46 protein-coding genes (2 of these 46 cut by a window edge) are annotated in these 57671 nt (G+C 53.1%); 29 read left to right on the top strand and 17 right to left on the bottom strand.

Going from position 1 to position 57671, the window contains the following annotated elements; translation table 11 throughout:
• A protein-coding gene (locus tag J3U88_RS05435) for a sigma-54 interaction domain-containing protein (protein WP_207857393.1) crosses the window boundary here: on the top strand, positions 1 to 751 show its 3' portion. It extends 596 nt beyond the left edge of the window; 751 of the gene's 1347 nt are visible here — the last part of the coding sequence; its start codon lies beyond the left edge, outside the window; the stop codon is at positions 749 to 751.
• Positions 752 to 799: 48 nt separating this feature from the next.
• The gene (locus J3U88_RS05430; RefSeq protein ID WP_243435801.1) at positions 800 to 2728 is read left to right on the top strand and encodes a transglutaminase TgpA family protein; all 1929 of its coding nucleotides are present in this window, start codon (positions 800 to 802) and stop codon (positions 2726 to 2728) included.
• Between the two features lie 64 nt (positions 2729 to 2792).
• On the opposite strand, the gene J3U88_RS05425 is transcribed toward J3U88_RS05430, so the two are convergent.
• The 5 genes from J3U88_RS05425 to rpmH all read right to left on the bottom strand — a co-directional run bounded on the left by J3U88_RS05425 (position 2793) and on the right by rpmH (position 6615).
• Complete coding sequence (locus J3U88_RS05425; RefSeq protein ID WP_207857389.1) at positions 2793 to 3668, bottom strand: UTP--glucose-1-phosphate uridylyltransferase; 876 nt, start codon at positions 3666 to 3668, stop codon at positions 2793 to 2795.
• A 298-nt stretch (positions 3669 to 3966) separates the two neighbouring features.
• On the bottom strand, positions 3967 to 4458 hold the full coding sequence (locus J3U88_RS05420; RefSeq protein ID WP_207857387.1) for a Jag family protein: 492 nt from the start codon (positions 4456 to 4458) through the stop codon (positions 3967 to 3969).
• The gene (gene yidC, locus J3U88_RS05415) at positions 4455 to 6107 is read right to left on the bottom strand and encodes a membrane protein insertase YidC (RefSeq protein WP_207857385.1); all 1653 of its coding nucleotides are present in this window, start codon (positions 6105 to 6107) and stop codon (positions 4455 to 4457) included. Before yidC ends, J3U88_RS05420 begins: the two co-directional genes overlap by 4 nt.
• A gap of 36 nt (positions 6108 to 6143) precedes the next feature.
• Positions 6144 to 6539: a ribonuclease P protein component gene (gene rnpA, locus J3U88_RS05410; protein ID WP_341535173.1), complete on the bottom strand. Its 396-nt coding sequence runs from the start codon at positions 6537 to 6539 to the stop codon at positions 6144 to 6146.
• Entirely contained in the window at positions 6481 to 6615 is a 135-nt protein-coding gene (rpmH, locus tag J3U88_RS05405) for a 50S ribosomal protein L34 (RefSeq protein WP_207857382.1), read from the bottom strand. Before rpmH ends, rnpA begins: the two co-directional genes overlap by 59 nt.
• Positions 6616 to 7313: 698 nt before the next feature.
• On the opposite strand from rpmH, the gene dnaA reads away from it, so the two are divergent.
• The 13 genes from dnaA to J3U88_RS05340 all read left to right on the top strand — a co-directional run bounded on the left by dnaA (position 7314) and on the right by J3U88_RS05340 (position 24321).
• A complete protein-coding gene (gene dnaA, locus J3U88_RS05400; protein ID WP_207857380.1) occupies positions 7314 to 8654 on the top strand; it encodes a chromosomal replication initiator protein DnaA in 1341 nt (446 codons plus the stop codon).
• A 341-nt stretch (positions 8655 to 8995) separates the two neighbouring features.
• Complete coding sequence (gene dnaN / locus J3U88_RS05395; RefSeq protein ID WP_207857378.1) at positions 8996 to 10117, top strand: DNA polymerase III subunit beta; 1122 nt, start codon at positions 8996 to 8998, stop codon at positions 10115 to 10117.
• A gap of 18 nt (positions 10118 to 10135) precedes the next feature.
• Positions 10136 to 11215 carry a DNA replication/repair protein RecF gene (gene recF / locus J3U88_RS05390; RefSeq protein ID WP_207857377.1) on the top strand — a complete coding sequence of 360 codons (1080 nt, stop codon included), beginning with the start codon at positions 10136 to 10138 and terminating at the stop codon, positions 11213 to 11215.
• Complete coding sequence (gene gyrB, locus J3U88_RS05385; RefSeq protein ID WP_207857376.1) at positions 11212 to 13614, top strand: DNA topoisomerase (ATP-hydrolyzing) subunit B; 2403 nt, start codon at positions 11212 to 11214, stop codon at positions 13612 to 13614. Before recF ends, gyrB begins: the two co-directional genes overlap by 4 nt.
• A 13-nt stretch (positions 13615 to 13627) precedes the next feature.
• Positions 13628 to 16165 (top strand): DNA gyrase subunit A, encoded by a 2538-nt coding sequence (gene gyrA / locus J3U88_RS05380; protein WP_207857375.1) that lies wholly within the window; start codon positions 13628 to 13630, stop codon positions 16163 to 16165.
• Positions 16166 to 16179: 14 nt separating this feature from the next.
• The gene (gene fsa, locus J3U88_RS05375; protein ID WP_207857374.1) at positions 16180 to 16824 is read left to right on the top strand and encodes a fructose-6-phosphate aldolase; all 645 of its coding nucleotides are present in this window, start codon (positions 16180 to 16182) and stop codon (positions 16822 to 16824) included.
• Positions 16825 to 16945: 121 nt separating this feature from the next.
• Positions 16946 to 18310 (top strand): tRNA uridine-5-carboxymethylaminomethyl(34) synthesis GTPase MnmE, encoded by a 1365-nt coding sequence (gene mnmE / locus J3U88_RS05370; protein ID WP_207857373.1) that lies wholly within the window; start codon positions 16946 to 16948, stop codon positions 18308 to 18310.
• A 3-nt stretch (positions 18311 to 18313) separates the two neighbouring features.
• Positions 18314 to 20185: a tRNA uridine-5-carboxymethylaminomethyl(34) synthesis enzyme MnmG gene (gene mnmG / locus J3U88_RS05365; RefSeq protein ID WP_207857371.1), complete on the top strand. Its 1872-nt coding sequence runs from the start codon at positions 18314 to 18316 to the stop codon at positions 20183 to 20185.
• A gap of 36 nt (positions 20186 to 20221) precedes the next feature.
• Positions 20222 to 21007, top strand: a complete 786-nt coding sequence (locus J3U88_RS05360; protein WP_207857369.1) for a ParA family protein — start codon at positions 20222 to 20224, stop codon at positions 21005 to 21007.
• A complete protein-coding gene (locus J3U88_RS05355; RefSeq protein WP_207857367.1) occupies positions 20973 to 21848 on the top strand; it encodes a ParB/RepB/Spo0J family partition protein in 876 nt (291 codons plus the stop codon). The genes J3U88_RS05360 and J3U88_RS05355 overlap by 35 nt, the downstream gene beginning before the upstream one ends.
• Positions 21832 to 22173, top strand: coding sequence for a bactofilin family protein (locus J3U88_RS05350; protein ID WP_207857365.1), 342 nt, complete (start codon positions 21832 to 21834; stop codon positions 22171 to 22173). Before J3U88_RS05355 ends, J3U88_RS05350 begins: the two co-directional genes overlap by 17 nt.
• 57 nt (positions 22174 to 22230) lie before the next feature.
• Complete coding sequence (gene accD, locus J3U88_RS05345; RefSeq protein WP_207857363.1) at positions 22231 to 23088, top strand: acetyl-CoA carboxylase, carboxyltransferase subunit beta; 858 nt, start codon at positions 22231 to 22233, stop codon at positions 23086 to 23088.
• Positions 23089 to 23241: 153 nt separating this feature from the next.
• The gene (locus J3U88_RS05340; RefSeq protein ID WP_341535172.1) at positions 23242 to 24321 is read left to right on the top strand and encodes a bifunctional folylpolyglutamate synthase/dihydrofolate synthase; all 1080 of its coding nucleotides are present in this window, start codon (positions 23242 to 23244) and stop codon (positions 24319 to 24321) included.
• Between the two features lie 4 nt (positions 24322 to 24325).
• On the opposite strand, the gene J3U88_RS05335 is transcribed toward J3U88_RS05340, so the two are convergent.
• Both J3U88_RS05335 and J3U88_RS05330 read right to left on the bottom strand, forming a co-directional pair.
• Positions 24326 to 24694 carry a response regulator gene (locus J3U88_RS05335; RefSeq protein WP_207857359.1) on the bottom strand — a complete coding sequence of 123 codons (369 nt, stop codon included), beginning with the start codon at positions 24692 to 24694 and terminating at the stop codon, positions 24326 to 24328.
• A gap of 83 nt (positions 24695 to 24777) precedes the next feature.
• Entirely contained in the window at positions 24778 to 25614 is an 837-nt protein-coding gene (locus J3U88_RS05330; protein WP_207857357.1) for a GAF domain-containing protein, read from the bottom strand.
• A 384-nt stretch (positions 25615 to 25998) separates the two neighbouring features.
• Here J3U88_RS05330 and pspF point away from each other — a divergent pair, with 384 nt between their 5' ends.
• The 6 genes from pspF (at position 25999) to J3U88_RS05300 (ending at position 32633) form a co-directional block, all read left to right on the top strand.
• On the top strand, positions 25999 to 27069 hold the full coding sequence (gene pspF, locus J3U88_RS05325) for a phage shock protein operon transcriptional activator (protein WP_423842038.1): 1071 nt from the start codon (positions 25999 to 26001) through the stop codon (positions 27067 to 27069).
• A gap of 573 nt (positions 27070 to 27642) precedes the next feature.
• Entirely contained in the window at positions 27643 to 28329 is a 687-nt protein-coding gene (gene ftsE, locus J3U88_RS05320) for a cell division ATP-binding protein FtsE (protein ID WP_207857353.1), read from the top strand.
• Positions 28329 to 29237, top strand: coding sequence for a cell division protein FtsX (locus J3U88_RS05315; RefSeq protein ID WP_207857352.1), 909 nt, complete (start codon positions 28329 to 28331; stop codon positions 29235 to 29237). The genes ftsE and J3U88_RS05315 overlap by 1 nt, the downstream gene beginning before the upstream one ends.
• Positions 29238 to 29367: 130 nt before the next feature.
• The gene (locus tag J3U88_RS05310) at positions 29368 to 30366 is read left to right on the top strand and encodes an NAD-dependent epimerase/dehydratase family protein (protein WP_207857350.1); all 999 of its coding nucleotides are present in this window, start codon (positions 29368 to 29370) and stop codon (positions 30364 to 30366) included.
• A 256-nt stretch (positions 30367 to 30622) separates the two neighbouring features.
• The gene (locus J3U88_RS05305; protein ID WP_207857349.1) at positions 30623 to 32158 is read left to right on the top strand and encodes a B12-binding domain-containing radical SAM protein; all 1536 of its coding nucleotides are present in this window, start codon (positions 30623 to 30625) and stop codon (positions 32156 to 32158) included.
• Positions 32159 to 32300: 142 nt separating this feature from the next.
• Complete coding sequence (locus tag J3U88_RS05300) at positions 32301 to 32633, top strand: anti-sigma factor antagonist (RefSeq protein ID WP_207857347.1); 333 nt, start codon at positions 32301 to 32303, stop codon at positions 32631 to 32633.
• 673 nt (positions 32634 to 33306) lie between these two features.
• On the opposite strand, the gene J3U88_RS05295 is transcribed toward J3U88_RS05300, so the two are convergent.
• The 6 genes from J3U88_RS05295 to pyrB form a co-directional block, all read right to left on the bottom strand.
• Entirely contained in the window at positions 33307 to 33639 is a 333-nt protein-coding gene (locus tag J3U88_RS05295) for an AtuA-related protein (RefSeq protein WP_207857346.1), read from the bottom strand.
• Between the two features lie 2 nt (positions 33640 to 33641).
• A complete protein-coding gene (locus J3U88_RS05290; protein ID WP_207857345.1) occupies positions 33642 to 34997 on the bottom strand; it encodes an acyclic terpene utilization AtuA family protein in 1356 nt (451 codons plus the stop codon).
• Between the two features lie 80 nt (positions 34998 to 35077).
• A complete protein-coding gene (locus J3U88_RS05285) occupies positions 35078 to 35839 on the bottom strand; it encodes a hypothetical protein (protein WP_207857344.1) in 762 nt (253 codons plus the stop codon).
• A 158-nt stretch (positions 35840 to 35997) separates the two neighbouring features.
• The gene (locus tag J3U88_RS05280) at positions 35998 to 36855 is read right to left on the bottom strand and encodes a 3-hydroxybutyryl-CoA dehydrogenase (RefSeq protein WP_207857343.1); all 858 of its coding nucleotides are present in this window, start codon (positions 36853 to 36855) and stop codon (positions 35998 to 36000) included.
• Between the two features lie 89 nt (positions 36856 to 36944).
• Positions 36945 to 37376: an aspartate carbamoyltransferase regulatory subunit gene (locus tag J3U88_RS05275; protein WP_207857342.1), complete on the bottom strand. Its 432-nt coding sequence runs from the start codon at positions 37374 to 37376 to the stop codon at positions 36945 to 36947.
• 17 nt (positions 37377 to 37393) lie between these two features.
• On the bottom strand, positions 37394 to 38326 hold the full coding sequence (gene pyrB / locus J3U88_RS05270; protein WP_207857341.1) for an aspartate carbamoyltransferase: 933 nt from the start codon (positions 38324 to 38326) through the stop codon (positions 37394 to 37396).
• Positions 38327 to 38961: 635 nt separating this feature from the next.
• On the opposite strand from pyrB, the gene J3U88_RS05265 reads away from it, so the two are divergent.
• A complete protein-coding gene (locus J3U88_RS05265; RefSeq protein WP_207857340.1) occupies positions 38962 to 39264 on the top strand; it encodes an antibiotic biosynthesis monooxygenase family protein in 303 nt (100 codons plus the stop codon).
• A 90-nt stretch (positions 39265 to 39354) separates the two neighbouring features.
• On the opposite strand, the gene J3U88_RS05260 is transcribed toward J3U88_RS05265, so the two are convergent.
• Both J3U88_RS05260 and J3U88_RS05255 read right to left on the bottom strand, forming a co-directional pair.
• Complete coding sequence (locus J3U88_RS05260; RefSeq protein WP_207857338.1) at positions 39355 to 40662, bottom strand: D-arabinono-1,4-lactone oxidase; 1308 nt, start codon at positions 40660 to 40662, stop codon at positions 39355 to 39357.
• 32 nt (positions 40663 to 40694) lie between these two features.
• Positions 40695 to 41963: a type III PLP-dependent enzyme domain-containing protein gene (locus J3U88_RS05255; protein WP_207857336.1), complete on the bottom strand. Its 1269-nt coding sequence runs from the start codon at positions 41961 to 41963 to the stop codon at positions 40695 to 40697.
• Between the two features lie 418 nt (positions 41964 to 42381).
• Between J3U88_RS05255 and J3U88_RS05250 the strand changes: the two genes are divergently transcribed.
• Complete coding sequence (locus J3U88_RS05250) at positions 42382 to 43020, top strand: TetR/AcrR family transcriptional regulator (protein ID WP_207857334.1); 639 nt, start codon at positions 42382 to 42384, stop codon at positions 43018 to 43020.
• Positions 43021 to 43244: 224 nt separating this feature from the next.
• The gene (locus tag J3U88_RS05245; protein WP_207857333.1) at positions 43245 to 44657 is read left to right on the top strand and encodes an OmpP1/FadL family transporter; all 1413 of its coding nucleotides are present in this window, start codon (positions 43245 to 43247) and stop codon (positions 44655 to 44657) included.
• A 236-nt stretch (positions 44658 to 44893) separates the two neighbouring features.
• Here the strand turns inward: J3U88_RS05245 and J3U88_RS05240 are convergent, their stop codons facing one another.
• On the bottom strand, positions 44894 to 45472 hold the full coding sequence (locus J3U88_RS05240; protein WP_207857332.1) for a chalcone isomerase family protein: 579 nt from the start codon (positions 45470 to 45472) through the stop codon (positions 44894 to 44896).
• A gap of 696 nt (positions 45473 to 46168) precedes the next feature.
• Between J3U88_RS05240 and J3U88_RS05235 the strand changes: the two genes are divergently transcribed.
• The 5 genes from J3U88_RS05235 to J3U88_RS05215 all read left to right on the top strand — a co-directional run bounded on the left by J3U88_RS05235 (position 46169) and on the right by J3U88_RS05215 (position 57231).
• A complete protein-coding gene (locus tag J3U88_RS05235; protein ID WP_207857331.1) occupies positions 46169 to 46828 on the top strand; it encodes a response regulator in 660 nt (219 codons plus the stop codon).
• 1497 nt (positions 46829 to 48325) lie between these two features.
• Positions 48326 to 50980, top strand: a complete 2655-nt coding sequence (locus J3U88_RS05230; protein ID WP_207857330.1) for a hypothetical protein — start codon at positions 48326 to 48328, stop codon at positions 50978 to 50980.
• Between the two features lie 217 nt (positions 50981 to 51197).
• Entirely contained in the window at positions 51198 to 54518 is a 3321-nt protein-coding gene (locus tag J3U88_RS05225; RefSeq protein WP_207857329.1) for a sensor histidine kinase, read from the top strand.
• 697 nt (positions 54519 to 55215) lie between these two features.
• A complete protein-coding gene (locus J3U88_RS05220; protein ID WP_207857328.1) occupies positions 55216 to 56172 on the top strand; it encodes a transposase in 957 nt (318 codons plus the stop codon).
• 615 nt (positions 56173 to 56787) lie between these two features.
• A complete protein-coding gene (locus J3U88_RS05215) occupies positions 56788 to 57231 on the top strand; it encodes a DUF6916 family protein (protein WP_207857327.1) in 444 nt (147 codons plus the stop codon).
• Here the strand turns inward: J3U88_RS05215 and J3U88_RS05210 are convergent.
• Positions 57228 to 57671, bottom strand: the 3' end of a protein-coding gene (locus J3U88_RS05210; RefSeq protein ID WP_207857325.1) for a S41 family peptidase. 711 nt of this gene lie beyond the right edge of the window; 444 of the gene's 1155 nt are visible here — the last part of the coding sequence; its start codon lies off the right edge, out of view; its stop codon occupies positions 57228 to 57230. The two genes, J3U88_RS05215 and J3U88_RS05210, sit on opposite strands and share 4 nt — an antisense overlap.

Genomic DNA, 57671 nt, shown 5'->3' with positions numbered 1-57671 from the left:
CCGGGAATTCCTAGCCAGTGAATTGTTTGGTCACAAACGCGGTGCTTTTACCGGCGCGATTCAAGACAAACAAGGCCTGTTTGCCGCGGCCGAGGGTGGAACCCTGTTCCTCGACGAGGTCGGTGAATGCCCACTCGAAGTACAGGCCATGCTCCTGCGGGTTTTGGAGGAACGGCGTTACCGTCGCCTCGGTGATACCCGTGATCTCCCCACCAATATTCGCATCCTCGCCGCCACCCATGTCTCCCTGCGTGAGGCCGTAAAACAGGGGCGTTTCCGCGAGGATTTGATGTTCCGATTACGGGTCGTTCCCTTTTTTATCCCACCCTTGCGCGAGCGACAGGGCGATATCCCGCTACTCTGGCATCATTTCACCGAGCGAAGCGCCAAAAAATTTGCCATCGAACCCTGCCAAACAACCGATGAAGTTATGGAACTGCTCATCAATTACCCTTGGCCCGGCAATGTTCGCGAGTTGATCAACCTCAGCGAATACTGCCAGGTCACGCGACCGGGACAACAACTCCGCCAAGCCGATTTGCCACCTGAATTCCGCGAGGGTTCCCAGCAACCCCAACCCAAAACGAAAGAAAGGGCCACCACGCGCGGAAACCCACGACAATCCCTTACCAAACAAGAACTGGAACAGGTGCTGGCGGAGGTCGCCGGCAACACCACCTTGGCCGCGAAGGAACTCGGCATCAGCCGCGCCACCTTGTGGCGAAAACGCAAACAATGGGGCCTTGTATAACACCTTCCCGCGGGGGAGGCACCAAGTGAACTCTGGGAGATAAACGCTATGCCGTTAGAAAGATTGCGACTGCTATCGATATTAACGATCGGCGCCGCCGTGACCGCCTTTTTGACCGGTGATTTTAATCGATTGGAGACCGTGATCATGATTGGCATGATTCTACCTCTATGGTTTCCTATCGACATTAATAAGATCCGGCAAAATCGGTTATGGAAGTTTTATCTTTGGATTACCTTCTTTTTTATGATTGTAGGAATCTCGTTGGAAGTTCGCGTCGACACCGGCATCTTTTTCTTAATTATGTTTTGCCTCATCTACGAGTTCTATGGGGAACAACGCCTTAATACCCCGAACCGCCTCATCAGTATTTTGTCGTTTCTCATCATCGCCTATCAAGCTCGAAAGTATTTGGGCATGAAACAGCTTTATGTCATCGTGGGATATGCTTCTGCTGTTTTAACCACCCTTATTGGGCTTTACCATCTCAATTTGTACCGCGGTCAATCTAAAAAAGACCTGTTTAAAGCCCATGCTGTCTCCTATCTTCACTTGATTCCGATCTTGTCGATTGCCGTCCTGTTTTTCTGGTTGGCGCCGCGGGCACGGGGTTCCAGCGCGGGCATTGAATCCAACGAGACCGGCCAACAAATATCCGGTTTCTCCGGCCGGGTTCGCTTGTCGGATATCGGAATCCTGAAAAACTCCGACCGCCCCGTACTCGACCTCACCATCTTGCAGGGAGAACCCGCCGAGCCCTATCTCATCGGCCGGTACCTGCACATTTACGAAAACGAGGAATGGCAGACCTACGCGCGCACCCGCACCGTCTATGGGGCCGACGCCCGTTTCCATCAGGAAGACCTGTTCGGGGGCGAGGTGCGCTACCGCATTCACGCGGAACCCTTTCAAGGCAACACCGTGTTCTTTCTGCGCAACCCCATCCGCATTGAAGAATTCGAGAACTACCTCGATATAGAAGGGTTCTCCGACAACATCAGCATGTCCAAAAAGACCCCGAACTCGTTGAACTACACCGGCGTTTCGGGATTAAGCCCCCGTCAGGACATCAAAATTAGCTTTATGCGCCGTTACCTTCAAATCCCGGATCGCCACGACTACCTGCGAACCACCACCAACGAAATATTGGGTGACGGGGAGTGGGACAACCAACAAAAAGCCATCCTCATTCGCCGGCACCTCATACAAAATTACAAATACACGCTGGCCATCAACAACTTCGACGCCCAGGACCCCATTCGTGAATTTCTCATCGAAAGGAAGGAGGGCCACTGCGAGTTGTTCGCCTCCTCCGCAACACTGATGTTGCGCACCGCCAACGTGCCAACCAGGTTGGTGACCGGTTTCCTTTTGGACCAAGCCGCCTACAACGGCCAGTTCTACCATGTTCAGGAAAAGATGGCCCACGCGTGGTTGGAGTACTACCACGAGGGCCAATGGCACACCTTGGATCCAACACCCTCGCTTCCTATTTCAAGGCCGACCTTGTTCCAAAGCGGCACCACCAACCTACGGTATTTGTGGCGAAGTTACTTCACATCGTTTGACTACTTCTCTCAAAAAGATAACCTTGAACTTGTTGTGGAAAGTTATCTCGAGAACCGCGTTACGTACAACCGTATGGTTATCGGGCTTATCTTAATCGCAACCATAATTTTTCTCGTAAAAAGGAACATTCATTTATTGCGCATGAAGCGACAGGATAAAGTACAGCTTTCCCTGATTCGAATCGAAAAACTATTGTGTAAACACTTTGACGAACGACATCCGCAAGAGAAGTTCTCCGATTTTGTGAGACGTCTCGATTTAAGCCCTATTTTGGAACAAAAAATCGAACGTTACAGTCACGAGGTTTTTGCCTATTGCTACAGCCGAGGTGGTCGCGAACAACAGGCAGGCAAACTCATCAAAGAGGGCAGAACCCTCTTGCGGACGCTCAAACAAGAAGTCGGCTAGCCCGCATTTCTCCCAAGGAATTCACGTAAGCGATGAGGGCTAGGCAACCAGCTGAAAGAATGCCTCAGTCGGTCCGGCTCAATTTCAGGAACAGATCCCTCGCGAACGCGGCCGTATCCTCACGTTTGAGGGCGTAACGACAAATCGCCTCGAGATAACCTTCGATTTGGCCTGTATCCAGCCGCAAGCCCTCGTAATTATACGCACGCACCTTGCCCTGGCTGGCCAAGCTGTTGATGGCGTCAATGTGATAAAACTCGCCGGGGCGACCCGCCGCATCAAATTGCCGCCACCCTTCCTCGAGAAGCGGGAACAGATCGGCCGTGAAAAGGTAACGACCATAACTCACCATCTTTGACGGCTCCCGGCCGGGGGCCGGCTTTTCAACGATGTGACGCATCGGGAAGCTATGCCCCTCACTGGGTCCGACATCGACCACGCCGTAGCGCGATACATCCACATCACCCAAATCCTGGACCGCGAGCACCGAATCGCCCGTTTGTTGATAGACCTTCACCAATTCGCTGCTTAAACCGCGTTCACCAAAAAACAAATCGTCGGGATAAGCCACCACAAAGGGATCCTCACCGACAAAGGCCCGTGCAGCCAATAAGGCATGGCCGGTCCCTAACATCTCCCGTTGCCGGACAAAAAAGACGTTGGCGCTGCCAGGGCGAATGCTGTTCAGTGCAGCTTGTTTGCCGTCACGTTCAAAGACCTGTTCCAGTTCAACCTCGCGATCAAAATAATCGTCGAGCGCTTTTTTGCGGCGGGAAGTGATGATCAGGATGTCTTGGATACCCGCCGCCTCCAGCTCTTCAACAATAAAGGAAATCGCCGGCCGGTTCAGCAGCGGCAACATCTCCTTGGGAATCGTTTTCGTGACCGGCATGAACCGCGAACCATAACCCGCCGCAACAATAACGCCCTTAACGCCCATGAAAAGCTCCTTAAATGATCGATTTCGGGCCTAAGCTTAGCCCAGCCTGGGTTTGGGGTCTACATGGGACCAATTCGGCGTTTATCAGGCTGTTCCTGGGTTTTCTCACCTGATTTGAACAAAAAATCGATCCCTGGATTGTTCACCAGGCCCGTCTCAAGGGCCGCGGCGCGCCGCCGCTTCAGTCCGCCACCAATTACCCAACAATTCGCCGCGGTATTTCTGTTCACCCACCCGGAAATAAAAAAAGCACCGCCGGGAAACGACGGTGCTTTGAGTAGCAAAGGATGGTGGTTGGCTACGCCTCGGAGGGCTCACCTTCAACAACGCGAACCGCGATGCGTTTGAGATGGCCTTCACCCAAGGATTCGGTTTCGACATCCTCGTAGTCTTGAAGTGCCATGTGAACCAAACGTCGTTCGTAAGGATTCAGCGGGTTCAACAGTACCTGGTTCCCGGTATCGCGGGCGCGCGCCGCGGCGGATTCCGCCATGCCGCGAAGTTCCGCTTCCTTGGCGGCAATAAAACCACCGCTGTCGACTTTGATTTCCAATTCGAGATCGGGGAAATGTTTTTCAACCAACGTCATCATCAGGAAGCTCAAATCGCGAAGCGCTTCGCCGTGGTTCTTTTGGAAAAAATTTTCGTCTTCTCCGACGAAATTCACATAGACGGAGGGAAACTCGATGTCGGATTCGAGTGTCACATCAAGGCCGTGGCCGCGGGTAAAGGTGTCAAGGCTCTCGAGGAGCAGATCTACCGCGGGTTGTGCTTGTTCGGTTTGGGTCATGAGTTTTCGTACCTCCGTCGCAGGATGAAGTTTTGGACGAGCATGAAGATGTTACCCGTGATCATGTAAAGGACAAGGCCGGAGGGCATGCTGATGAAAAACACCGCAAAGGCAAGGGGCATGAATTTCATCATGCGCTGCTGAGTGGGATCCATCCCGGCCATCGGCATGGACAACGAGGTGAGAAACATGGAAGCGGCCATGAGGATGGGTAACACGTAGTAGGGATCTTTTACCGACAGGTCGTTAATCCAAAACATCCAGTCGGCTTGGCGTAAGGAAATTGAGGAACGCAACAGGGAAAAATAAGCGAAGAAAATCGGCATTTGCGGCAACATTGCGAAACAGGAAGCGAAGTGATTCACACCTTCTTCTTTAAAAAGTTTCTGCATTTCTTGCTGCATTTTCATTTTCGATTCGAAGTCGTCGTCATCCGAATACTTCTGCTTAATTTTCTCCATTTTAGGCTGTAACTTGCGCATTTTAATCGAGCTTTTCATGCTCGGAATCGCAAGCGGCATGAGGATCAAGCGAATGAACAGGGTTAACACCACAATCGCCCAGCCCCAGTTCCCGGTAAGGTCGTAGGACAAACTAAGGAGGATGAACAAGCCCTTGGAGAGCAAGCCCGCCCAGCCGTAAGAAACCAGGTTCTCCAGGCGCGCATCGGCGGCTTCCAAGGTGTTTTCTTCCGTGGGACCCATGAAAAACGAACCCTTCAGGCTGTTGTTCCCGTCGATGGCAACCGCCGGCAAAACAAAGGGTTCCCGGCCGCCGATTTTATGGGTAACACCTGCCAAAAATACGTTGTCGGCAGGCTGTTCCGGCATGAAAACGTTGGCGAAGTAGGTGTCCTGAATCCCCAGCCAAACCACCTTTTCGGGTTCGTCCAACAGCGGACCAAACAAACCCGCTTCCAGCTTGGAGATATCCTGTTCCTCGTGGGTACCGTCCTCGGACCAAGCAATACGCATCACCTTGGGGTTGATTTCACCAAAATCAAAGAAAGAAGGGACCAACTTGTCGTTGGCGAGGACTGGCTGTAAACCCTCTGAAATCACCATTTTGTAGTTGAGATCAAGGCCCGAAACTTCGGTGGCGACGACTACTTTGTATTGATCAGTTAAGGTGTAGGTTTTTTGAATGCGAATCGATTCGTTTTCAGTAACAAACGATACTTCCCGATCCGACCGTTTCTCCACCTCAAACATCCAATAATCAGTTCGCTTATCTCCTGGCAATATAATTTCGCCAGGATAGTATGTGCGTGGATGAATGAGTTGAACGTTTTGTTCTTCTTTGGCGGAAGTGTAATACTGTTTTAAAGTAGCGCCGCGCATCACCGCGCCGCGGTTATCGAATTTCAAACGAAGAACATCGTTTTCGAGGGTTACGGTCTCTTGGGGTATGGCATCAAAACGATTTTCCGGGGTGGCGCCCTCGGCGCCCGCAACCGATGGGGTCTCGACCGGTGAACTTGGGTCGAGGCCGGAAGGTGTCGGCAAGCCGTCAGGCTGCTGTGTTTCGACTTGTTCGGTCTGGGTCTCCTCGGGCGCGTTCATCTGGTAACCGAGGAATTGGCCCAGCATCGACCAAGAGAAGAATAGGACCATACAAAGACTGATGGTCAAAATTAATCGTTTTTCCATTGATGTCCTCATAGGAGGCTCCTGAAAACCAGGAGCCTATGACCGGTTGATCTTTTTGAGCAGGATGTCAAAGCTCTTCAGGTAATCCTGAAAATCGCGGTCCAGGATACCTCTCCGGGGGGAGACAACAATGTCAAAACCCTTTTTGAATGAGGCTTTCTTTTCCCGGAAAGCTTCGCGAGTCCTACGTTTAATAAGATTTCGCTTTACTGCTTTTCCGACTTTTCTAGAAATAGCCAAGCCAATACGAGGCTCTTGATGCTCGCTGGGTATGACCCGAAAAATGAGCGTATGGGTCACCACCTTAAAGCCACGCTGATAAACGAGTTGAAAATCAGCGGACTTTAGCAGGCGGTTATGTTTGCGAAATCGTTTATCCTGCAAGCCGTTTTCTACCGGACGAACGACGGCTTGCCACAATGCGGCGGCCACCAACCGTTTTCATGCGAGCCCGAAAGCCATGTTTCTTTGCGCGTTTACGACGGTTAGGTTGGAATGTGCGTTTCATCGGAAAAATCCTCCACTCAATGTTTGAAAAACCCTGTTCAACCCGTAACTCTTTGCGACCAATGCTTGAACAAGCGGTAAAAAAGGGGACGGGGTGCCAAAAAAGCGTCAATGAAGAACGGGTTGAATCTTGAAGGTGGCACTATGTTTCATAACTGAACCCAGCCCACAAGACCATAGACGGTACCCGAAATCGGGGCAAAAGTCAATGTAGCAGCGGAAAATGATTCGAGGCCGGGCACCCATGCCGTAGGCGCCAAAGCAGGTGTCTTGTCCAAGGGCCACCGTTTAGCAGAAATCACCTTTGAGCACCAGCACTTAGTCTAAACTTCTTTAAATTCTCACATTTTGCATACAACAACAATTTTTCATTAACTGTTTAATTATTAAAATCTCATACCGTTACGTAGGGTCATTTTCGGAACAGCGCGGCATACCATCGAACGCGAAAAAAGGGAAGCCAAAAGGCTCACATTTCATTCATAGCAGCTTCCACGACATTTTCTTAACCAACGCGTAAACAACTTGATTCTATCGACTTATGCTTAAGTACAAGAAACTCTTATGGATACAACCAACACATTCCCCCCTCCTGATTAAGGCTTGAGGGCCCGTTTCCTCCTATGTTAGTATGACCTTCCGTTTTGGGTTTTTATATCTCCCATTCGTTTTTCCTTTAACTTTCCAGGAGGAGCACGGTTGTTATCTCTTTGGAACAAGGTATTGTCGTGCCTTGAAGAGCGACTTCCAACGGAACAGATCGACGAATGGCTCAGACCTACGAAAATTCTTAGCCAGACAAAAAATGAAATTCAGATCAAAGTTCCAAACGACATCTTCATTGATTGGATTCAAGAAAACTACCTCGAGGACATTTACAGTGTGCTCAAAAGTCTTGGTCTACCTGATTGTAAGGTTAACTTCTTAAATCAAGCCGAGGCGAAGCAACTTGAATCACTTCTTCGGAAAAATGATTCTGAGGATCAAAATGAAGAAGTCAACGGGTCCCATGACAAAAAAGAACATGTGCGGCTCAACCCTAAATACAAATTCGAACTTTTTGTCGTCGGCAGCAGTAACCAGTTTGCCCACGCCGCCTCCTTGGCGGTTGCCGAGGCACCTTCTGCTTCCTACAACCCACTCTATTTATATGGACCGTCGGGTTTAGGGAAAACACACCTGTTGCATGCGATTGGGCACCGGCTCATTGAGACCCGACCCGACCTCAACATTTGTTACACCACGTGCGAAGAGTTCACCAACCAGTTCATCAACTCGATCCGCTACAACAAAAGTGAAGCATTTCGAGGCCGTTACCGAACTGTCGATGTTTTGCTCATTGACGATATTCAGTTCCTCAGCGGCAAGATGCAAACCCAGGAAGAGTTTTTCCACACCTTCAACGCGCTTTTTGAGCAGCAAAAACAAATCATCCTCAGCAGCGATTGTGCGCCCAGCGAAATCCCAAAACTGGAATCGCGCCTCACGAGTCGTTTTAATTGGGGTTTGATTGCCGACATCCAGCCACCCGCGCTGGAAACACGGATCGCCATCCTCAAAAAGAAAGCCGAGGCCGAACGCGTTTTCCTCCAAGACGATGTCGTCCTTTACCTTGCCACCAAGGTAAAGACCAACGTGCGCGAACTCGAAGGCGCCCTCATTAAGTTGATGGCTTATGCCTCCTTGTCCAATCGCAAAATCGATCTCGATTTGGTGGAAACCTGTCTGCGAAATTACGTTCGCGACGAACCAACCCAGGTTAGCTGTGAAAAAATTCAGCGTTTCATCGCCGACCACTACAAAATCCAAACCAAAGACTTGTTGTCTAAGAACAATTCCAAGCGAATTGCTCAGCCTCGCCAAATTGCGATGTACCTGACGCGCCAGCTTACGAGTATGTCCCTACCCGAAATCGGCAGCGCCTTCGGCAACAAACACCACTCGACCGTACTCTACTCCGTTCAGAAAATTACCAAGAAGATGAAAGAGAGCAACGAGTACCACCAAATGATCACGGGTTTCACCAAGTCACTCACCTAATAGCGGCTTGAGTCATCCACAACCTGTGAACCAAATCCGCTTTTTTCCACAGGAGCCCTGTAGAAAAAGCCTCAGAACGCTTATAATCTCCTCAGTTTTCCACAGCGATCCACAGCCTTTTTCAACATTCTTGTGAAGAACCTGTTAAAAAACACCAACCTTTCCCACCCGGGATACCAACCTGTTAAAAACCCCCCTGGTTTTCCACAGTTTCCAACATTTTTTCCACAACCCTCAAACCCGCAACCCGACCCGATCCATCCGGTTTTCCACAGTTTCCACAAGCCTTACTGTGAAGACCTAAAAGAAATAAATTAAAAATTTATAAAAAGGTAAAACACATGGAGTTCCACATCGTTCGAAGCGATCTTCTCAATGAGCTACAGCTCATGATGGGTGTCATTGAGAAAAAGAACACAATGCCGATCCTCGCCAACATCTGCATCAAAGCCGAAAACAACCAGTTGATCCTGCAAGCGACTGATCTGGAAGTCGGCATCATCTCGTCTTGTCCCGCCCAGGTACTTGAGCCCGGTGAAATCACCGTACACGCCAAGAATCTGCAAGACATGTTGAACACCTTCTCCGATGCACAGGTCTCTTTTTCAATGAATGAAGGGACCATGCTCGATTTGGTTTGCGGCAGTGCCCAGTTTTCGATTGAAACGATGTCAACCCAAGACTTTCCTTCCATACCTGAATGTGAATTCGCTTCCGCGATTGAGTTTCAAGTGGGCTTTTTCAAAGATTGCATCACCAAGGTCCTCTTTTCCGTGTCGACCGATCCCCACAAGTACGCGTTAAACGGATCATTATTAAAGGTAAACAGCGGGGAACTCTCGCTGGTAAGCACGGATGGTCACCGCATGAGCGTGGTCAACAAGGCCTTGGGTCCTGATTTTCAAGATTTGGACATCATCATCCCCCGTAAAACCCTTCTAGAATTGCAAAAATCGCTCAAGACCAGTGACCCGGAGGAAGGATTCCAAATAGACTTCGTTGAAAATCGCATTTTCTTCAAGATTGGACCCCGCGTTTTGTTTTCGCGCCTCATCGATGGCAAATTTCCCGACTATCACAAGGCGATTCCGGTTGGCAACGACAAGGCAATTGTGATAGACCGCGTCAAGCTGTTCGAAATCGTCCGTCGTAAATCGGTGCTCTCCAGTGACAAGTCGAAACTGGTACGGCTGAGTTTTTCTCCCGGTGAAATGGTCGTGGTTCTCAAAAACGCGGAACGCGGCGAGTCCATCGATAAATTGGCCATCGAATACGAAATGGAAGCGGTCGATGTCGGCTTTAACGTGGATTACCTTTTGGAATATCTGAAAAACATGTCGGTTGAAAAAATTGAAATCAACATCAAGGACCACGCCAGCCAAGGTCTTTTCCAGTTGGTGAACGAGGAAGATACCGGTCTGGATTACAAACACATCATCATGCCGATGCGGTTAACCGGATGATGTTGGGCAGGTTTCTGTTTGTGGATTGAATCCATTCACACCCATAATTTTCGAAATCTCCAAGATGAAGCGGTCCGATTGAACCAAGGCTTGAATTGGTTAATCGGGCCGAATGGTCAAGGGAAGACGAACTGTCTCGAGGCGCTTTATTTTGTCATCACGACGAAAAGTTTTCGAACCAGTCGCAATGCGGATCTTTTTCGGAATCGTCGTGATACTACTTCTATTCAAGCTTCGCTGGTTAAAAATAAAGCGCGTTTTCGTTTCTCTGTAAAGCTACAACCAGGAAAAGTTAGTCGGTTTTTAGGTGATAAACCCTGTAAACCCATCGATTTTTTTGAAACGGCTGTTGTTTTAGCTTTTACAGCGCGAGATAAGATACTGGTTGAAGGCGCGCCGAGTGATCGTCGGCAATTACTTGACCGTATGATTGCTTCTATCGAACCGAACTATATTGGACTTATTGCGCGTTATCGACAGATTCAGAATCAATGTCGCAAACTACTATTACAAAAGAATGATTTATCTACATATCGTGGTTTTAAACGGACGATGATTCCTATCGCCCAAAAAATCATCGATAAGCGGCGTGAATTCTTAGAACTGATTCGCGAACCTTCTATTGCGATTCATCAGAATTTGTTTGCCGACCAAGAACCCTTGTTTTTCTCTTACCGGCTTCATAATTGTCCCGTTCCCAATCAGTACGGACAACGGCATCTGGATGTGTGCGCGGAGGAAATGCTCCACGGCCGGGCTGTAATGGGTCCTCATTTAGACGATTTAGACATCCGTTTTATTGATCACAAAGCCAAACATTTTGCTTCCTCCGGGCAGGTTCGTTCGATCGCACTCAGCCTTAAATTGGCGGTGCGGGAGTTGTACCGGGAACGGTATGGATTTCACCCTCCGCTGTTGCTGGACGACATCGATGCGGAACTTGATTCGGAAAGGTTGCTTCGATTACTTAACTATCTGGATACAAGGGGCCAAACCTTAATAAGTACCTCAAAATATGGTACAATCCAGGGTCGCCTGCACGATCATGTTTACATGGTTGACGATGGGTGTATCAGCTCCGAAAGGATTAGTGAATGACCGACCAACAGCAGGAATATGGTGCCGCGCAAATTAAGATTCTACAGGACCGTGAGGCCGTTCGCACCCGGCCCGGCATGTACATCGGCAATACCGATGACGGCTCCGGTCTCCACCAACTCGTTTATGAAGTGGTAGATAACGCTATTGATGAAGCTCTCGCCGGTCACTGTGATCTCGTCAACGTTACCATCCACGTTGATGGTTCGATTACCGTCGAAGATAACGGCCGCGGGATACCCACCGATTTACACCCGGAAGAGGGTCGTTCCGCCGCCGAGGTCATCATGACGGTCCTTCATGCGGGCGGTAAGTTTGACTCCAATTCCTACAAGGTTTCCGGCGGTTTACACGGGGTTGGCGTTTCTTGTGTCAACTTCCTCTCCAAAGAATTGGAAATGGAGATTCGCCGCGGTGGCTTTCTTCACCTGCAAAAATTCGAAACCGGCCGCCCCGTCGCCCCAATCCAAAAGCTCGGCGCCACCGATCAAACCGGCACCAAGGTTCGCTTTTTACCCGATCCAGAGATCTTTGCCATTACCGAGTTCAGCTTTGATATCTTAACCGAACGCTTGCGCGAGTTGAGTTTTCTCAATGAAGGTGTTCACATTAAGATTACCGATGAACGTTCCGCCCAATCCCATGATTTTTCATTTAGCGGCGGCATCCCGGCCTACGTGAACTATTTGGCAAAAAATAAGAAAAAGCTTTTGGAAGACCCTATTTCCTTTACCGCCTCGAAAGACATGATTAGCGTCGATGTGTCTTTGGTGTGGACGCAAAGCTATCAAGAAAATATCTATTGTTTCACCAATAACATTCGCAACCGCGACGGCGGTACCCACCTCGCCGGCTTACGCGGTGCATTGACCCGCAGCATTAATACTTACATCTCTGAACATCCTCTTCCGAAGAATATTAAAGTTAGTATTTCAGGTGACGATGTTCGCGAGGGCATGTACGCGATTATTAGTGTCAAAGTGCCCGAGCCGAAGTTCTCTTCTCAGACCAAAGACAAATTAGTATCAAACGAAGTAAAAGGCGTCGTTGAATCGGTTGCCCTGCAACAGCTCGCCAAGTTTTATGAAGAGAATCCCAAAGAAACCAAAATCATTATCGACAAGATTGTAGAAGCCGCCACCGCGCGTGAAGCGGCCCGTAAGGCCAGGGATCTTACCCGCCGCAAAGGCTACCTCGACATGGGCGGCCTGCCTGGCAAACTCGCCGACTGTCAGGAGAAGGATCCGGGTCGTTCGGAATTGTATCTGGTGGAGGGTGACTCCGCGGGTGGTTCCGCCAAAAGTGGTCGGGACCGCAAAAACCAAGCGATTTTGCCGTTGCGCGGTAAGATTCTTAACGTGGAAAAAGCCCGTTTTGAGAAGTTGATCGCCTCCGATGAGATCAAGCACATGATCAAAGCGCTTGGTACCGGCATTCACGATGAATTCAACATCGAAAAATTGCGTTACCACAAGGTTGTGATCATGACGGATGCCGATGTCGACGGCGCCCACATTCGCACCCTGTTGTTAACCTTCTTTTACCGCATCATGCCGGAAATTGTCGAGCGTGGTTACCTCTACATCGCGCAACCACCGCTTTACAAATTGAAAAAAGGCCGCAAAGAAACCTATATCCAGAATGAGGATGAACTCCAGAAATTTTTGATGAACCAAATCTCAGACGGGATTAAGGTCAAGATTCTCAAAACGGATGAAATTATTGAAGGTGAAGCACTTGAGCCGAAAGTGAACCTGCTGCGTCGTGAACGGGAACTGTTCAGCTTGATGGAACGCAAGGGGTTAACCGCGGATATGCTAAACGTGATTTTGCACGAACCCCGGATCGACACCATGGAGTACTGGCAAACGCGTCAGAATCTGTTGCAACTTTCTGATCAGCTCGTGGACTTGGGTATGACCTTCCAGCATATTCAGGAAGACACCCAATACGAGGCTTTTTCGTTATCGATGAACATTCAACACCGCGGTCACCAACACCAAATTGGTGTCGACTACAACTTGATCCATTCACCTGAATTCAAAATGATCAAGCATTACTACGACGAACTCGACGAATTCAATGATTCCGAATTTGAGGTCTATTACCAAAAGGCGGAACCGTTACACGTCGGCGGCAAGCATCTATTAATGGAAACCCTGACCGAATTGAGTCGCCGCGGTTTCCAAATGACGCGTTTCAAAGGTTTGGGTGAAATGAACCCCGAACAACTTTGGGATACCACCTTAAATCCTGAAAACCGCACGCTCCTCAAGGTCATGATCGAGGATGCCATCGAATCGGATGATCTCTTTTCAGTGCTCATGGGCGACGAAGTTGAACCACGGCGACGGTTTATCGAAGACAACGCGTTGAACGTTAAAAATCTCGATGTCTAATTAGGAGCACCTAATGAATTCAGAGCTACCGGTTAATATTACCCGGGAAATGCGTCAGTCCTATTTGGACTACTCGATGAGTGTGATTGTCGGGCGTGCCTTGCCCGATGTTCGCGATGGTTTTAAACCCGTTCACCGCCGCATTCTGTATGCCATGTTTCGTGAGGGTTTGCTTTCCAACCGCAAATACTCCAAGTGTGCCGGTGTGGTCGGTGAAGTACTGAAGAAGTACCACCCCCACGGTGACTCCGCCGTTTACGATGCCTTGGTTCGTTTGGCGCAACCTTGGAACATGCGTTACCAGTTGGTTGACGGCCAGGGGAACTTTGGCTCGATTGACGGTGACCGTGCCGCCGCCTACCGTTACACGGAAGCGCGCATGCAGCAAATCGCCGAGGAGATGTTAAACGACATCGACAAGGAAACGGTCGATTGGCAGCCTAACTTTGACGAAACGGTTAATGAACCGCTGGTACTGCCCACCCGTTATCCCAACCTTTTGGTTAACGGCAGTTCCGGGATCGCGGTTGGTATGGCCACCAACGTACCGCCTCACCATTTGGGTGAAGTGACCGATGGTTTGCTGATGTTGTTGGACAATCCCGATGCGACCATTGATGAGTTGATGACGGTCATTAAAGGACCGGACTTTCCCACGGGTGGCATGATTTGCGGTACCCAAGGGATCTATGACGCGTACCACACCGGCAAGGGTCGGATTATCGTTCGCGCGAAAACGCACTTTGAGGAAAACGAAGGCCGCACCTGGATCATTGTGGATGAAATTCCCTACATGGTGAACAAGGCCAAGGTTTGTGAAAAGATCGCGGAGTTGGTCAAGGATCAGAAGATCGACGGAATCAGTGAATTGCGTGATGAATCTGACCGTCACGGCATGCGGATTGTGGTCGAGTTGAAGCGTAATGAGGTTCCCGAGGTTGTACTGAACAAGCTGTACCAAATGACCGCGTTGCAAAGTACCTTCGGCGTGATTATGTTGGCGTTGGTCGACAATCAACCAAAGATCCTCAACCTACGCCAGATTTTGGGGCAGTTTATTGCTTTCCGTAGAGATGTGGTCATCCGCCGCACCAGCTTCTTGTTGCGGAAAGCGGAGGAGCGCTCGCATATCCTGGAAGGTTTGGTGAAAGCGCTCGATCTGCTTGATGAAATCATCGCGTTGATTCGTGCCGCCGAGTCGCCCTCCTTGGCACGTGCCCAGATGGTGGAACGTTGGGAATTCAGCGTGCGTCAGGCGCAAGCTATTTTGGAAATGCGCCTGCAGAAATTGACCGGCATGGAACGCCAGGCGATTGTTAATGAGTACAACGAAATCCAAGAAGTGATTCGCAAATTACGGCTGATTTTGGACGACCCCAACGAACTGTTGCGGGTCATTCGCGAGGAAACCCAAGAGGTTCGTGATCGCTACGTGGATGATCGTCGCACTGAGATTCGCGATATGGGGATCTCGTTTACCGTGGAAGATTTTATCGCCGACGAAAGTGTGGTGATCACCTGTTCCCACCGCGGTTATATCAAACAGACGCCGTTGACTATTTATAAGGAACAGAAACGTGGCGGTAAAGGTCGTCTAGGGATGCGTACGCATGACGATGATTTTGTCGAGTACATGTTTGTTGCGCAAACCCACGATTACCTGATGGTGTTTACCAACTTCGGGAAAGTGTACTGGATTAAGGTTCACCAGATACCGCAAACGGACGCGGCCAACAAGGGCAAAGCCATTGTGAACTTGATTGGTTTCGAGGATGGTGAACGGGCGGTTGCGTTTAACGCGGTTCGCGAGTTCTCTGATGACGTGAACCTGGTTTTTGCTACCCGTAAGGGATTGGTGAAGCGGACCGTGTTGTCCGCATTTAAAAATATTCGTGCGAACGGTATTCGTGCGATTTCGATTCAGGAAGGGGACGAGCTGATCAATGTTCGTCAAACCACGGGTGAAAGCGAGATCTTCTTGGCCAGTAAATTGGGCAAGGCGATTCGTTTCGCTGAAACCGAGGTTCGTCAAACGGGCCGCAGTTCCATGGGCGTTACCGGCATTCGTTTAAGCGACGGTGATACCGTTGTGGAGATGGCGGTGATCAACGAGGACAGCGGTTCGATTCTAACAATCAGTGAACTTGGTTATGGTAAACGTACCTTGGTAAGTGAGTACCGCTTGCAGGGCCGTGGCGGTTTTGGTTCGTTAAACATGAAGAAAACCGACAAGACGGGTTCCATCTCCGGTGTTCGCTACATCAAAGATCACGACAGTGTTTTGATTATCAGCCAACTCGGTAAATTGATTCGCCTCGATTTAACCACGATCCGCGACATTGGCCGTGTAACCCAGGGGGTTCGCCTGATTCAGCTAGATGACCCCAGTGACCGTGTGGTCGGCATTGGTCTGGTTCCCAAGGAAGAGGAATCGGATGAAGCGCTTGAAGAGATCCTAAGCGAAAGCGAAGCGGCGCTGGAAGAAACCGGCAGTGAAGCGGGTGACGGAAGCACGGAGCAGTCTGGCGAAGATCAAGAACAAGAGTCATAAGAACGAGGAAAAGCATGAAGTTTTTTTTAGACACCGCAATTGTTGATGAAATTAAAGAAGGGGTTGCCCTGGGCCTGGTCGACGGCGTGACCACAAACCCCTCGCTGATTGCAAAGTCAGGTCGTGACCACAAAGAAGTGGTCTTGGAGATCTGTGAACTGATCGATGGTCCCGTTAGTGCCGAGGTCATCGCTACCGACTATGAGGGTATGCTGGCTGAAGCACGTGAGTTGGCGGCCTGGCATGAACAAATCGTGGTTAAGGTTCCTTTGACCGAGGCCGGCTTGAAAACTGTTTCAAAGCTGGCACCGGAAGGTGTTCGCTTTAACGTCACCTTGTGCTTCAGCGCCGCGCAAGCACTTTTGGCAGCTAAAGCCGGCGCCAGCTTTATTTCGCCATTTGTCGGTCGTTGGGATGATATCGACTCACGCGGTATTGATCTGATTCCCGACATTGTGACCATCTATGAGAACTATGGCTTCGCTACTGAGGTTTTGGTTGCCAGTGTTCGCTCGCCCTTGCATGTTAGCGAGGCGGCGATGGTTGGTGCTCAGATCGCGACGGTGCCTTTTAAGATCTTAAAACAGATGTTCAAACATCCACTGACGGACATTGGCATCGAGCGATTTTTAGAAGATTACCGTAAGTCACAAGCCTAATTGATGCTCGATCAGGTAAAGAAGGAAGCGGTACCTTGGTGCCGCTTTTTTTGATGAAGGCTTTCCAGTTCGCCAATGTTCCACGTGGAACATTGGCGAAAATTTTTTTTGGGAGAGGGGTATGGGACGGTACAGCGACGTCGATGTGATTGTTGCGCCGGCAACGCCGGCGCAAGCGAAATCTGCCTTGGCAATTGTTCGGGTGTCCGGTGAAGGTTGTTTGGGGTTGGTGGCGCATTGTTTTCGTCCCAAGGGTAAGGCGCCTTTGAAACCATGGGCTCCCCGTTATGGCGATTGGATGGATGTGGAAGGTTTGGTCGACGATGTGATGGTGACGACCTTTCGTGGTCCACGTTCCTATACCGGTCAAGATATGGTGGAGATCAGTTGTCATGGCAATCCGGTATTGATTCAGGCGATTCAAACAAGTCTCACCAACTTGGGCGCGCGGCAAGCGCGCCCCGGTGAATTCACAATGCGTGCGGTCTTGAACGGGAAGATGGATTTGCTGGCGGCCGAGGCGGTGAATGGTTTGATCGAAGCCAATACCCGTTACCAGGCAGATTTGATTCGTCGCCAATCCCATGGACCCCTGGTTACATTTATTAATGAACAGGTTGAACAGATGTTGCAGATGCAGGCCCACATCGAGGCAACGATTGATTATGGTGAAGAAGACATTGACGCCTTGCAGCGCGAACAGCTTGCCGGAAAACTGAAAACCATGGTTGATGCTTTTAAACGCCTTGAACAGACGGCGCGTTTTTCACTGGCGATGAAGCGGGGTTTTAAGGTGCTGTTAACCGGTGAACCCAATGTAGGCAAAAGCACCTTGTTTAACACCTTGGTTCGACATGAACGCGCCATCGTCACCGAGTTACCGGGAACAACCCGTGACCTGATTAGTGAGCAAATCGAAATCGGCGGTTTACCCATTATCCTGATGGACAGCGCCGGGATTCGGGACAGCAATGACCGCATTGAACAATTGGGGATCCAAAAGATTTACGAACTACTTCACGACGTCGATTTGGTTTTGTTCCTTAACGACGCGGCCGAACCCCGTGAGCCTTACCCGCAACTCAAAGAGCTTACCCAAGAGAAGTGGTTCGAGGTCGTCACCAAACAGGATTTGGTGGAAGAATCGCACGTGGCCGAAAAGGACGATCAAATGAAGGCGCGCGTTCCGGTTTCAGCCTTGACCGGCAAGGGTTTGCGGCAGCTGGAACAACAAATTGTGATAAGATTGTCGACGGTTATGGCAGGTCAATCGGTGTACTTGATTAACCAACGCCAAGAAGAAATAATTTCAACGGTTTCAACCTTATTAAAATCGGCAGCAGACGATTTCGACATGGGATTCGGCGAAGAGGTCTTAAGCTCATATTTAAATGCCGCCCGTCAGCAGTTAGGAGAACTAACCGGTGAAACCGACGTTGAGGACATACTGGACCGCATGTTCTCTAATTTTTGTTTGGGAAAATAAAATATGAACGCTACGGATGTGATTGTGATTGGCGCGGGCCACGCGGGCTGCGAGGCGGCCTGGGCCTGTGTGACGATGGGATTAAACACGGTCGTCTTTACCATTAACCTCGACGCGGTCGGACAAATGTCCTGTAACCCGGCGGTCGGCGGATTGGCCAAAGGTCACATGGTTCGCGAATTGGATGCGATGGGGGGTTTGATGCCCAAAATCGCCGACGCGACGGGGATCCAATTTCGTATGCTCAATCGCAGTCGCGGCCCGGCGGTTCAAGCACCGCGTTGTCAGTCCGACAAGGTTGCTTACCGTCAGGTGATGCGCATGACCTTGGAAGCGAAAGAAAACCTGATGATTCGTCAGGGGATCGTGACCCGACTGCTGGTGGAAGGGGAACGCGTCGTCGGCGTGCGTTTGAAAGACGGCGATGAACTTCGCGCCCAAGCGGTGATCGTAACCACCGGTACCTTCCTGCGTGGCAAAATTTATATCGGCGAAACCACCTATGACGCGGGACGCTGTAACGAGTTGGCGGCACAAGAACTGAGCGCTTCGATTTTGGATTTAGGTTTCGCCTTGGGCCGTATGAAAACAGGTACGCCCGCGCGGCTTCATCGCAAGTCGATTGATTACACAAAATTCGATGCCCAGTGGGGCGATCCCGATCCCGTGTTTTTTTCCTACGGGACGAATCAGACCAAATTGGAACAGGTTTGCTGCCACCACGGTTACACCAATGAACGTACCCACCAGATGATTCAGGACAACCTGCATCGTTCGCCTTTGTTCTCCGGTGAGATCCAAGGGGTGGGACCGCGCTACTGTCCCAGTATTGAAGACAAGGTGGTGAAGTTCCCGGATCGCAACCGTCATCAGATCTTCTTGGAACCGGAATCCCATCACACGATTGAAGTTTATGTGAATGGGATGTCGACCTGTTTACCGATTGATGTCCAAAAAGATTTGTACCGAACCATTCCTGGTTTGGCGTCCTGTGAGATTTTGCGTCCTGGCTACGCGGTGGAATACGATCACATCGATCCCACTGAATGTAAGGCGACCCTCGAAACCAAAAGGGTAGGGGGTTTGTACATGGCGGGACAAATCAACGGAACTTCTGGTTACGAGGAAGCGGCGGCCCAAGGTTTTATCGCCGGTGTCAACGCGGCCCGCCAGGTTCAGCAAAAAGAAGCTTTTGTTTTGAAACGCGACCAGGCCTACATGGGTGTGTTGATTGATGACTTAGTGACCAAAGGAACCAAAGAACCCTATCGCATGTTCACCTCGCGAGCGGAACATCGCTTGTTGTTGGATGTGTTCACCGCGGACGAACGTCTCGCACCACTGGGTTTTGAATTGGGCATGTTGAACGAAACGGAGATGGCGGCGGTTGAAGAAAAGTATGCGGCCATCACCCGCGACATAGATCGCTTACAGAAGTACCGAATCAAACCCAACCAGGAAAATCGCGAGCGTTATCAAGCGGCGGGCATTCCCTTAAAACAGGTGGTCACCGCCCATGATTTGTTGCGCCGACCCAAGGTCAATCTGGAGACGATTTTGGGTTGCGCGGAAGATCTACAACTGGAAACGGCGTTCTCCGAGGTTTTGGAAAACAAAATCCGCTACGCGCCTTACGTGGAAAAAGAGAATGAGGAACTGGCAAAGATCGAAAGCTTGCGCCGTTTAGAGATCCCCGAGGATTTTGATTACAGCACCGTGCCTAGCCTGCGACGGGAAATGTATGAGAAACTAACGGCAATTCGTCCTAAAACGCTGGATCAAGCCTCACGCATTAGCGGCATGAACGCCAGTACCCTGGCTATTTTGCATGTTTTTGTGAAACGGTTTATGAATCACAAACAAAAGACCGCTTAAATTAAAAGTGCTAACGCCTTAAACGAGGATATTTTCATGGGTCAGATCATTGGCATTGTGAATCAAAAGGGCGGTGTGGGCAAAACCACAACCGCCGTCAATCTCGCGGCTTCTTTGGCCGCGATCGACAAAAAAATCCTGTTGATCGACTTCGATCCCCAGGGCAATGCAACCAGCGGCGTCAACATCGATAAGGATGAGGCGAACCACAACATTTATCATGTGCTTGCGGGTGAAATCACCTTGGAGCAGGCGATGATCGAATGTGAGATTCCCACCTTATATGCCGTCTCGGGTCACCGCAACTTGGCGGCGGCCGAGGTTGAATTGGTGAACGAGGTCGGCCGTGAGTTCGTGTTGAAGAACCTGCTGGAGCCCGTGAAAGACAAATTTGATTTCATTTTTATCGATTGCCCACCCAGTTTGAGTTTGTTGACGGTAAACGCTCTAACCGCATCGGACGGGGTTGTGATTCCCATTCAGGCGGAATATTACGCGCTGGAAGGGGTACGCGATTTGGTGGGTACGATTGAATTGGTCAAAAAACGACTCAACCCCAGCTTGCAAATTACTGGTGTGATTGTGACCATGTATGACGAGCGCACCAACCTTAGCCAACAAGTGTTGCAAGACGTAAAAGGCTTCTTTGGCAATCAGTTGTACAAAACGGTCATTCCTCGCAATGTACGTCTTAGCGAAGCACCCAGTTTTGGTAAACCGGCAATGCTTTACGACATGAAAAGCAAAGGTGCGCAAGCATACCTCAAACTAGCCAAGGAGTTTTTAAATGGCGAAAAAGTTAGGGCTCGGAAAGGGGCTTAGCGCGCTCATTCCCTCGGTTCCCAAGGAACAGGAAGAGATTCGCGATTTACTCCAGGAAATTGATGTCAAGCTCATTGATCCCAACCCGGATCAACCGCGCCAAAAATTTCACGAAAACCAGCTGTTCGAACTTTCAGAATCAATCCGCCACAACGGCGTGATTCAACCCATTATTGTCACGCAACAGGGGAGCCGCTACATTGTTATCGCGGGTGAACGGCGTTGGCGTGCGACCAAACTGGCGGGTTACACCAAGATTCCCGCGGTGGTACGGCAGGTTGAAAAAGGGCAAATGCTGTCCCTGGCTTTGTTGGAGAACATTCAACGCCAGGAACTGAATCCGATTGAAGAGGCCTTGGCTTATCGGAAACTGATTGATACCCATGATTTTACCCACGAAAGTTTGGCGACCAACCTTGGCAAAAGCCGCGTAACCATTTCGAATACCCTGCGGTTGTTGCGTTTGCCCGACGATATCAAAAACATGATTCAGGATTTGGTTCTTTCCTTCGGGCACGCGCGTTGTTTGATTACGCTGGAAGACAAAGAGAAGATGATTCGTTTGGCGCGCCAATGCATCGATCAAAAATGGTCGGTTCGTGAATTGGAAAAGCGGGTGGCCTTGGAGAAAGAAGAACGCAAAAAGCCACCGAAGGCCAAGAAGGATCCCATTCTCAAGGAATCCGAAAGCGTATTGCGCAAATATTTAAATCAGAAAGTGAGTATTTCCGGGGATGTGAAGAAGGGAAAAATTACCATTGCTTATGGTAGTGAAGACGAGTTTAAAAAACTTCTGACCTTTCTATCCTCTGAAGGGGGACAGGATGACGCAGAAGGATAATGGGTTTATGTGCGGGTTTCTCTCGGAGGGAACCCGCTTCGAGGGATCCCTTCAGTTCTCCAATAAGATGCGAATCGACGGTGACTTTTCCGGTGACATTGAGTCAACCGACCAGCTGATTATTGGTGAAAATGCAACGGTTGACGGTTCCATTTCGGTGGGTCGTTTGGTGGTGATGGGAAAGGTCAGTGGCGAGGTTACTCAATGTCGCCATCTTCAGATCGAAGAGGGTGGTCAGGTGCTGGCCGACATCCGTGTGGGTGTTTTAGACATAAAACCGGGAGCCATTTTTGATGGAAAATGCGTTATGATTGCAGACACTTAGCTCCTTTACCCACCCCATGCGTTCTTTTGAAAACACACTCGATTAGGATACGTTGCCATGTCTTGGTTCATTAAGAAATCGTCCCCCATTAAACCCGCGAAAGAGAAGAAAAGCGCCATTCCTGAGGGGTTGTGGGACAAATGTTTAGGCTGTAAAGAGATCATTTACCGCCAAGAACTGAAACGCAATAACAATGTTTGCCCTAAATGCGACTATCACTTCCGTGTTTCACCAGAAGAACGTCTTGCTTTATTGTTTGATGAGGGCGCCTTTGAACTCTTGTTTGATGATGTTCAGCCATTGGATCCGCTTTCTTTTAAAGCGGCTAAGGCTTACAAGGACCAGTTAAAGAAGCAGGCGGACCTCAAGAAAGTCCAGGAAGCGGTGTGGGTTGCTAAAGGAAAACTGGGCAAATCCTCGGCCGTGATCAGCGTGATGGATTTCTCTTTTCTCGGCGGTTCGATGGGTTCGGTTGTCGGGGAGAAGCTGACACGCGGCATTGAACTGGCCACGGAAGAAGGCCTGGCGGTAATTATTTTCTCCTGCAGCGGTGGCGCGCGCATGATGGAAGGCGCGATTTCCCTGATGCAAATGGCCAAGATCTCCGCGGCCCTAGCTCGCTTGGCCGAAAAACAACTGCCGTTTATTAGCGTTTTGACCGATCCAACCACCGGTGGCGTCACGGCCAGTTATGCCATGTTGGGTGATATCAATATCGCGGAGCCTAAGGCACTGATTGGATTCGCCGGACCCCGTGTCATTCAACAGACGATTCGTCAGGAATTACCGCCTGGCTTCCAACGCTCCGAGTTTTTGCTGGAGCACGGCATGCTCGATGCCATCGTGACCCGCGGTGAAATGCGTGACAAACTGATCAAGTACCTGACCTTTTTTAGCGGGACATCGAAAAATTAGGCGAAGAACCCCGCAAAAGACGATTTTTAAACTTATTTTCCTGGTAGATCTCCCTATCCACCAAGGGGGGGGCTGTGAAAATGAAAATCTCGTTGAGTTAAGCATCAGCGTTCTTTAAAGCTTTAGAAACAATAAGGTTCTGTAGAGGGTCGCGTGAAAAAGGCGCCAGTAGCGGTTTTTGACCACCTGAATGAGTGGAAAAGCTTGAATCCCGGCCTCGGACCCATCCGCGACGCCTTGGCGTCGCTCCAACATCCGCACCATGCCTACCGACATGTCACTGTTGGGGGAACCAACGGCAAAGGCACCTTGGCGTTTAACCTAATGAAACAACTCCCGGGGAAGGTGGGTTTGTTTTGTTCGCCGCACCTGGTCGACATTCGCGAGCGGATTACGATCAATGGTAACTTTGTTGCGGATCGGGTTTGGCAAGAAGCATATGCTTTTCTTTCCCAAAAGATCGACCCGCGCACCCTGTCGTACTTTGAGTTGATGTTGCTCACCGCGGTGGTGGTGTTCCAACGGGAAGCGGTTGATTGGGCGGTTTTTGAAGTGGGGCTGGGTGGCCGCTGGGATGCGGTGAACGCTTTGGCACCCGAGCTGATGGTTTTGACCAATGTGTCCCTTGACCATACCCGGATCTTGGGTGATACGGTAGAGGCGATTGCGCTAGTAAAGATTGATATCGCGCGGACGGGGAAACCTTTTATTTTGCCGGCCTCGATTTACAACTATCCATCAGTGAAAACACGATTACTAGAAATCAAGCCACTGATAAAAACCTATAGTGATAAAGGAACCATCGAAGATAATTTAACCTGTTACAATCGGCTTTGTTATTTTTTACCTATTCAACCTTTGTCTGAACTTGCTTTGCCCTTGGGTCGAAAAATGAAGGTTTCGCAAAATCTTTATGTCGATGCCAGTCACAATCGGGCGGGATGGCAGTCGACTGTCCTATGGCTCCAAAAGCACCATCCTTCACCGATCAGGATGCTTTGTAACTTATCGGCGGATCGCAACGTTGGTGAATTTGTCTCAATATTTAAAAACATTTCCGCGGACATGGTGGTGCTGCCAGGCGATTATGAAAAGGTGTACAGGGGTGTTTGGCCGGAGACGGTGCGTTTTGGGGACTGGAACGATCTGTCGACGCTGATGCAGGAACCGGTCTTGGTGACCGGCTCTTTGTACTTTGTCGGTGAATTCCTTCGACGATTTCCCACCATATAGAAAATTAGCTTTTATTTAGGATGCTTTCCACTTTTTCGCGTAGGGTTTCGGGTGTCATGGGTTTAACCACATAGTTGTTGACCCCTGCTTTTAGTGCTTGAATGACATCTTCTTTGGCGGCCATGGTGGTGACCATGAGAATGGGCACTTGTTGGTAGGGACCACTGCGTACATTTTTCACAAATGTGAGGCCGTCCATGACCGGCATGTTCCAATCGGTGACAATCATGTCAACCGGTCCCTCGGCGGTTAATTTATCAAGGGCTTCTTTTCCATTTTCCGCTTCGATGGTTTCGCTGTAACCGATCTTGGCCAGCGTATTTTTCACAATTCGACGCATGGTACTGCTGTCGTCAATCACCAAGAATTTCACGGTTTGCTCCTTTTGCGTGATGCATCATAAAAGCCTTTCAATCAGAGGATGTAAAACCTAAGCCTAGTATCGCTCACTTTAGGTTAAAGCACGAAGGTCACCAGAAAGGTGGGCTCCTCCCGAATGGAGAGTTTCACAACTTGGCCTTCAACTGATCGGACCTGATTGTTTTTGCTCCGAACGGAGAACGTTGTTCGCTCCTTAGGGTTATCGGTCTGATGAAAGAATTTTTTTAACTTTTCTTGATCGGCTTGATGAAGGAGCCACCAGAAGCTTTGGTTGAGTACTTGGTTTTCTCGATACCCGAACATGTCAAAGAACCGTGGGTTGGCGTCAACGATTTGGTAATTGCTGTTGAGAACCAACAAGGCATTGGGATTGGCTTCGAACAGGCTGCGTTGAAAGGTTTTCTGTTGGTGGAGCAACAGGGCTGATTTCTGGGCGCGAATCATTTCATAAGCAAAGGTGGCGAGAATCCGGGCCGCGTCTAAATCCGCTTGAACAAAAGGGGGTTCGCTCTTGTTATGGAGGCTAATAATGGCGCTGATGTTTTGGTTGCCGTCCATCATGGGCAGGATGATCAAGGAACCGTCGTTGTAGCCCGCCCAACCGCTGGTTTTGATTTGATTGTGTTGTTCCACATCGCTAACCAGTAGGGGTTCCCGTTCACGGATGGCGCTTTCGAAGGCACTGCCGGGACGCAAGGGCAAGGGAATGACCTCGGGAACATGGTCTTGATCAAGTGATTCACGCAGGACCAGGCCGTTGTGTTCAAAGGTAAACAGGCTGCCGCCGCGCGCCAAAGTTAATTTAGCGGCTTCCTGAAGGATGACCTGGTAGACAATCGCATTGGGTACCCTGGCCAGGCGTTGGACGGCTTGAACCAAGATATCAACTTGTTCGGGTCGGAAAAGGGGCATGGGGTGTCCTGAGGGTGTTACCAGGTGAACGTGGTTTTCCGGCAGCTTGGTGGTTGGTAATGATCGACGAGCACGTTAGCATTATATCGGTTGTTTTGAGGGTGACATTAGCCTGAGGTGAGCGCATGGTGCGGGGTGGTCGTGGATTCGGCCCGGCGCCGGGGTGACGACGCCTGTTTGTCACCCAAGGGGACGCTTTTTCGGTTACCGCTTCCCTCTTTTTCCTTCTGTTTCGCCCGTTCGTTCGTGTGCGTGCGTCAGGTGTCCTCTTTGGCCGTGAACGGCCCTGAAGGCGCCTTTATCGTCCAAATAAGTCCATGGTTGCCTATCCGGGAGGTGTCTTTGAGCCGTAAACCATTTGTGAAACGACAGAACCAGGCCGCTTTGATCGAGAAGTATCGGATGTTGGGCGAGTCGGAGACCTTTTTGGACTGCATGCAACGCGTATCGCGCGCGGCCAAGGTGAACCGACCGATATTAATTATCGGTGAACGCGGGACGGGCAAGGAATTGGTTGCGGCACGCCTGCACTACCTCTCCCCTCGTTGGCAGCAGCCGCGCATCACGATTAACTGCGCGGCCTTCTCCAAGGAATTGTTGGAATCGGAGCTGTTCGGTTACGAGCAAGGTGCTTTTACCGGTGCGGTGCGCGCCAAACCCGGCCGATTTGAATTGGCGGATCAGGGTAGCTTGTTTTTGGATGAATTGGCCAACAGTCCCCACGCCCTGCAGGAGAAATTGCTGCGTGTGTTGGAATACGGCGAATTCGAACGTGTCGGCGGCGTGGGCACCATAGGCGTGGATGTGCGCGTGATCGCGGCAACCAATCAGGACTTACCGACCTTGTGCCGGCGCGGTCGTTTCAAAGAAGATTTGTTGGACCGCCTCTCGTTTGAGGTCATTACCCTGCCACCTTTGCGCAGCCGCATTGAAGATATTCCCCTGATGGCTTCTAACTTCGCGGTGCGGATGGCCAGAGAAATGGATTTGGGTTCGGCGCCGCGGTTCTCTCGTTACGCGATTGAGTCGATGATGGCCTACCATTGGCCGGGAAACGTACGCGAGTTGAAAAACACCGTGGAACGGGCCGTATACCGCAGCGAGGGCGAGGTCATCGAGGAATTGGAGTTGGATCCTTTTGCATCACCGTTTCGCCCCTGTGTTGATCCCGAACCCTATCCGTCTGAAAGCAAAACACTTAATCTACGAAGCGGCGTTGCCGACGTTGCGGCGGTAGCGGCGGCCCCAACGCCTATAAGTTCCAACGGCGTCAGCAATTTGCCGGATGCGGTTGCGGCCTTGGAACGGAGCATGATTGAAGCGGCACTGCAGCGTTACCAGTTTAACCAAACCAAGGCGGCCGAGGATTTGGGTTTGAGTTATTACCAATTGCGCCGACTGATCAAGAAACTGGGTTTGTCCCTGGGCCAAGACGACGAGGCGTCGGCGGATTAATCAATATGGTGAGGTTTGGCACGTTACCGCTCCCCCGCATTGTTTGAATCTTATTGCCGGCGCCGGCGTCAGATGAGATTATGATCAGACCTAAGAGGCGCGATAAGAGCTAGCCCGCATTTCTCACAAGGAATTCTGCTACGAAGCCGAAACCCTTGCGATTACTTCGCTTACTTGGTCGAGCCGCCTTCGTCGTAGCGCTGCTACGCCGAAAGGTCGGACCCTTGTGTCGTCTCTCGGTCGTAATCTTCGTACTCACAAGGCTTTCAGCTTCTCGCTACGAATCCTTGTGAGAAATGCGGGCTAGGGATTTTCGCTAAAGATCTGGAGCGAAATGGCTTGGAAAAAGCGAGCCGGGGTCGCGCACGACCGCACCCGTTGGGTGCGGTGAGCATTTTCCCAAGCCGTTGCAGCCCAGAGGTTTAGCGAAAATCACCGCGTCGCGTTTCTTAGGTCAAAACTAAGATCCGAGTTAAGGCTAAAGATCTGATGCCAAAGTATTTGACCTGTTCATCCCGCCGGCTCGTCAGCGGATGACACCGGTTCGGCAACCGACTTTGTGATGGGACCTCAATGATTCGTTTTTACCATGTATACCAATCTTATCAAAAAGACGTCTTTGCCTTGTCCGATATCTCGTTCACCATTAATCCTGGCGAGTTTATTTTTCTAACGGGTCCCAGTGGTGCCGGAAAAACAACGCTACTGAAGTTGATCATTCGTGAAGAAATCCCAAAGAAGGGACAGATTTTGGTTCACGGTCAAAATGTCAGCTCGATTCCGGTTAACAAAATCCCCCGTCTGCGCCGCTCCATCGGGGTTGTTTTTCAGGATTTCAAACTGATTCGCAACAAAACCGTGTTTGAAAACGTGACCTTCGTGCTGAAGACGCTGGGGATTGATCTCAAGGAACGCAGACGTCGTGCGCACAATGTACTGAAAATGGTCGGCTTGCAACACAAAACCCACTTCTACCCGCTCGAACTTTCGGGGGGTGAACAACAACGCGTGGCGGTGGCACGCGCCATCGTCAACGACCCGGTCCTGCTGGTGGCCGACGAACCCACCGGCAACCTCGACCCGGACCGCGCCGCCGATATCATGAACCTGTTCGAGAAAATTAATCGCAAGGGAACGACCGTATTGGTGGCAACCCACGACCGCGATATGATTCAACGGATGCGCAAACGCGTGATTTCGCTGAATGCGGGCCGTTTGGATCACGACAGTGGATCGCAGGTACACGGCGAGGAGAATTGATGCTGCAGTTCCTTTATTTCTCCTTTTCCGAGGCGATTACCAGCCTTTGGCGCACCCGCATCCTCAATTTACTTTCGCTCGGTACCATCATGTTCGCGATGTTCATCCTCGGCTCCTTCATGTTCGTCGGTTTGAACCTACAAAACCTGGCCCTCGACTGGCAAAAACAAATCCAGTTCAACATTTTCCTGACCGAGGAAATCACCGAGGAAGAACGCGCCGAAATCCAGGCCTACCTGGGCAAATCCTTTTTTATCGACACCTTCACCTACCTCAGCAAAGATCAGGCGCGCATGCGGTTTGATGAAAAGTTTGCCGCCTACGATAAGGTTACCGAGGGCCTGGAAGATAACCCCTTCCCCGCTTCCTTCGAGGTGTTCCTGCTGCGCGGCACCAAACAACAAACCTACACGACGCTCAAGGACGAACTCTCCACCTTCGGCGGCATCGAAGAGGTTTATTACGACGAAGAGATCTTTAAACGCCTGGGTATGTTCGCCGGTTTCATCCAAATGGCCGGTTGGTTCTTTGGGGTGATTGTGATTTTTTCTTCGATTTTCACCATCTCGAATGTGCTTAAACTGACCTTTTTCACCCGGCGTGAAGAGGTCGACATCATGAAGCTGGTTGGGGCCTCGCGTGCCTACATTCGCGGTCCCTTTATTATCGAGGGCGTGTTGCAAGGCTTGTTGGGCGCCTCGGCCGGGGTTGCCTTAGTGTATGCCGGTTACCTCGCCGTGAACCATTTCCTTACCGGCAACGCTACCTTCATTCTGGGTAACTTAGAGCCTGAATTCCTGCCGCTTCAGTGGGTGTTCCTGATCTTGTTTGCGGGTGCCTTCTCGGGTCTTTTGGGCAGCTTGTTTTCCCTGCACCAATTTCTGGAAGAACACATCAGCTACCATTAACCACGGGCACCGCCCCGCCGAAATCCGCCTTTGTCCCCCATCCTTTTCCAATGGCGGCACCACATTCGGTTAGAATGATGCGAGATCCACTTGAACCAACCCGGCGCGACCGACCCTGGAGAGCGACCACGTGAGCAACGGCCAACGACAGGAACACAACACCGGCAAACGAAAACGCGTCTTGGTGACGGGTGGCGCCGGCTTCATCGGTTCCCATTTAACCGCCCGTTTGCTTCACCAAGGCCACGAGGTGCTGATCGTCGACAACTTCCTCAGCGGGCCCAAACGCAACATCAAACACCTGTTACACCATCCGCGCTTGGCCATTATCGAACAGGACATCATCCAGCCGCTCTATGTCGAGGTGGATGAAATTTACAACCTCGCTTGCCCCGCCTCGCCGGTTCACTACCAGCAGAACCCGATTCGCACCATCAAAACCTGCGTGATCGGCATGCTCAACATGTTGGGTTTAACCAAAAAGAACAACGCCAAAATTCTACAGGCCTCCACCAGTGAGGTTTACGGCGATCCCGATGTTTCACCCCAGAGCGAGACCTACCACGGCAGCGTGAGTGTGACCGGCATTCGCGCCTGCTACGACGAGGGCAAGCGCTGCGCCGAAACCCTTTGTTACGAGTACCGTCGCCAACACGGTTTGGACATCAAGGTTGCGCGTATTTTTAATACCTACGGCCCGCGCATGCAGATCAACGACGGCCGCGTGGTTTCCAACTTCATCGTGCAAGCCTTGCGCAATGAGCCGATTACGATTTATGGGGACGGCTCGCAAACGCGCTCGTTCTGTTATGTCGACGACCTGCTCGGCGGCCTTCAGGCACTCATGGCCAGCCCGCGTGACGTCGGCGGTCCCATGAACCTCGGTTCCCAGGAAGAAATCACCATCCTCGAACTCGCCAAACGCGTTCTGCTCCTGACCGGTTCGCGCTCACCGATCAAACACCTGCCCGCTACCCAAGACGATCCCAAAAAACGCCGTCCCGATTTGACCCTCGCCAACGGCTACTTGGCCTGGTCGCCGCGTACCAAACTCAACCAAGGTTTGGTCAAAACCATCGCGTATTTCGAGGAATTGCTCAGTATGGAAGAGGAATCCCTCACCCTCTAACGCGCCGCGCGTGCTGGCAAGCCGCTCATGACAAAACCATAACGGCCCGATACTTGTATTAGCATGGGACAGAACGACGTACCATGCCGTGGATTTCACCGAGAAGGTGTTTTCCGATTCTTATTTCGCCTACTTTAGCTCCCGCCATTGCGGCGCGCTTAGTGCGGATCATAGAGCGGATTCCAGCTTTTTTTCCCGCTGTTGCATGGGGTAATGCCGGCGGCGCACGTCTGAATCACCGTGGAAGGGGTAGCTGTTGACGAACCAAAGCGACAGGGTGGAGACCGGTAAAATTTGCCTGGTGATGCCGCCGTCGATCTTTTTGCTGGACGAACGGGTTTTTGTGAATTTGGGCTTGCTCAAGGTTGCCGCCGTGTTGGAACGTGCCGGCGTGCCGCTGGACGTGCTCGACTTGTCCGGGATCGAAAATTTTGAGGCGGTGCTGGAAGATTACTGTGTGCAGAACCCGGAAACCCGCCTCTTCGGTCTGACCTCGACCACGCCGCAAATGCCGCAAACCGCGCGCATCGCCCGGTGCTTGCGCCGCGCGCAACCCGCGGCGCGGTTGATTTTGGGCGGCCCCCACGTCACCTTGATTCATACCGCCTACAAAAAAGAAGTGAAACGCGGCGTTCCCGACCGGGCCACGCGGGCTTTTGAACAGTTGGACGCCATGTTCGACGTCTTGGTTTGCGGCGACGGTGAGGACGCGGTTTTTGAAGCCTTGCGGGCCGACGCGCCCAAGGTGATCGACGCCAACCTAAAAAGCTCGCCGCTGTTTATGAGCAACGCCCGCTACGAGGCCCACCCCTTCCCCGCGCGCCATTTGGTCGATCTGAAAAGTTACCACTACCAAATCGACGGCTTTCCGGCCACCAGTTTGATCGCCCAACTGGGTTGCCCGTTTGCCTGTGGCTTTTGCGGCGGCCGCGAGGCGCCTTTTCTGCGCCGTATCCGCAACCGTTCGGTGGCCAACATCGTGCGCGAGGTGGCCGATATCCACCGTGATTACGGGTATACCGGGTTTATGTTTTACGACGACGAGCTCAATGTGAATCCCGAGATGGTGGCCTTGATGAACGCCTTGAGCGACCTCCAGATGTCGCTTGGGACCGCGTTCCGCTTTCGCGGCTTTGTGAAATCCGAACTCTTCACGCCGGAGCAGGCGCAGGCTATGTACCGTGCCGGTTTCCGTTGGTTGTTGTCGGGTTTTGAGTCCGGGTCGCCGCGTATTCTTGAGAACATGAACAAAAAAGCGACCCGTGCGGACAACAGTCGCTGTATGGAGACGGCCCACCGGGCCGGGATCAAGGTCAAAGCGCTGATGTCGCTGGGTCACCCGGGTGAATCGACGCAAACCGCGACCGATACCTTGGACTGGCTGCTTGCTACCCAACCCGACGACTTCGACGTCACCATCATCACCACCTTCCCCGGTACCCCTTATTACGACCACGCGGTGCCCACCGGGGAACCCGGCATTTACTGCTATACCTACCGCAAAACCGGGGATCGATTGTTTCAGATCGAGCTGGATTACAACGAGACCGCTGATTACTACAAGGGCGATCCCAACGGCGGTTACCGTTCTTTTGTCTACACCGACTTTCTCAGCCCCGACGAGTTGGTCACCATCCGCGGCGATATGGAGCGCGAGGTACGCGAGAAGTTGGGGATTCCCTTTAACCCGGCGCAGGCGGCGGTGCGCTACGAACACTCCATGGGCCAAATCGGCGGCGGCTTGCCGGATTTTATCCACCGTCGTGCCAATACATCCAGCCCGGTACCTTGAATTAAAGCACTTTTCTCTTTTGCCGATTGGTTCATCAGCGGTGCGCCAGGTTTCTTCAAAAGAGGGATGTTCCCTCGGCATGGGAATTGTTAAACTTCTGTGATTGAGCCCCCACACCAACAGCACCGAGCAGGAGCACCATGTGTTAGAAGTAAAATCCGAGCCACGGTATGTTCTGGTAAGAGTTACCACTGAGAAATTGGACGCCAAGGTTGCGGCAACCTTTAAAGATGAGTTTCACAAGATCATCGACAAATACGAAGCCTTTGTGGTTCTTGACCTTACCGGCGTAGATTTCATTGATAGTAGCGGTTTAGCCGCCGTTGTCTATTGTTTCAAAATGACCGGGATCAAAGACGAGCTGGCGATTTGTGCCTCCAACGAACGGGTGTTGCACCTGTTTAAGCTGACCCGCCTGCACGACATGATCAACATTTATCCCTCGGTTGAAAAAGCGATCAGCGCCCTCGATTAACCTTTTTCCCGATCCAGCGTACCGTTGGGTCTACCCCGCGGGATTCACAACCCGTAACACCTGTGGTGTCAACCCTTTCAGGGTTTTCCCGTTCGTGAACCCCAGGCACCCAGGGTGCGACCATTTTCAATGGTCGTACCCGGGGCTAACATAGTGCATCCCTTCAGGATGCGTCCAGCGTGGCGAGGCGAAGCCTCGCATTCATTCAAAGCATGGTCCATGGATACGGTAGTGCGGCCCGCTCCGGGGCGCGCCGGGTCAATACAGAGCCGTGCATGGCTCGATGGGTGGTGTGTTTGGCGGTGTTTTGATCCGGCGAACCCCAACGGGGTCGCACGCCGTAAACCACGGACCACAACTTATTTAAATCGTGAACCGGAGGTGAACTTCGACTGGTTGCGCTGAAGGCGCATAGGTCCCGCGGGGCTGGTGATTTCAGCCCAGGGCAAAGGGTTGTGGGACACAACCCTTTGCCCTGGGTCCCCGGGGGTTCCCGTCGTGTAGACGCTGAAGGCGTCGGCCCCACAACCCTTCGGGGCGCGCCGGGGCAACACCCAATCCAGCCATGTTGATACACCGGCAATCCATTCGTGGCCGGTCCCTCAATGAAAAACACCCATCTCGATTCCAAGAAGGAACCAAAGATGGGTGTTTCAATGTGACGAGACGCCTTTTACCGGTTGAAATCGAGGGGAACCTCTACTTCCATTTCCAGCAGGGCCATGCCGTGGGTTTTACCCTGGGCGTCGGTTTTGATGGATTCGGTGCCACCGCCGCCGAGGCTGTCACCCAGCAGAAAATTCAGCGCCTTCAGGTTGGGGATCTCAAAACGCTGCACCTCGCCGTGACAAATCTTGGCGAAATGCGCTTTGACCCGGTCGATCGTGACCTGATCGCGCAAAATTTCAAAGCCACGATCGCTGTACGCGATCAAACCAACGTTGGAACCGTCGCCTTTGTCGCCGGATCTGGCATGGGCGATTTCCGCCAATTTAACGCGTTTCATGCTTACACCTCCGTGACATTGACATGGACATCGATTAACTCTTTGCGCAACAACGCCGGCCAGTAGGCGACGATTTCTTGCGCCTTGGGCCGCCCGCCCGCGAAACCGGTGACACCCGGGGGTCCGCTGGTCACCAAGGGGGCGATTTCTTTGCCGAAACGGTCCACGCGCGCTTTGTCCTGATCTTTAACCCCGACGCGCAACACCACCTCGGGTGGATCGTCCTGGTGGCGAATGCCCTCGTGGCACACACCGACACCCAGGTATTCGGTCAATTGGTCATCGTAGCTGTAGCCCGCCGCTTCCAAACGCGTCCACAGAATCTCGGCACATTTATGGGCTTTCTGGTAGGCGTTGGGTCCGGAAACCGTTAACTGACCCGTGGCCTTAAAACCGTTTAGGTAGGAAATCGAAACCTTGTAGAAGTCGGTTTTGGGTTTGCCTTTGACGTTTTTGACCGCAACGCGATCGTTGCCCAGGTCTTCGAGCTGAATGCTGGTGAAGTCCACCACCACATCGGGCGTGATGTAATCGTTGGGATCACCCATTTCGTACAACAGCTGCTCGGAAACCGTATCGATGGTGACGAGGCCGCCTTGGCTGTCGTGTTTGGTAATCACCACCTCGCCGCGGTCGTTGACCTCGACGATGGGATACCCGATATCCGCCATGTTGGGGACCTCTTCCCAATTGGTGAAGTTGCCGCCGGTACACTGGGCGCCGCATTCGAGGATGTGGCCGGCCACCGTACCCAAGGCTAGTTTGTCCCAATCGGCCCAGTCCCAGCCGAATTCGTGAATCATGGGACCGAGGACCAAACCGGGGTCGGTGCCGCGGCCGGTTACCACGATTTGCGCGCCTTGGTCGAGGGCTTCAACGATGCCGTTGGTGGGCGCGTATACGTTGGCCGACAAGATGTGGCGTTCCTTGTCGAACAAACCTTCACCCGTGTCCATGTTGGCGAATTTTTCGCCTTGCCGGCCAAAATCTTCCAGGCGGTCGAGAATATCATCGCCGGTGACCGTGGCAATTTTGACGCCTTTTAGGCCGTGTTTGGCGGCCACATCCATCAAGGCTTTTTGGCAGGCCTCGGGATTGACCCCGCCCGCGTTGGCAATCACCTTCACGTTGCGTTCGACCAGTTCGGGCAGAACCTTGTCGATAAAGGCCACAAAATCGTGGGCGTAACCGCGGTCGGGCCGCTTCAGTTTTTGGCGCTGCATGATCGACATGGTGACTTCGGCAAGGTAGTCCATCGTGATGTAATCAATGGGACCACCGCGTAACAAACGAACAGGGGCGTCGATGCTGTCCCCCCAAAATCCCTGTCCGTTTCCGATGCGAATGGATTTGCTCATGCTTGCTCACTCCCCCTTTGGATGTTTCGGGCAGGACGGCCCTTATTCAATTGGATGACCCGGCGCGATGCCGAGGCCGATTAGCGCGGTTTGCGCTTTTTGTGTTTGCGTTCTTCAAAACAGACGGAACACAGCGGGGTGCTTAACGAACTCGGAATGAAATCAACGGTTTCGTTTTTGCCACAGGCGGCGCATTCAATTTGGAACATCACCCGTGTGTCGGTTTTCTTTTCCGGGGCCTTATTGCGACGTGGTCGGTTGGCGAAGCATTCCGGGCAATAAAACGCCTCTCTTTCGCGCGGTGCGAATTTTACCTTTACCTTGGTTGGGCAGGTATCGCAAGGCACCAAGTAGAGCGGTTCCTTTTTGGTTCCGAGAACCTGAACCCCTTTTTTGAGGGGCCCCGTGTGGCGCTGGGGTTCCTGACGATGGCAGCTGTCGCACAAAAAGGGACGACCCGCCTTGGGCAGGAACGGCGTTTCCTGATCTTTGCCACACTTGTCGCAATGGGTCACGTATTCGTAACGGGGCCCTTTCTGCACCTTGCGGGTTGAGGGTTTGCCGTGTTTCTGGATTTTGGCGCAAACCACGCACAAGATTTCTTGGTCCGCTTTCGGGAGGCGTTTGATCGCGACCGAGTCGTCGCATTCGGCGCAGGACACGCGAACGTTACCGGGTATCACCGCGTCCTTGCCGGTTGCGTTGCGTTTGATGATGCGCGCCTTGGGGCGTTCGATCACCGTCGGCTCGTTGACGGCGGTGCTTTTGGCCGCGGCAGGCGGCTCCGGTTTGGCTGGTTCGGCTTGGTTCCCTTCGGGCGGTTCCTCAAATACACTGGTCATGGTGGCGTAAATCCCTAGAAAAATCGGAGTGCGGATGGTTCCGCCGGCTCCCATTCTAACCCGCGGCGGGCTGACTTCCCGCGGGAAAAGCGGGAAGTCGGCACCTGAGCCCGCCTTTCTTCCCCAAAAAACCCTTGGGTTAGAAAAACGGGGCCGGGTTACTTTTTGTTGTAGTCGTAGAACCCTTTGCCGCTTTTGCGGCCCAGGTAACCGGCGTCCACCATCTTGACCAGCAAGGGACAAGGGCGGTACTTGTCGTCGCCCAGCCCCTCATGCAACACGCGCATGATGAACAGGCAGGTATCCAAACCAATGAAATCGGCAAGGGTCAGGGGGCCCATCGGGTGGTTCATACCCAATTTCATCACCTCGTCGATGGACTCAGCCGTGGCCACACCCTCGTACAGCGCGAATACCGCCTCGTTGATCATCGGCAACAAAATGCGGTTGGAGATGAAACCCGGGAAGTCGTTGACCTCAACCGGAACCTTGTTCAAGGCCTCCGTGAAGGCTTTGATTTCCGCGTAGGTTTCGTCACTTGTGGCGATGCCGCGGATGATTTCCACCAATTTCATGACCGGCACCGGGTTCATGAAGTGCATGCCGATAAAACGTTCGGGGCGCGAGGTAATCGCCGCCAGTTTGGTAATCGAGATGGACGAGGTGTTGGAAGCGATAATCGCGCCCGGCTTCAGCAATTCGTCCAGCTTTTTGAAAAGGTCCAATTTGATTTCGAGTTTTTCGATGATGGCTTCCACCACCAAATCACAATCGGCCAAATCATTGAGGTCCGTGGTGGCCTGTACCCGTCCGAGAACCGCGTTTTTCTCGACCTCAGTCATACGGCCTTTGTCGACACCACGCTGCAAATTCTTGGCAATGGTGTTTTTGCCTTTTTCAACAAACTCGGCCGACAGGTCTTGCAGGACCACCGCAAAACCGCTTTGTGCGAAGACGTGGGCAATGCCGTTGCCCATGGTTCCGGCACCAATGACACCGATTTTTTTGTTTTCCATGAAACGCCCCTCCTGGGTTGGGAATGAATCGATCAACTGATGCTACCAAACGCAAAACGGGCCGGCTATACCGGCCCGCCGGTTGGCGATTAACTGTAAAAGATGTGCTCGCAGAACTGGCACTGCTGCTTGAGTTTCCCGTTTTCCATTCGGGCCACACGAAACAAACTGGGCAGGTAGGTTTCCCGGACAGTCACACATTTCGGGTTGCGGCACTTAATAATGCCTTCGATCAACTCGGGTAAGGTCGGATTGATTTTCTCCACAACCTTGGCATCGCGGATCACCGAAATCGTCAGGTCCGGCGCCAGCAGCGCCACCTTCATCAACCACTCGTGGTTCACGTCGACGTTTTCAATTTTGATGATGTCCTTCATGCCCATGCGCGGTGAATCGATGTACGAGGCGTAGTCGATTTTGGTACGCAGGATTTCCGTGGGAAACAGTTTGAGGATTTCGATGCCTTTGCCGGCCGCGATGTGATCGATGACGATCCCGTTGTTAATTCGTTCAATGCGCATAGGTTCCTTCTTCTCCATTACATCAATCCCAAACATTTGCTAATCAACGCCATACGCATTTCCATGCCGTAGGCGGCTTGGCGGAAGTAACCCGCGTTGGGCAGGTCGTCCACATCTTGGGAAATCTCCTCGTTGCGCGGCAGCGGGTGCAGGATCAAGATATCGGACTTGGCTTTTTCCAGCAGTTCGCGGTCGACGCGGTAGGAGTTTTTCTTGCGCAGGTACTCTTCCTCACTGAAGAAGCGTTCTTTCTGGATGCGGGTCACGTAGAGCACGTCGAGCTCGGCGAGTTGACCGTTCATGTCCTCGCTTTCCGAGAACACCGCGCCTTTGGCTTGCAGGCTGGAGCGCACGTATTCGGGAATGTTGAGGCCTTCCGGCGAGAAGAAGTGCATTTCGACGTCGAACCGGGAAAGCAGCCGTACCAGGGTGTGGATGGTACGCCCGAAAAGCAGGTCACCGAGGAAACCGATTTTCAAGCCGTCGAGGGTCCCGCGCTCCTTGTAGAGCGTGTAAATATCACCGAGTGTTTGGGTTGGGTGAAGGTGGGCACCGTCACCGCCGTTGATGATGGGTCGGTCGCTGTAGCGCGCCGCCGCCATCGCAGAACCTTCCAGCGGGTTGCGCATGGCGATGATGTCGGCGTAAAGGGCCACCGTTTTAATCGTATCGGCGAGGGTCTCCCCTTTGGCCGAAGACGTGGTCGAGGCTTCCGAGAAACCCAACACGTTGCCGCCCAATTTGAACATCGCCGCTTCAAAGCTGAGGCGGGTCCGCGTCGAGGGTTCCCAGAACAGGGTCGCCAGAATTTTGCCTTTGGCAATTTCCAAGGCTTTGTCGCCCATGGCTTGAATGTCGTCGGCCGTTTTTACCAGGTGCAGAATTTCCGCGGTGCTTAAATCTTCGGTGTCGATGATGTGTCGACCCTTAAAATCAAACGATTCGGTCATGATTTCCCCAAAAAAAGTGTGCTCAACAAAACAACTTCGCGACGTCGTTTGACCGGGTAACGCGTGGCAACGCGCACCGGGAACCCACCGTGGTTCGCACACCGATGCCTTCCCGCCGCTTGCATGCGGAAGGGTTCCTTCTAATGGGTCCTTTTCTCGAGGCTAGCGCGAAAAGAGAACTGCAGGAACGGGGCCGGTGATTCGTGGGTCAAGGCGCCTCCCCTCAAGGGACCGTGACCATTCGGTAGGAACACAAACAGAAAAACGACGCTGTGTCGTGGGCCGTTGCGGGTAGGGAGCACGGCCAAAAACAGCATCGTATCATCTGAATTCAAAGGCCGCAAGTTGGAAAGCGATGAACCGACCATTTGTACCGGATGTGTGTATCTATCTGAAAAAAAGTGGGATGACTTAAACAAAACCAAACGTGGATATGCATTTTTATCAAAGGATGATGGTTTTTTATGGCCGTCTTTTGTGGCAATTAGCCCGCATTTCTCACAAGGATTTCGGCTTCGTAGCAGAACGCCTTGTGAGAAATGCGGGTTAGGGGGTGACCCGCCGTTGCTTTCGGGTGACAATAAACCCTGTCCTCTTCCTTGCTCAAGGTGATGAAAACTTTTTTGGAGGGCGCCTTGTCGAATGAACACGTGATGGAATGTGTGGTGTACCAGATCCACGATGAATGGCGCGCGGACTTTATCGTCGCGCGCAAGCAGGTCTTGGCCGAGATGCAGGCGTTGCCAGGTTTCGTTGCCTACGACACCTTTCAAAACACCGAAGACGGAACCCAGATGATCGACATGGTGTGGTGGCGCGACGCCGCCACCGCTGAGGCCGCCTTCCAAGCCTGGAAACAATGGCCCAGTGCCAAGCAGTTAATGCAAACCGTCGAATCCGTCACCTACAGCGCCCACTTCAAGAAATTGGATGGTTGAGGATGGTTCCCCGCGGGGACGGTCCGGCTGGACATGCGAGGCAGCCAAGCACAGGGTTTTAGCCCGTATTGCTTACAATCCGATCCAACCTCACAGGTCCATCAGCCGCCGCAAGTGCGGATTCAAAAACAGCCCGTTGGGATCCAACTCTTTGCGGAACCCTTGGAATTCCGACCATTTCGGGTAACGTTCCGCCAACTGCTTGCCCGTCAGGCTGTGCCATTTGCCCCAGTGTGGCCGGCCCTCGTATTTGAGGAAAATCTTTTCTATCGCGTGGAAATATTCCTGCCACGGCATGTTGCGGTACATGTGCACCGCGATGTACGCCGTCTCCCGCTGGTATCCCGGGCTTAGCCAAATGTTGTCCGGCGCCGCGAAACGACATTCCAAGGGGAAATGTACCCGGAACTTACGCTCCGCCGTTAGCTTGCGGATCTCCGCCACAACATCCGGGAAGCATTCGCGCGGCACATTGTATTCCATCTCTTGGAAACGCACCAAACGCGGCGTGGCGTATAGACGATGGCTCCAATCGACGCGTTCGTCCGCGCCCACCATCGCCGCGCACAACTTGCTCACTGGCGCGCACAAACGCGGCAGCCACCGACACGTCTCGCTTAAAAACCAAAACGCATAATTCTCCAGCACCACATCGTTGAACTTCTTGCCCCAGCCGATGTTGCTCGGTTCCGCTTCCGTTTCGTTCATCTGCTTGAGCTGGACACGGTCCGAATATGGAAACCAGTAAAACTCAAAGTTGCGGTTGTTGTGAATGTGGCTGTCCAGATCGCCCATGCAATCGTCCAGCGAGGCCCGTGCCGAACGGTAATGGAGTTTGTAGGCCGGCACGGTCTGCAACTTCACCCGACTAATCATGCCGAAACTCCCCAGCGAAACCCTGGCCGCGTTAAACAACTCGGGGTTGTGGAATGTGTCGCATTCCCAGGTGCGCCCGCGCCCGTCGATGAAGGTCAACCCAATCACCTGGTTCGCGATGCCGGGGAACGCGTGTCCCGTGCCGTGGGTACCCGTGCTAATCGCACCCGCGATGCTTTGCACGTTAATGTCGCCCAAATTCTCCTGGGCGCGGCCGTGTTCGTGGAGCATTTCGCCCAGGGCGTGCAGCTTGGTGCCCGCCCATACCTCGGCCGTTCCTTTTCCCTCGTCCATGTGAATCAAACCCTGGAACCCGTCCAGGTTCACCAGCGTGTCTTCCGTTTGCACCAACGGGGTAAAACTATGGCCCGAACCCACCACGCGCAATGGCCCACCCTGCTCCGAGCGCGCCGCGATTAAATCGGCCAATTGCTTTTCTTGTTCGATGTGAACCGTGCGTTGCGGCGTACATCGGACGTAACCCGACCAATTGCGCCACGGTTGATGTTCGGTTTCTTTCATGGGTTCCATTCCTGCCGCGGGTGTTTCTCCGTCTAAAAGTAACATTGTTGGTCTCCTCGGTAGGTGGTTACTTTTTCAGTGATGCGACCCTCGCGGATCCAGTGCAAATGGGTAAAACGCTCACACAACTCACCCGCCTTGCTGTGCCGGAAAAAAATCGGATCACCGAGCTTTAGGTCGCCCGCGCCTTGGATCGGAGTTTGCACCTCGCCCGCCGCTTCCAAGGGCGTGAGCCGTGCACCCGCCGGCAGGTAGGGCAGGGGTAACTTTTCCTGTCCCGGCCCGCCCGAGGCGATGTAACCGCCGCCCGCGCAGGTCACAATACCCGCTTTTGGGATGCGCACCACTTCGAGTGCGAATCCTGCCGCGGGCAAAAGATCAAAATGATGGTAGTAATCGAATAGGTGGGAACCGTAAAAACCCGAACCAACCGTGACCTCGCTGACCCAGGCCTCGCGGATCGTTTGTTCCACGCTGCCCGTGCCGCCGCCGTTCACAAACCTCAGTTGTGCGCCCGCGTCCTTGAGCGCGCGCACCACCGCCTCCCGTCGTGCCGCCACCTTGGGTGCCGCCCACTTTTTGAGCAAGCGGACCACTTGGTTCTGCATGAATCGGCCAGGTATCTGATCCTGTACCCCCGCGATTTGGGCTTCATAACCCATGACACCGGCGAGGACCGTTTTATCCGAGCGTTGAATCCGGTTATGGAGGGCCAAGGCCTGATCAATCTGTTGCAACGGCGAACGCAATACACCGAAATGAAGGCCTGGCAAGGGCGTCGACATGTCGAGATCCAGGCAAAGCGGCAGGCGCGCCTCGATCCCTTGCAAGGCGTGGTCGATCACGTCGATATGGGCCGCGCTGTCGACCATCAAGTAAAGGGTTGTGCCTTGTTTGACCTGTTCGGCGAGGGCGCGGATGAGGTCCGCGTTCACCAGGGGATAGGCAATTAAAAGATCGTCGAAACCTTGATCCGCAAGGTACAGCGCCTCCCGGCCTGAAAAACACATAATGCCTTGGATCGTTCGCCGGCTTTCGAGCAAATAGCGCAACACCGCCTTGGCACGCAGCGATTTAGAGGCGATGCGAATGTTTTTTCCGTCCGCGCGTCGGTGAAAGGCCGCGATGTTGGCGTCCAGTAAATCCAGGTCGAGGTAAGCCAGCGGCAGCGCGTGGTTGCGTATGACTTCGCGGTAAAACGCATAATCGCGGTGGGGAACCGCGTTGGTGCGGCCGGCCGCGGCCGCGGACGGGGCCTCAAGCGCCTGGCGGTTCGCGGTCGGGGTAACTTGGCGTATCAAAAAATCCTCCCGTGAGGTTGCCGTGGAAGCCTCCGCCACCCTTTAGGGGGAAACGGGCGGGGAGGGTCGTCAAGAAAAGCTGTTTGGCGCGACACATAAGGGCTGAAACGCCGGGGTTTGCCCCAAAACGCGTAAGGGGTTTGCTACCAGGTTGTAACCCTTGTGCGTCATGCGGGAATGAAGTTCAAAAAACAATAATTCACTCTGGCATAAAAAAACGTGACAATCAATCATGTTTTTGCCAAAATACAGCCACCACGAACCTTTTCGACACCTGAACCCACCCTTGCGACCAAGTCCGGTTAGAATAAGTTTGGGTTCCGGGAAAACCGGTTTCCGTAAGCACCGTCCATCTCGCGCACGGTTTTTTCGCACCGCCCTCCCGCTGAACCCGAACCTGTTTTGACAAAGGGATCGTATGCCGCATCTAGAAAAAAACAACCCACGCCGTGAGCCGATGCAGGAGCGAAGCAAACGCCGTGTTTCAAGTATTCTCGATGTGACCGCGCAACTGGTTCAAGAAGTGGGCGTTGATGGGATTACCACCAGCGAAGTAGCCCGTCGAGCCGGTATTAAACTGGCCTCGCTTTATCGCTACTTCCCCAACAAAAACGCGATCATCCGCAGTTTGGCCGAACGGCATTTCCAAAACCTCCGGCCTTACCTGGAACAATTCCTCGAGGATTTCGACCTCGAGGAAGGTCTGGACGCGATGATTGACGCCTATGCCCAGTTCTATCGATCCGAGCCCGGGTACATCGAACTTTGGTCGGGCATTCAGGCCAACCCCGAACTTAACCAGTTAGACATGGAGGACCTGAAACAGAATGTCGTCATGATTGTATCGCGTGCCAAGCACCTCTTCCCCGATCTCAGTGAAGACGAGCTGGCCGCCCTGGCGATGGTAACCACCCGCTCCGCCGGCGCCGTTCTGCGCCTCGCGATGACCGTGGACGAGCATCAAGCGACCGTGATGGTGAGTGAACTCAAAATCATGGTGAAAAGTTATCTCCACCAACGCACGATTCTCGCCGGTCAAGCCAAGAGCCACGCCTAGCTCGGTCCAAAGGACCGCGGACGCCATCCTTTCACCCAAGGCCCCTCCCCTGTTAGAGGAACCGCCGTCGTGTCGGTTTATGCGTGAAAAATCCTGTTTCCCCGCGTTTTGCTCCTTCGTGCAACACTTTTATTGCGCATTGGTTCACTTGCGCCCGCTTCATTCGTATATCGCCTAACATTTCACGCTATTTTTCGCGACGGTGTTGTGACAAGGATGGTTTGATGTCGTTCATTGCTTTATGGAATGCCCGCCCCCTCGTGCGCCGGCTGCTGTTCCCGGCAACCCTTGCGCTGGTTGCCTTGCCCGCCCTTATGGGACATGGTTACCAAGTAGACGAACAAAGTGCCCGCCGTTTGGGTGATGCCTTCTCCGGCGGTGCCGCCGAGGCGCGCGACGCCACCACCGCCTTTTACAATCCCGCCGGCCTGGTGCGCCTCAAGCAGCGCGAATACGTCGCCGGCTTCAGCTTAATCAACAACCAAACCGATTTTGAGGGGAGCGGCTTCACCACCGACGGCCTCAACCTCATCCCCATCAGTGGCGGCGACGGTGGCGATCCCGACAGCAACATCGCCATCCCCCACTTGTACCTTGCCCTACCCGTAAACGATACTTCCGTGTTCGGCCTGTCGATCAATGCGCCCTACGCCACCGGTACCGATTACGAGCGTTCTTGGGTCGGCCGTTATTTTGCCACCGAATCCGAACTCTACGGCGTGAATCTAACCGGCTCCATCGGGGTCGTTGTCGGCGATCATCTTTCGCTCGGTTTGGGCCTGAGCCTGCAAATGGCCGAGGGCAAAATTGAAAACGCCGTCAACGCCGCCGGCATTTGTGCCTTGGTCGCCGCCCAGGGCGGCTTGGAACTGATCGGCGCATCCAGTTGCGAGGCGCTTGGTTTCGACGCGCCCGGTACCGCCACCGACGATGGTTTGGTCACCGTGGAAGGTGACGATCTCGGTATTGGTTTCTCCGCCGGCCTGCTTTACCAGTTCACCGAGGGCAGCCGCATCGGTTTCCATTATCGCGGCGACATCGAACAACGCCTTGAGGGTGATGTAACCTTCAACTTCCCTGATTACACCGCCGCCGTTTTGCCGCTTGCCGACCCCAATCTGCGTGCCCGCACCGTCGGCGGCTTTTTGGATCTAACCACGCCTGAAGCCGCATCGCTCAGCGGTTTTCACCAAATTAACCAGCGCTGGTCCATCCAGGGCGATGTGATTTGGACGCGCTGGAGCCGTTTCCAGAGCCTGACCGTAGCGGTCTCCGACGGCCCGGACATTCCCCAACCCCAACTTTGGGACGATACCTTGCGTTTCGCGCTCGGTACTGAAATCCGCGTGAACGACGCCCTGTTGGTGCGCGCCGGCGCCGCCCGTGACGAAAGCCCGATTCCCGACGAAACCCTCAACCTCAACTTCCCTTTCGAGGATTTCGCCGCCTTTTCGCTCGGTGCCACCATCAAACTCAGCGAACGGCTCGGTATGGATATCGGCCTTCAAAAAACCCTGGCGATGGACGTCGCCATCAACCAGGGATCCCTCACCTCGGATGCCGCCGTGCTCCAGGGCAATTTGGAAACCGACATCTTTTCCATGGCCATGGGCATCACCTACCGACCCGGCAAATAAACCGGAGCATTTAAACCTAAGAAGCGCTGACGCGGTGATTTTCGCTAAACCTCTGGGCTGCAACGGCCTGAAAAAATCCTCACCGCACCCACCGGGTGCGCTTCCGCTTGTTTCAAGCCATTTCGCTCCAGATCTTTAACGAAAATCCCACGCTCTTATCGCGCTTCTTAGGTTAAAGAAAAAGGGCGGCTCCCCTGAGGAAGCCGCCCTTTTTTAGGTGGTTTGGCATCCGGCCTTTAAGAACCGAGCATGCCTTTTTTCAGACCGCTGTCGGCGGGTTTTTTACCCAACCAAATGCCCCACAGGGCTTTGCGAAACTTTTCGCTCGCTTCAACCTTGCCTTTTTCGGTGCCGTTGATTTTCAGGGCTACGCCTTGGCCAGGCACATAGCTGATGTCGTAAACGTCGTTCTTTTTCGCTTCATCGGTGAACAAGGCGTTAAACGCGTCGATCTCTTTTTGAATGTCGCCGGTGTTGCCCTTGGTGGCCGCTTTGAAACCGTCGTTCCAGGCACCCGTCAATTTGTCGGCGGAAACCCCGTTGTAAATGAAGTGCAGACGGATCACCGTGGCTTGGTCCGTGTTGATCACGTCCTCGCCTTTTTTGGTTTTGGCGGGAAGGTACAAACCACCCGCGTACACCTTAATAAACAGCTTTTTGCGCAGGCCCGCGCCGTTGAGGACCAGGTCTTTACCGCCCACGGACAATGTGTCGGGCAAGGTCACGCCGCCGATTTCTTTGGCGAACAAACCGGAACCGATCACCAAAAGACCGGTCAAAACAAGCACTTTGAAGGGAAATAGGTTGCTACTCACGAGAGACTCCTTAGGTATTGGAAAAAAGGTACCGTTATTGAAAAGGTATTCATTTTTGCGGTAAAAGGGCGCGGGGGCCGAGGTTTACTGCTCGCGGTAACGCATCTCTATGGCGCGGTGGTCGCGGGCGGCGAAAGCCGTTTAATGGAATGCGTCGCGTCTGTTTTCCCGGGGAAACGGCACCTAAGCAGGTTGCGGTTTAGGTGTTTTCGAGCCGCCGCATCGGAATAAACCATCCCATATAAAGATTGGGTTGATTTGGATCGGCGCCGGGAAAGCCACTTGAGAAGTGGGATGCAGTTGAGAGAAGCGAGCTAAGCCCATCATTGAGGGTGGCGCGGGACCTGTCAAGAACAGAATCGGGGTCGCCGTGGGCCCGCCGTTGGAAAATTCCCAAAAAATACCGGATAACCCCTTTTCTTCCAAATCGTTTTCCCGTGATCCGAGATATTTTTCACAGCTTTTTCAAGCCAAATGCGCGCGCTTCGTTTAAATTTAAGGGGAATCCTGAAAGTGTTTTCGGGTGGTTGCTCGGCCTCCTTGGTTAATTGAGTACCAAGATTTTTCATGTTTTGCCGGCTTTTTTGAGCTTTTCATAGGAATTCAGCGTAAATTTCATGAGGTCCCCTCGGTTGGTTTCACTTTTGCTAGAAAACCCGATGGGTGACACCAGCTTTAGCTTAGGAGCAAGCATCTATGACCACGGCCGGCAACATTCGTGTACTTCTCTCGGACGACCATCCCATTGTTCGTTCCGGGGTTCGCGATCTCCTTTCCCTCTCCGAACGTATTGAAGTGATTGGTGAAGCCGGCAACGGCCAAGAAGCCTTGGAAAAAGCCGTCACGCTGCGGCCCGACGTGTTGCTGATGGATATGGAAATGCCCGGCCTCAACGGGGTTGAGGTGGCGCGACGCCTCGCCGGTCAGGGTACCGATGTACGCATTTTGGCGCTAAGTGCTTACGATTCAATTCAGTTCATTAACGGCATTCTCGAGCTGGGTGCCTACGGTTATCTCACCAAAGAAGAAATGCCGGACCGGATTATTCAAGCTGTCGAAGGCGTGGCCCTGGGTGAAAAAGGCTGGCTCAGCGACCGCATTCGCGCCAAACACGATGCCTGGCGCGAAACCCAGAAACAAAGCCAAACCACCGCCGCGCGCCTTAGCAAACGCGAGAAGCAGGTCCTCACCTTGATTGCCGAAGGCCTCGACAACCCCTCCATTTCCGAACAGCTCTTTATTTCCCTCGGCACCGTGAAAAACCATGTCACCAACATCTACAACAAACTGGGTTTGCGCTCACGTGCCGAGGCCGTCACCTGGGCCTGGGAAAACAATCTGGTCGAGCGAAATTAATTGTCGCCGTCGTTGTGCCGATGGGTTCAGCCCGCGGCAGGGTCCCAAAAACAAAACCATGACCCCAAAAACATGACTTTGGCTCTATTTTCAGCCGTCTGCTCTTGAAATAAACTGGGTCCAGTTTGGCAAGCACGGCTTCGCCAAACCGGTTGGTTTGATCCCGCCGGCCCGCGTTTCCTTTCAGCTTTCCACGCCCCCGGTTCGGGTCAGGCACGGGAAGGTTGATGGGAACCGCGGGTGGTTTAGCCCGCACTCCTCAAAAGGATTCGTCGCGAGAAGCTGAATTCCTTGTGAGAAATGCGGGGTTAGCAAAGGTGATTTTTGTTTGGCAGAGACAATAGTCAGCAATGGTGAACCAACGGCCGAAATCGGTTTCCGGTTTCGTGGCGAGGTAGGCGAGATGCCTCGCCGGTCAAACCGCCGATTTTCCATCCTTCACCCAGCACGCATTTTTCACAAGGATTCGTTGCGAGAAGCAGAAAGCCTTGTGAGTACAAAGATTGCGACCGAGAGACGACACAGGGGTCCGACCTTTCGGCGTAGCAGCGCTACGGCGAAGGCGGCTCGACCGAGTAAACGAAGTAATCGCATGGGTTTCGGCTTCGTAGCAGAACTCCTTGTGAGAAATGCGAGCTACTTGTGGATTTGCAGGTTCGACGGGTGAAAGTCGTTGGGACCGGTGTTCCCACGGCCCGGGGCAGTGGGTCGTGGTCATAAGCCGGTTCTCCCGGTTTTCCGGTGAGGATGGGGATCGAAGGTGCGTACCGTGGCGGTTCTCAACCGCACAACGCTGTCCCGACCCTGGTGAGCGTCCCAAATCGCTTTGTAAGGGTTCGGGTAAAGATGTGCAACGAAGCGAAGGTGGCTTTTCTCCGTGGTGGTTTCTAACAAGCTTGTTTTGTTGCCCTTGTGGCGTGGAGCGGGCGACTTACGGGGAAAATACGTCGACGAGCCGCTCACGGTCTTTCGACCAAGCACCGACCAATTATGGTTAGAATAAAACAGCCGGTCTATCGTTGAAACGGACCTTATCCGTGTCGGCCGGCGTCTTTATTTATAAAACGATGATTCGCAACCTTGTTGGAACTTATCCCGGTGTTGCGGCCTTTTGGTCTAGCTTGGTCTTCGCTTCTTAAAAAATGCCTAATCCCCAGGTGTGTCCCTTTTTCCGTTGTATGGAAACGAGGGAACCTACCCGGACGGACGCGTTCCGGCCCGCGTTTTTTAAGTATGCAAACCTTTAACCCGCATTTCTCACAAGGATTCCCCGAATCCCCATCCTGTTTTTCGCTTCTTTCAGGCGCCCGCGCCTTGAGGCGCCAAACAGGGCTTGGAACTTCATGACTTCTGTGACCGTCAACGATCTCCTGGTCGTTGCTTGGGTCTCACACGGGCTCACCACCCCTGGGTCTCGTGTGCCACATGCCGTGTTCGGCCCATAATGCCGACCGGCTTATCGGCGTTTGCCACAGCCGCTTTTTTAAGGATGATACGGTGTTGAACAATCGAGTGTCTTTTTGGTTTCCCCTCTTGCTCAGTGGGTTATTTTTCCAGCCGCTTCAGGCGGATATTGAATTAAGAACAACCGTTCGCGATGTTTTTATCCGCGATGTCTGCGCCCTCACCGGTCGGATTGGATTTTCGGTTACTTCTGATGACTTTGCCGACGCCTCACCGGCAAACCCCCACTATATTCGCCTACGTCTCGATCATGGGGCGCTCACGTGTCGGGATATCGTGAACCCAAGCAAAAACCTGGATCCCATACTGATTCCAATGGAGGTTGATGCGCCGGGTTATACGATCAACGCGGATCCCACCGCTGTTCAAATCGTGCGCTGGCGTGCGGGTGAGCCTGAGATTTGGCTGCGTGTCTCCGAAAGCAGCTCGCGTTGGTTAATGTTCAACGAGACGCCTGTTCCGCCTTCACCCAGCGGACGGGTTAATTTTGACCTCGGTTTGGATATCCAAGGTTATGTCAATGTCTACCAAACCGAGTTCACCTTGGGTCGTGCCAGCTTGCCGTTTCCCACCCGTGATCTCAACCGTTCCGATATTCCTTCATCCCCGCCGGTGGGAACTCTGATTGAGGTGGATCTTTCCCAAAGCAACCTCGAAGCCATTGAGGTGATTGGCCGGCCTGAAGAAACCACGCTGAATATTGATCCGATTGTTTTTGACAGTCAGACGAACGGTGTGGAAACCTCCGCCGATTACTTCGCCATTCAGTTGGGACAATTAACCTCGGTTGCCTTTTCTGACGAAAGGATCATCGGCCGCGGCACCTTGAACAATGGCGACGGTGGCAGCAGCCCTGCCTTGCGTTGGGAAACCACGGTGAATGAATTCCACTATCGCGGATTTTGTGAACGGGCCGGAGTGGCCTTTGGGCGTTTCGTGAACAATGGGTTTTCCAACGTTTCTCGCGAAAAACCGGCCTACCTCAAGTTTGATCTAAACCACGGTTCAACCCTCTGCGAAACCTTGGTGGCTCCCGGTAGCGATCCCATTTATCTAGCCCTTTTCCTGGAAGAATTTGGCGACGGCCCGACCCTAAATGTGCCCAACGATGCCTTGTCTATCGTGCGCTGGGTGGCAGGTGAATCGGCCGTTTGGTTGAAACTCACCGCTTCCACCGAGAACTGGATCCGCGACGGTTTGGAATCCTTGCCGCCGTCCGTTGTCCATTCTGTGCGTTTTACCCTGCTGGGTTCCACCGACAATTCCCACGATGCCAGCCGCGATCTTTTCGTGGAAAACCGCGCCAACTTACCCTTTAACACCCGCAATCTCACGACTTCCGGTGACCGGGTCGACGCTGTATCCACCACCCTGTTTATCGACGCCTCCTCCTCTAACTTCGAACCCTTGCCGGCCCCGGCTGAAGACAGTGTGCTGGAAATGATACCTTCCGCTTGGGATGACACTACCGCCGGGGTGGAAACCGCGGCGGATCCGGCCCAGATCATCTTCCGCGACGGCATCTTCTTGTTTAGCGAGGAAATCCCATTGGGCCGTGCCTCCCGATTGTTCCCCGATGCCAATGCCATCGTGCATCTCACCACCACTGTCCGTGACGTGTTCGAGGACGGAACATGTGAACGCACCGGCCAGATGCGGTTTCGAATCGAGGGTGACGTGTTTCCCGGCGCTGCTGAAAATCGGCCGCAATATTTGCGCCTCCGCCTCTCCGGCGGTGCCGTTTTGTGCGAAACCCGGGTTGATACCGTTGCCAACCAAGGCCAACCGATTTCCCTGGCGCTGCGCGTGTTGGAGAATCCCGAGGTCCATGCCGAATTGGTGGCGCCCCCGGATACCTTGCAAATCGTTCGTTGGAAGGCCAACGAGAACGAAATTTGGTTGAAAGTTACCACGCCGACTTCCCGATGGATTCGGGTGAATAACAGCACCAGTTCCCCGAACACCCGTGATGTGGTGGAGTTTGTGCTGGCCGATTCCGCGGTTGAGTCTTTCACCCGCAACAGCACCGCCTTCAGCCAAGGTCGCGCCAACCTGGCTGGAAACACATTAAACCCAAATAATAACGGCGCTTTTGGCGATGTGATTGATACCCATCTTGGTATGGATTTAACCTCCTTTGTGTTGCCCACGCCCTCATTCATCGAGTTCAACGCCGACTCCTTCGATTTCCAAACCGTTGGCGTCGAAACCGCCCAAATCCAGAACCAAATTCAACTGGGTGATTTGGTTCCCCTCTCTTTAACCGGCGATTTGCAAATTGCCCAAACCCAAACCGATTTGCCGCTGCGCATCGATCCCGAAATCTCTGTACAGGGTTTGGAAGTGATCACCCTCGACGCCTTGCTGCCCGACGGGGTTGTTCCGAATGCCATTCGTTGGGAGAACTTGGAAACGGGCGCCATTCTTAGCCAGGACTTTTCTTTGGCTTACGATCCGCTGCCGGGCCGCACCGTGAGCATGCGTGTTCTCGTGACCGACAACCTCGGCCGCGTGGGTGAGGCTTTTGCCGTGATATTGGTGAACCCCGACGGTTTGGACCTCAACGGCGACGGCCAAAACACCATCGAGGATTTGCGCCAAGCGGCCCGCAAATGGTCGTCTGAAAACAAAACCGAAGCCAAATCGGTCCTTGATTTGCTTCACATCCGCATTGATCCGAAAAAGTAATGCGACAAACCCGCCGGTTTTTGGGTCTACCGGCGGGTTTTCACTTTAATCTATGACGACGGGTCGGGTTACGTACTGGGAAGTAGGTGACCCTGTCTCGGGGCACCGGTAACGGTTGGTTCCCGAGCAATTGATGGGCAACCGGCAGGGTAAGGTTCGTGGTTTGGCAAAGGCCGAAACCTTGATCGATGCGTTGCCCGGTGTTAGGAGACGGGAATTGAAAAGCAACCACCGATTTCAGTTCACATGGTTTACCAAGCGTTGCCATACGCTGTGCAACATCTTGGTAAGTTATGCGAGCGCGGCGCGCCGCTCAGACGATCACGGCGCGTCTTATTCAGCCGGCCCGGCATGGCGTTGTTTGTTGCTGCTCATGCTGTCGGCAAGCGCGGTGACACCGCTCCACGCGTTCATCGAACCGGTTTATTTCGACCACCTCGCGCTCGAAGAAGGTTTGTCCCAGAGCCGCGTGTTGGCCGTTGAACAAGATCATCATGGTTTCATGTGGTTCGGTACCCAGGACGGTTTGAACCGCTACGACGGTTACCAGTTCCGCGTCTTGCGGCCGAAAAGTACCGAGGGTGAGGTCACCCAAGGCGGCATTACCGCGTTGCAGGCCGTGCCCGGCGGCTTGTGGGTCGGCACGCGCCGCGGCGGTTTGTACTTTTTTGATACCGCCCAGGATCGTTTCATCCACAAACCACTGCCCATCAACCAAGACGCCGGCCAAGCCCATATCACCGGTTTGTGCCTCGACGGCGAGGGCCGCCTGTGGATCGCCGCCCGGCCCCACGGCTTGTTTCGCATCGATGCAGCCGCATATTCCGAACGCGCCGTCGTGCGTGCCGTCCCCTTTGAGCATCCTGACCTCAAACAAACCCCCTTCCTGCAAACCTTGGCTTGGTCGAAGGAAGGTCGCCTGTGGCTGGGTACCGAACGCGACGGTTTGCTGGCGCTCGACACGCGCACCAACCAAATCGAACGTTGGACCACCGCACGCGGTCTGGCCTCCGACACCATTCTGTGCCTGTTACCCGAGCCCGACGGCACCCTGTGGATCGGCAGCCAAGACGGCTTGCACCGCATGAACCGCGGCACCGGCGACGTGGCGGTCATCCAACCGCGCGACGGCGATCCACGCGGCTTGAGCGGGCGCCAGGTATGGAGCCTGCTGCGCGACCGCCACGGTGATTTGTGGGTGGGTACGCGCGACGACGGTCTCAACCGCAGCAGCGACAACGGCCGCACCTTCGACCACTTCACCTTCTCCGCCGTCAACCCCAAAAGCCTTAGCAGCAACCAGGTGTGGCGTTTGTTCGAGGATCGATCCGGTGTGATCTGGGTTGGGACCGGCGGCCAAGGCATTAACAAATTCGCGCGCGGTTTGAGTCAGTTTGCCCGTTACGATGTGTTCCCCGACCATCCCCACAGCCCCGGTCGTTTTGTGCCGCTTTCGATGGCCGTCGATGGGGACGAACGCCTGTGGATCGGCACCTGGAGCCACGGTCTGGTTTCCCTGGATACCGCCGCCGACCGCTTTACCTACCATCGCCTCGACGATTCGGCGCAACCGCGTCGCGCCGACCAAGAAACCACCTTAATCCTCGCCGTCCAAGCCGACCGCGACAACCAGCTTTGGGTCTGTGCCTACCGCCGCGGCCTGTTGCGTTACGATCCCAGAACCGGCCGCACCCGTGCCGTGAAGGTACCTTTCGAGGGTGACTGGACCCCGACCGCCTTGGCCGCGGGCGGGGGGGATGAACTCTGGGTCGGCACCTACCGCCGCGGCTTGTTGCGTTACGACACCAAAAGTGGTGAAACCACCGTATTTGCCGCCGATACCGCGCGGGAAAATGCGCTTTCGATGAACCAGGTCAGCGCGTTGCTCTACGACAGTCAGCACCGTTTGTGGGTGGCCACCTTCGGCGGTGGGCTCAACCTGAAACTGCCGAACCGCGACGGTTTTATCCATTTCCGCAACAACCCCGATGCGGGCGACAGTTTGCCCCATGACCTCGTGCTCACCCTGCACGAGGACCCGCAAGGCCGCATTTGGATCGGCACCGACGGCGGTGGTTTAAGTCTGTGGCGCGGCATGGAGAAAGGGTTCCAGCGTTTCGGCGAGGACGACGGTTTGGCCAGCCAGGTCGTGAATGGGATCGTCACCGATGTGAACGGCGACATGTGGGTGGCCACCAATAAAGGCCTTAACCTGCGCGGTGCGGACGGCACGCGTTGGCGCCGTTTCGGCACCGGCGAGGGCGTCATGCTCGAATTTAACGCCGGCGTGTTGGCGCAATCGCCATCCGGCGAACTCTTCTTCGGCGGTACGCGCGGCATCAACCGCTTCCACCCCAATTTCATTCGCGAAAATACCCAGGCCCCGCCGGTGGTGCTGACCGCGGTTAAAAAGTTCGACGAGCATGCGGTGGCCGCGCCTTTTGCGTCCAGCGGTCTCGAACTCAACTACACCGACAACTTCATCAGTTTCGAATTCGCCGCTCTCGACTACACCCTTCCTGGCAAAAACCGGTACCTTTATAAATTGGAGGGGCTTGACGCGGATTGGGTCGACGCGGGAACGCGAAGAACTGCTTATTACACCAACCTCGACGGCGGGCAGTATACCTTCCGCGTCAAAGCCGGCAACAACGACGGCGTTTGGAACGAGGCCGGCTTGGCCTTACCCCTGACCATCCACCCACCTTTCTGGCAAACCTGGTGGTTCCGCCTCGCCCTGGTGAGCCTGGCCTTGCTGGTGTTGGTAGCGCTGCCGTTTCTGTGGCAACACCGCCGCTTCCAGCGTATGAAACGCCTGCGCGACCAAGAGCTGGAAACCAAACGACGCCTGACCGAGGGCCGCGAGGTCGAGCGTCTGCGCATCGCCCAGGAGATCCACGACGGCCCCGTGCAAGACCTGCACGCCGTCCACATTCAGCTGGTATTGTTCCAGCGCGGTTTGTCGATGAAGCTGGCCAAACTGTTTGGTCGCGAGGCCGTCGACGCCAATCCGGGCCTGACCGCGGGCCTCGGCGATTTGGTGGCTTATTTACAACGGGTCGGCCAAGACCTGCGCGACCTGTGCGGCCAACTCAGACCGCCGACGCTACAGCACTTCGGCCTGAACGCCGCGCTAGAAGCCCACGTCGACCGTTGCAGGGAAAAGTACCCCGACATTCGCATTTCTTGCGAGGCCGGCTCGCCAACCGCGGGCATCCCGGAAGAAACGCAGCTGGCGTTGTTCCGTATTTGCCAGGAGGCGTTGAACAACGCGTTCCAGCACGCGAAAGGAGACGTGATTTCGGTGACTTTCGAGGCCGACGCCGAGGCATTGGTATTGGAAGTCCGAGACAACGGCCTGGGTTTCGAACCCCAAAACCTGGTCCGTTTCTCGCGCGAGGGCCATTTCGGTTTGCTGGGCATCTCGGAACGGGCCGAGGCCATCGGCGCCCAGCTAGAAATCGAGTCCCAACCCAACCAAGGCACCATGGTCCGCGTCTTCGCCCCCCTCCCCATGGAAGAAGGCCTGCGGGCATAAGCAGAACTCAGCGACGCCATGGCGATTTTCCACATAGGGCATGGCGCGCATCAAATCGCGATGGTCCGCAAGGGTGATCCACCATCTTTTTTTTATGTGGTGACAGGCCTCCCCAAGGCATTGTAAATATTAGGGTTATGGTGGTGGTGACGGTTGCTTTATGGAGTGACAGCCTTGGATAAGGTGTTTCATGAGGCGCTGTGGTGACTCTGTGGTGCCTGTCTTACGCAATGGATGCGGTAGCATTTTTTTCTTTCTTCAAGTGGTGACAGGCTTGTGTAATATTCTGAATTTATTAGGCTTGTTTGTTATTTGCGAAACATATGAAGCTGTAGTTTTGTGAAAAACAGGAGATGTAAAAAATACATGTAGTGTATGTATTTCGGGTGGTAGAATTATCCTTGCCAAACCTCGCATGAGGGTAAATGAAAAATACGCACCAACGACACGGGTTTATCTGGGGAGATTCGATAAAGGGATTTGTTCAGAGCACCCGAACTAAAATTGTTCAAGAAAACGGTTTCTTGTTTCTTGATCTTCCGAGCCTGCGTGCCTGTGATGTGACAGTCCCCACCTGTCAGTTTGAAGAGGTCTTTATCGTCGGTAGGGGTTCCTCTAGCCAGGCGATAGATCGTGTTCCAAGGTTTGGCAAACAAAACCGGTATTTGGTTGGTTGTTCGATCAGGGGAGGCGCGGCATGAGTCGACGTCCCCGAATCAAACTCGAAAAACCCGTTGCCTACTACCATGTGATGAACCGAACCGCGCAACAAGAATTTTATTTTGATGATGCCTATGTGCCAGGTTTCAAGCAAGTTATGCTGGATATATTCCAAGATGTTGCATCCGTTTTTTACGTAAACATTCTTGCTTGGGTGATCATGGATAACCATTACCATCTTTGTCTTGAGGTGAAGAAACCGCCGAAGGATCTCGAAGACCTCAAACGTAGGTTTGAACGTCTTCAGGAGATCAACGTGAGTAAAAGGCGATGGCAGCCAGGGTTGGCCGATGCCTTCTACAAGCGCTTTACCGATCTATCCGAATTCATGAAGTCCGTAAATCTTCGCACCTCAATTGCGTTTAACGGTGCCCGAGGAACAAGAGGGCATCTGTGGGGTGCTAGATACAACAGCAAAATCATAGAGGATGAATCGGGGCTGATGAAAGTCATGTGCTACATCGAGCACAATCCTGTGAAAGCAGGCTTATGCAGAAAGTCGTCGGTTTACCCCTGGTGCTCCGCGGGTCGCCTCAAGCTTGAGCTTATCCGGCATAAGACGGTTGATTTCCCTGCTATTGATTTCCTCAAATGCGTACCCCGAAGACGTCGCGCACGAACTTATGTCCAGATGGTGGACGAACTTGCTTTGAGGCTTTACGGCGCACCTTCAGATCGGGAGTTAGGTGATGAATCATGTGAATTACCGATTACGGAGGAGGAGTTAGAAAAATGGCGGCAAGAGTTTGCCTCCAAAGCACCAGAAGATTGGTCAAATCAGGCATTTGGCTCAGAAGCCTTCCAACAGCAGATTGCTCTGCAAGAACAAGCCAAGAGGCAAAAGATAACAAAAGTGCGTCGAGAAGCGGTTAAACGAAGGCGTTTCGATCCTAGTGATCGTACTGACAAAAACCATCAAGAAAAACACAACTGAAATAAAACAAGATATTTAAAGCTATAATTGCCTGGCTTGAGGGCCAAAGTGTGCCTGCTCATAAAGCGGGCATTTAAAGGAGCCAATAAAAACGACCGGGGTTTGCGTATTTCAACAGTACAGCCCAAGTTCTAGACCCATAAAGCGTTTCCTTGACATGTTCCCATGTGAAACCATAGGTAAAGTCACATCGTATCCCAATTAAAACCAGCTACTTTAACCTGCCTGTCACTTGCCTCCTTTTACTTCTTGCCTCCTACTGCTTTAACCTGCCTGTCACTTGCCTTTCCATCGAGGTGGGTCCCTTTTTGCTTGCCAAATACATACATGCCTTTTCGCCGTCACCACGCTGACGAATCTCTGTCTCAAGGGCAACCCGGTGGCCAAGGATCAATCCCTATTGGCCGAGTTTCGAATACCAGGATCTCGATTTCCAGGATTAACTTGCCGAAGCAAATGGTGTGACTGTGCAGACATGCGTAAGTGGTTTGTTTTATGTTTGGTTATGAAAGATTCCCTAGGAAACCCGCGGCCGGAGCCGGATTCTTTCCTAACCGGGCCGCTGAATTTTCGCCGCTGTTTTCAATTTTATTCCTGGCTTGAAAATCCGCTATAATGAGCCATCCCTATGATTTCGGTGCCTCGCGCACCCTGACCCGTTTGCCCCCACGCGGCTCTGTCGGCAACCGCACCACGGTTGCAACGCTCGGGGTTTCTCTTGGTTTTATTTTCTTCACAGCGAGGATTGATATGAGCGAAGATGTATTGAGAAAAGTCACAATGGATACCATCGTCGGCGATACCCTGACCTTAAGCGTTAGCGAGCACGAGATTCCCCTGAAGCTGGACACCATCCGCGAACGTGCCGATGCCAAAGAAAACGGTTACGAATGCTTCACCATGGTATTTTCCGGGCCGGTCGACAAGGAGCTAAACCAAGGGACATACACGATGAAAAGCGAAAAGCTGGGCGATTTCCTGTTGTTCATCGTACCCGTCGCCAAAAGCCAAGAAGCCATGACCTATGAGGCTGTCATCAACCGCGAGTTGGCGAGTTAACCCGCTTTTTTGTCGGCCGTTTGGTGGCCGCGCACCCGCGACAACGCTTGATCGAGCCATGCCTGATCATCCAACCGTTCTTGCTCCGGTTGGGTGATTTCGTGGTTGGGCTTGAGCGGTTTGGCACCAAAGGTCCTGCCTGAAGGCAGGATCAAACGTCGCGTCGGAATTTCCAGTTTGGCGCCGTTTTTGAGTGGGAACACCTCAAAGACGGGTGCCAAGCTCAGCGAGGCTTCGCCGACAAGAACCGCCGCACCGCGGTCAGCCGCCGCGGCCGCGAACCATTCGGCCGCGCGGGACGTACTTTGGTTGATCAGGACAAATAAATCAAAGGAAGCAAAGGGGCCGTCGCCGGCAAGGCTGAGCGTGCGCGGATCGTCCTTTTTGCTTTGCCAGGTGCCGAGTTTGCCTTTGCGCAGGAAGAGTTGGGCGAGGGTGAC

This window comes from Acanthopleuribacter pedis, assembly GCF_017377855.1.
Taxonomy (GTDB): Bacteria; Acidobacteriota; Holophagae; order Acanthopleuribacterales; family Acanthopleuribacteraceae; genus Acanthopleuribacter; species Acanthopleuribacter pedis.
The sequence above is the reverse complement of the archived record's forward strand: the minus strand, read 5'-3'. Positions and strand labels throughout refer to the sequence as shown.

Bases quoted from the DNA above. Each gene is read 5' to 3' on its own strand.
- J3U88_RS05430 (WP_243435801.1), top strand. From the start codon at position 800: ATGCCGTTAGAAAGATTGCGACTGCTATCGATATTAACGATCGGCGCC.
- J3U88_RS05425 (WP_207857389.1), bottom strand. From the start codon at position 3,668: ATGGGCGTTAAGGGCGTTATTGTTGCGGCGGGTTATGGTTCGCGGTTC.
- J3U88_RS05420 (WP_207857387.1), bottom strand. From the start codon at position 4,458: ATGACCCAAACCGAACAAGCACAACCCGCGGTAGATCTGCTCCTCGAG.
- yidC (WP_207857385.1), bottom strand. From the start codon at position 6,107: ATGGAAAAACGATTAATTTTGACCATCAGTCTTTGTATGGTCCTATTC.
- rpmH (WP_207857382.1), bottom strand. From the start codon at position 6,615: ATGAAACGCACATTCCAACCTAACCGTCGTAAACGCGCAAAGAAACAT.
- dnaN (WP_207857378.1), top strand. From the start codon at position 8,996: ATGGAGTTCCACATCGTTCGAAGCGATCTTCTCAATGAGCTACAGCTC.
- gyrB (WP_207857376.1), top strand. From the start codon at position 11,212: ATGACCGACCAACAGCAGGAATATGGTGCCGCGCAAATTAAGATTCTA.
- gyrA (WP_207857375.1), top strand. From the start codon at position 13,628: ATGAATTCAGAGCTACCGGTTAATATTACCCGGGAAATGCGTCAGTCC.
- fsa (WP_207857374.1), top strand. From the start codon at position 16,180: ATGAAGTTTTTTTTAGACACCGCAATTGTTGATGAAATTAAAGAAGGG.
- mnmE (WP_207857373.1), top strand. From the start codon at position 16,946: ATGGGACGGTACAGCGACGTCGATGTGATTGTTGCGCCGGCAACGCCG.
- mnmG (WP_207857371.1), top strand. From the start codon at position 18,314: ATGAACGCTACGGATGTGATTGTGATTGGCGCGGGCCACGCGGGCTGC.
- J3U88_RS05360 (WP_207857369.1), top strand. From the start codon at position 20,222: ATGGGTCAGATCATTGGCATTGTGAATCAAAAGGGCGGTGTGGGCAAA.
- J3U88_RS05355 (WP_207857367.1), top strand. From the start codon at position 20,973: ATGGCGAAAAAGTTAGGGCTCGGAAAGGGGCTTAGCGCGCTCATTCCC.
- J3U88_RS05350 (WP_207857365.1), top strand. From the start codon at position 21,832: ATGACGCAGAAGGATAATGGGTTTATGTGCGGGTTTCTCTCGGAGGGA.
- accD (WP_207857363.1), top strand. From the start codon at position 22,231: ATGTCTTGGTTCATTAAGAAATCGTCCCCCATTAAACCCGCGAAAGAG.
- J3U88_RS05330 (WP_207857357.1), bottom strand. From the start codon at position 25,614: ATGCCCCTTTTCCGACCCGAACAAGTTGATATCTTGGTTCAAGCCGTC.
- ftsE (WP_207857353.1), top strand. From the start codon at position 27,643: ATGATTCGTTTTTACCATGTATACCAATCTTATCAAAAAGACGTCTTT.
- J3U88_RS05315 (WP_207857352.1), top strand. From the start codon at position 28,329: ATGCTGCAGTTCCTTTATTTCTCCTTTTCCGAGGCGATTACCAGCCTT.
- J3U88_RS05295 (WP_207857346.1), bottom strand. From the start codon at position 33,639: ATGAAACGCGTTAAATTGGCGGAAATCGCCCATGCCAGATCCGGCGAC.
- J3U88_RS05290 (WP_207857345.1), bottom strand. From the start codon at position 34,997: ATGAGCAAATCCATTCGCATCGGAAACGGACAGGGATTTTGGGGGGAC.
- J3U88_RS05285 (WP_207857344.1), bottom strand. From the start codon at position 35,839: ATGACCAGTGTATTTGAGGAACCGCCCGAAGGGAACCAAGCCGAACCA.
- J3U88_RS05280 (WP_207857343.1), bottom strand. From the start codon at position 36,855: ATGGAAAACAAAAAAATCGGTGTCATTGGTGCCGGAACCATGGGCAAC.
- J3U88_RS05275 (WP_207857342.1), bottom strand. From the start codon at position 37,376: ATGCGCATTGAACGAATTAACAACGGGATCGTCATCGATCACATCGCG.
- pyrB (WP_207857341.1), bottom strand. From the start codon at position 38,326: ATGACCGAATCGTTTGATTTTAAGGGTCGACACATCATCGACACCGAA.
- J3U88_RS05260 (WP_207857338.1), bottom strand. From the start codon at position 40,662: ATGAAAGAAACCGAACATCAACCGTGGCGCAATTGGTCGGGTTACGTC.
- J3U88_RS05250 (WP_207857334.1), top strand. From the start codon at position 42,382: ATGCCGCATCTAGAAAAAAACAACCCACGCCGTGAGCCGATGCAGGAG.
- J3U88_RS05245 (WP_207857333.1), top strand. From the start codon at position 43,245: ATGTCGTTCATTGCTTTATGGAATGCCCGCCCCCTCGTGCGCCGGCTG.
- J3U88_RS05235 (WP_207857331.1), top strand. From the start codon at position 46,169: ATGACCACGGCCGGCAACATTCGTGTACTTCTCTCGGACGACCATCCC.
- J3U88_RS05220 (WP_207857328.1), top strand. From the start codon at position 55,216: ATGAGTCGACGTCCCCGAATCAAACTCGAAAAACCCGTTGCCTACTAC.
- J3U88_RS05215 (WP_207857327.1), top strand. From the start codon at position 56,788: ATGAGCCATCCCTATGATTTCGGTGCCTCGCGCACCCTGACCCGTTTG.